Origin of the sequence: Gracilibacillus pellucidus, assembly GCF_033949965.1 — a bacterium.
GTDB lineage: Bacteria > Bacillota > Bacilli > Bacillales > Amphibacillaceae > Gracilibacillus > Gracilibacillus pellucidus.
The window spans coordinates 1-57,008 of the sequence record NZ_JAWZSR010000011.1; the positions used below are offsets into that span (position 1 = coordinate 1).

Here is a 57,008-nt window from a genome sequence, read left to right on the forward strand (position 1 = left end):
AGGCAGGTTGCCCACGTGTTACTCACCCGTCCGCCGCTCGTTCCACTAACGTCCTTCCGAAGAATTCAGTTAGCTTCCCGCGCTCGACTTGCATGTATTAGGCACGCCGCCAGCGTTCGTCCTGAGCCAAGATCAAACTCTCAATAAAGACTTGCACATGGATGTGCTGATGTCGATGTTGCAACAGGACGTTGCGAACTTAATCGACGTTCTTTTGATCTGCTCACTTCTATAAGCTAGCATGTTTCATGTTTAAATTCATACTGGTTGTTTTGTTCAGTTTTCAAAGTTCAATGTTTGTCGTTTTTAGCGACGAGATATAATATATCATGTTTCAAATATTAAGTCAAGAACTTTTTTGTTTTTTTCTTAACCGTTTATCTCAAGCGCGTCTCAACGACGACAAAAAATAATATACCATATCCTAAATAAGCTGACAAGTGTTTTTTTATATTTTTTTATTATTTTTTAAAAAAGGAAGATGAATACTTATGAAACGGACCGTTACACTATACAGTCTAATAAATGAATATTAAAAAATACTACATCTCTTATGTAGAGAATATAGTATTTTCCTACTCACCTATTCACTCTGTATTTTTTGCGGTATATATTTTTTTATCTCTTCTTCACTCGCGACACGTGTATACAAGTGAAAAATAACTTTATACCTCTCGCGCATTGCTTGTTTCACCATTTTATCAATTCGCTGATCTTCTAAATCCATCAGCAACTCTTCCAATTCTCTTTTGATCACGTACTGTAATTCACTCTGCTCCTTATCGTTAATTAACAAACCTAACATCCTGTCCACCCCTAATTTATATTTTAATAAGTAATCTCCCCGTTATTTATTGTGTATATTCCTGTTTTTTCTCAAATTTAAACATAATTAGACAACATATACTCCCGTTTATTCTCATATATATAAGACAAGCCTAGCGAAAACGAATGGAGATGATGATGGATGAGACGTTTATATATTGTAGATATGAAAAAACAAAAGAAGCTGTTTATTATTGTTCCTATCGCATTGTTTGTCGCGCTATTTTTATTTTTAGAATTCAATTATTCTTCCACTGTCTTTTCTAATAAGGACACTCCAAGAGCATTGAATAAAGGAAATACAGATTACTCGTCTATTGCTCTAACCTTCAACATTAGCCATGGAGACGAACAAGTTATTCCGATATTAGAGAGATTACAAACAGAAGGTGTTCGAGCTACATTTTTTGTTAGTGGGGAATGGGCTGAGCGTCATCCTGATATATTAGAACAAATTGCAGAGGGCAAACACGAAATAGGTATGTTAGGTTATCAATATCAATCATATGTAGAACAAGAAACAGAAGCAGTCCGAGCAGATTTAATGAAGGCAAAAGATACATTTACTAAATTAGGGCATGAGGATGTTTACTTATTAAGGGCCCCTAATGGTCATTTGAATGAAGATATTATTGATATTGCAGAAAACCAGGGACTAAAAGTTATTCATTGGAGTGTTAATCCGAATGATTGGGAAAACCCTGGTACAGATAAAATTACCAACCATCTTTTAAAGAACGTTAATAATGGAGATATTGTTTTACTCCATGCTTCCGATAGTGTGAAACAGACAGAAAAAGCGTTAGGGAAAGTAATTCCTGAGATAAAATCTAATCAAACATTTCTAACTATCTCCGAACTAATCACTCAAGCTGAAACAACTCAAGAGGAATTACGTTCTCAGAAGAAATAGACCTTTTGGCCAAAAGGTCTATTTCTTTTCTGTTAAACGATGAAGGATTAATAACTGATAGGTATTACATACAATTAACGGTACGATTAATAGCCAAGCATAGTCTCCATTTTGCGTGCGAAGCGCTGGTACCCATTCAATCGACGTAATCACAACCATAAAGAAAAGTGCTGGAATAAATGCTCGCTTATGTGTTTCCTTCGCTTTAATACCTGCTACAACCCAACTGTACACAAATAAGGCGATGGCGGTTAATAAAAATGGTGTAATTGTACCATCGTCCACACTTCTATAACGAAAATAGACAAGATCAAACAACGCAAAAGCGATAATAACGATTTGTACTGTCGGCCAAAATTTACGAAATACACTTAAGGCAAGCTGATTAACCGTTAAATAAGCGAAGAAACCCATTTGACTGACTAAACTAAATACAAGACCCATCCCAATGAAAAATACAAATAAGCCTAAGATTTCAAACCAGTCAATGGGGTTAAAATTCTCCACATATATATCCGATTTCACAAAAAAGCTTGCGATTAAAGTGGAAACCCCTCCCAAAAGTAAAGTGGAAAAAAATAATCGAACAACATTACGGCTTTTCAAAACGTAATCCCCCTAAATGTCTATTGTTATGTATTTTACCATGAACAGCAGTTTTTTTCGCTTATGATACATATTAATTATAAATGACTCCATATTATAAATACAGGTTATTTTTACACCGATTCAAATTATCCGGAAAACCCCTCTTAAACAGAAAGGTAGCGGTGATAATGTACCGATTTCTATATATTTGTTGTTTCTCTCTGTTATTTATCGCAGGATGTGGCGGTGAGGGAGGAGCTGCAGCAAACAAAGAACAAGAAGGTTATGAAGGAACCAAAAAAATGGTTGCCGATATTCTTAAAACAGATGATGGAAAAAAGGCCATTACAGAAGTATTAACGAGTGAAGATATGAAACAAACATACGTAATTGAATCAAAAGCGATGAAAGAAGCTGTCCAAGAAGCACTAACTTCAGAAAAGGGCAAAGAATTCTGGGAAAAAATGTTCAACGATCCTAAGTTTGTCGAATCATTCGCCATGTCTTTACAAGATAAACAAGAAGATGTAACAAAAAACTTAATGAGTGATTCTACCTACCAAGAGAAACTAATGGAGGTACTCAGCAATCCGGAAATGGAGCAGCAAACAATGACACTCTTAACAAGTCAGGAATTCCGCTCACATTTGGAAAAAGTAATGGAAGAAACTTTTCAATCTCCTATGTTCCAAGCAAAAATTGCTGACTTACTCTTACAGGCTGCTAAAGAGATGAAACCTTCCTCAAGTGGTGAAGAATCTAATTCACAACAATCTGAAGATAGTAATAAAACAGAACCATCCAACCAAAACTTAGAAGATCAAAGCGATAATTAAAAAGAAGTGGAGCTAGCGAACACTAGCTCCACTTCTTTTATTTAAAATCGTTCGATAATTTGTTTAGCAACTTCTAAATATTCTTTACCATTCGGGTGGTCCTCTTGATATACAGACGGAGCGAATACGCCGTCTTCTTCATATGGTTGTTGTAGTGAAAGGCGACCAATTACTTCTGTATCTAGCACTTCTGCTAGTTTATCTCCTCCACCTTTACCAAAAACATATTCCTTCTCACCAGTCACTTTACTCTCAAAGTATGCCATATTTTCAATAACACCTAAGATTTCATGTTCTGTATTAATCGCCATTTGACCAGCACGCGCTGCAACAAATGCCGCAGTTGGGTGTGGTGTTGTAATAATAATTTCTTTTGACGAAGGAATCATATTATGAAGATCTAGCGCTATATCACCTGTTCCTGGTGGTAAGTCTAATAGTAAAAAGTCGAGTTCTCCCCATTCAACTTCCTTAAAGAAGCTTGTCAGCATTTTCCCAAGTCTAGGGCCACGCCAAATAACAGGAGAATTATCTTCGACAAAGAATCCCATCGACATAATCTTCACACCGAAACGTTCTACTGGGATAATTTTATTACCTTTCAACTTCGGTTGTTCCTCTACTCCCATCATATCAGGTACACTAAAGCCGTAAATATCTGCATCAATAATACCGACCTTCTTACCTAGTCTCGCTAAAGCAACAGCGGTATTAACTGTTACCGTTGATTTACCAACGCCACCTTTACCACTGGCAATCGCAAGAAAGTTCGTACGAGAATTTTTACTTAATAATGATGTATCTTCTTCTTTCGTCGGCTGGAACTTAGAAATAACATCATCAGGTAGCTGGCTAAAACGCAAACCAACCGTTGCCGCTCCTAATTGCTTTAACTTCCCAACTAACTCTTGTTGCAGTTGCATTTGTTCCGCTGTATTTATCTTCCCAATCGCTAATTTAACACTGACATGATTTTTGTCTTCTTTTATAGAGACCTCTTCAATTCCGTTAGTTTCTTTAAATGTTTTATGTAGGAAGGGGTCTTTCAAATTATGCAAAAGATCGATTACACTTTGTTCTGTTAGCAAAATAGGTCACCTCAGTCTTTCTTTTATTGTCCTATTTGCTAGTATAACATAATTCGCAAATTATCTTAGTAAGATGCTTCACTCACTTCCTACTTCTTCTGTTACATACTGAAGAACACCTTCATATATACTTGCGGCCATTTGTTGTTGATATTCAGACGATTTTAATAACTCTTTCTCTTCTTCGTGGGATAAGAAACCTATCTCAACTAATGCACCAGGGGTCTCCGCATATTTCAGAATATACACTTGACTCATAGCTAATGCTTCTCTATTTGTATTAGCTAAGTTCCTCTTGATTTCTGATTGAACCGCTTCAGCTAATAATTGATTCTGCTCCAAACCAGGATGATAAAACGATTGAGCACCACGCCACTGCTTACTTGGTAATGCATTCAAATGAATACTAAGGAACAAATCTGCTTGCTTTTCTTTGATAAACTCTACCCGATTACGAATATCTTCTGATTTTCTTTTCGATAAGCCTTTTGTTTCGTCTGCTGCTAAATCATAATCTCCTTCTCTTGTGAGATACACCATCGCTCCTGCCTGTTGCAAATAATCACGCAGCATATTAGATACATCAAGCGCGATATCCTTTTCCTGTGTATCGTCCGACGCTTCTGCTCCACCGTCATAGCCACCATGACCCGGATCAAGAACAATCGTCTGACCTGCAAGTGGCAACGACCATGTTTGCCACGAATCTAATGAACGTTGCATCGGATATTGAATCAAAATAATTAAAGCAAATAGACCAGCTAACCATAGAATAACTTTGAATATCTTTGGCATCCGCATTTCCCCCTATTACTTTCCTGTAACCACTATATGGGACAAGCGGATTAATTATGACGATATTTTCAAAATACAAAACCCGCTTCTATAGAAGAAACGGGTTTTGTTGTTTATTGTGCCATTTGCTTTTTATCGGCATTCTTTTTTGACAAGAAAAATTGTAACAAGAAGATTACTGCGATAATGAGAACAGCAATGATATCCGTAATCCAGTTATGCTGAATAAACATTAATGCCGCTACTAATACAAGTAATCTTTCATACCAGTGATACTGTCGTACTAACCAGTTTTGAATAAATGACGCAAAGGCAATCATACCAACCGTCGCAGTAAAAATAGCCCAAACCATTTCATACCAGCTCACATCCGTAATCATTAAAATCGTCGGGTTTAATGTGAAGACGAACGGTAATAATAAGGCTGCAGAATCATACTTAAATCCTTGTATACCTGTTCGAACAGGCCCTGCTTTCGCAATACCCGCTGTCGCATAAGCTGGTAAATTAATTGGTGGTGTATCATCCGCTAACACTCCGTAATATAATACGAATAAGTGAGCAACTAATACATGTACCCCCATATCTGTCAAAACAGGTGCAACAATTGCTGCTAATACTACATAAGTTGCCGTTGTTGGCAAACCTAGACCTAATAGCAGACAAGCAAACACCGTTAAAATTAACGCAAAATACAATTGCGTATTATCCGTCACCAAGAAGTTAGGCATAGCATTTGTTAATGTTTCACTAAAGCCAATCACAATTCTCGTAAACTTAGTAGATAAACCAGAAGTTGTAATAACCCCGATTAATATCCCTGCAGTTGCACAGGCAACAATAATCGATAAAGCGTTTCTCGCAGCAGTTTCAAAACCAGCTAACGTTTGTTTCCAACCAAAATGAACTGGTGGAGATTCTATCTTCATTTTTTTCTGAGAGAAAGCAAAAATAAGAGCAATACCGATACTAATTAGAAGTAAAACAAGCATTTCTGGTTTCCATCTAATTGTTTCCGCACCAAAGAAATTAATATTCAATATATCGTTTAAGGAACGCAAGCCTTGATTAATCGGGGCAATTAAAAACTGTAGTAATAAAGCAGCCACAATAACTGCCGCACCAATAATTGCCGTGCGTCCCATATTATCTTTAAAACGTTGTACAAAGATTGCTAATACAAGTAATACGATAATCGAGAAGAAAGCAGAATTATTAACAGATACTCGTACATATACAAGGTAATAAAGCAAGGCAATAATCGGTATTAGTAAATAACCTTGCTGTATAAGTAATTTACGGCCTGAAACTAACTCACTACGATCCATTCCTGTAATGCCATGCTTAGATGCCTCAAAGTGTACCATAAACAAAATACCGACATAGGCTAACACGGCTGGAATAATCGCACTTTGAATAATTTGATAGTACGGAATTCCGGTAAACTCCACCATAATAAAGGCTGCAGCTCCCATGATTGGCGGTAAAAATTGTCCACTTGATGATGCGGCAACTTCCACCCCACCAGCTACATGTGGTTTAAAACCTACTCGCTTCATTAAAGGTATCGTAAATGTACCTGTAGTCACGGCATTGGCTGTAGAACTACCTGAAATACTACCCATTAATCCACTTGCTACAACACTAGCCTTCGCTGGACCACCTTTAAATCGGCCAAACATACGCAACGCAAGATTAATAAACATTTGTCCAGCACCTGTCGATTCAAGAATCGCACCGAACAAGATAAAGATAAACACAAACTGTGCAGAAGCATAAATGGGTGTTCCAAAAATACCATTATTACGATAGGTAATTTCATAAACAAATCGTTCAAAATCGCCTCGAGTATGATGGAATTGTCCAGGCATATATTCACCCAAAAAGAAATAAGCAATAAATACAAGCGCAATAATAACAAGCGGTTTTCCTACAACACGCCTTGTCGCTTCTAACACAATAATAATTAATAGTAAACCAACAAATAAATCTAAATCTGTTGGACGTCCTGACATAATCGACGTAGCGGTTTGCTTCTGAATAATATACGTCCCCACTCCTAATGAAATAAGGGCTAATACTACATCATACCAAGGTATTGATGATTGTTTAAGTCCTTTTTTAATCGGAAAAATACAGAATACAAGTACTATTCCAATCGTTAAGTGAAATATTAAAAAAGTTTTAGAACCTATACCAGGTAAGCCAAACCCGGCCACATATAAATGAAAGGCAGATAAAAATACACTAATAGCTAAAACAATAATAGCCCAAAAACCGCGAAGTTCACGGTCACTCCCCTCTAATTCTTGGAGCATCTTCTTCTGGCTGTCCTCCATCTTGCATCCCTCTTTCTACATAAATTTGCTTATCGTGAGAAGGAACGTAGCATTCCTTCCCACCATGTTGGTTTTCTTACTTTGATTTCGATAATCTTTTTCACAAAGGGTTCTTTAGACAAGTAAATGGTTTCATCATGGAAGGAAAAAATGTGTGGATACAAATCGGAAGGTTTCATTCTCAATGTTCCCCCATGTACTGGACGGTTGATATTTTTCATCACATAATAACCGTCTTTCAACTCTACGTCCCCTTCCCGTTGATAGGGCATTCCTGCTCCAAATGACTTTGTCCAGCTTTCCATCGTTACTAATTCAGCTGATGCGGAAAATTGGAACACTTCTTTCACAGGAGATTTTTCTACTGAATGAATATACTCATGGAAGAATGTTTCACCTTGCTCTATTTCACTTGTCCATAATGTTTCTCCCGTATTCATATCTGTTATCACTAACAGATGCTGAGGTCGATTCCATAACAGTAAAAAAAACAAAAGAATGAACAACACAATTAATAGTAGAATAAACTTCGGAAAAAAGACATTGCTCAGTAGCAATGCCTTTTTGTTGTTTGTGTTGGCCGCTCTTTTATTGTTCATCAAAATAACGCTGTGCACCTGGGTGTAAATCAATTGACATACCACTTTGTGCAGTATCGAGTGTTAAGTCATTCCCTCGTTCATGCGCATTTTGCATAGAATCTAGATTATCGAAAATAGATTTGGTTAATTCATACACTTCATCTTCAGGTAAGTCATCTCTTACAATTAACATTGCTTGAACTGCTACAGTAGTCGCAGTTCCATCAAAGCTTTCATAAGTATCCGCATCTAAATCTTCTCTCGTATAGTATGGATAATCCTCTTCAAGCTGAGCAATTTTATCTTCAGAAATACTCACAATACTAACATCTGCACTTGCCGCTAATTCTTGAATACTTCCTGTTGGCGTACCAGCTGTTACAAATGCAGCATCAATGTTTCCATCCTGAATGTTTGTTGATGCATCACCAAAATCCATCCATTCAGCACTAATATCATCAAAAGTCATATCATGAGCGGCTAAGATTTGTTCAGCATTCGCTTCAGTACCTGACCCAACATCACCTACTGCTACACGTTTACCTTCTAAATCTTCTACTGTTTCGATGCCACTATCTGCTAGTGTTACAATTTGAATCGTTTCTGGATAAATAGTAAATACCCCACTAAAACCATCTACTACTTCATCAAACATATGTGTTCCTTCATGCGCATAATATGCCACATCATTTTGGATAAGCGCAAACTCTGCTTGACCATCATTTAATTCATTGGAGTTAACGACTGATGCACCACTAGCAATACCAGTTGCACTAACATCATCAACATGCTCATCCATAATTTCAGCCATTGCCACACCTAATGGGAAGTAAACACCCGCTTCACCACCAGTTAAGATAGTAACATTTTCTACCCAATCTTCTGAACCATCGGCTGATTCACCGCTATCATCTGAGTCAGATCCACAAGCTGCTAATACAACACCAAGTAGAAGAAAAAGAATAAAAAACAAACTAAATTTTTTCACAATAAAAACCCCCTTCATACTATTTATTATGATTTCTGACAACGGTATATGTATCCGTTATCGTTTATTATAACTGATTATCTATTAAATGAAAATCATTTTAAAGTGAAAAGTTAGAAATGTTTACAATAGATGACACATTTCTCTACACTGTCTATCAATTATTACTGTTCACCTTCTTCAAGTAAAATTCTAAAAAAAGACCTTACATCCTGTAATATCAGGTATGCAAGATCTCCTAGTTAAAAATCATATTCTGCTTCTTTTTCTGCTTGAACCTTCTGATACGTTCTTGTTAAGGTTACTGTATCCTCGATAAGTCGTTCGATTCGGAATTTCACATCATCATTTTTTATTTCCTTTTGGAAAAAGTCCACATCTTCAACAAACACATAGCGCTGTACTACTTGCGCTTTCATATACCCTAAGATTGGTTTTAATTGTTGCTCTGGAATTAAATAATGACGCTGTGATCCAGCTGTGACAATCATACTTGCTACTTTATTTTCCAATCCTGCTGCAGGTAGTAGATCAAAAATATTCTTTAATGTGCCTGGTATAGAAGCTTGGAAAATCGGTGTACCGATAATTAAAGCATCAGCTTCCATGATGGATTCTGTTACTTTCTTTGTGTCCCCTTGATAATCGAGATAATTTCTACCGTCACTGAACTGGACATCTAGCTCAGCTAAATCCAATAGTGTGACATCTAGCTCTGGATATTTATTTGAAAGTAAATCTACTGCATATTGGATAGCGGTTTTTGTCTTAGACCCGACAATAGAACCAGCTATGGCAACCACCTTCATTGGTGCAACCTCCTTATTTAGCTGTGTATTTACGAATAGCTGGTAAAACTTCTTTACCAATTAGTTCGATGTTTTTACGCAATTTATCAAATGGCACTCCACCAAAGTCCATTTGAGCTATATATCGTTGGTGTCCAAATGTTTCGTGTTGATACAAGATTTTTTCAATTACTTCTTGTGGACTACCGATGTTCATTATATCATGTGGATGCGCACCTTGGGCAAAGACTTGCTTGGCAAACCCTCTACCATTTGTCTTTTTCATCCCTTCATTGATAAATGGATATGTTTCTCGTTGTGCTTGCTGTGTTGTTTCTGCTAAATAGAAGAAACCAGCTGTCGCTACTGGGAAGTCTTTCGGATCATAACCAGTTCGTTCAAGTGCACCTCGATAAGCTTCAATTGTTCGACTAAACACAGTCGCTGGTCCACCTAACATCGCAACAAAAATTGGAACGCCTGCATATCCTGCTTTTACAGCACTAGAAGGATGCCCTCCAACTGCTCGCCAAATCGGTAACTTACCCTCATATGGACGTGGTAGTACATGCGCATTATGAAGTGGTGCACGATATTGCCCTTGCCAGTCTAAAAATTCATTCTCATTAATTTGTAATAACAGATCGAATTTCTCCTCATATAACTCCTCATAATCCTGCAAGTCATATCCTAACAAATCGAAATTTCCGACACGGGAAGCACGACCTGCAACGATTTCAGTACGGCCTTTAGAAATTAAATCAATCGTTGCAAAATCCTCGAATACTCGAACAGGATCTAATGTACTAATAATGGTTGACGAACTAATTAGTTTAATTTTGCTTGTCGCTTGAGCAATCGCTCCAAGAATGACAGAGTGTGCTTGTGTAGTGAAATGATCTTGATGACTTTCTCCAACACTAAAAATGTCTAAGCCTGCATCTTCTGCAAGCTGCGCTAATTCGATAATTTCATTAATTCGTTGACTTGCCGGAATTCGTTTACCTGTTTCCGGATTCGTCAAATGATCACCTAATGTATATATGCCAAATTCTAATCCTTTTGCTGGATCAATACGATATTTTTCCATGTTAAACAACCTTTCTATCTACAAAGTTTATCTTCATATGTTATTATGAGCCATATAATTGAATTATGTAAGTACGCACTTAAATGATATATAGTATCCCAAAAGATACCATTGGGTAGTAACACCCGTTTTCCCTATCTTGAGGTAGGGATTGCACTATAACAAAAGTAAAGGAGCTGGTTAAAGATGAAGTATGAATTAAATGCATGTAAGGTGGAGGATGCTTTAAGTATTCTTGTTGGCAAATGGAAACCGATTATTTTGTTACATCTCCTTAATAATGGAACGCAACGATTTAACCAACTAAGAAGAAGTATGCCCGGAATTACACAAAAGATGTTAACGAAACAATTACGCGAACTAGAAGCAGAAGATATTATCGAACGAGTTGTTTATCCAGAAGTACCACCAAGAGTCGAATACTCGATAACAGAGTACGGAAAAAGTTTACAACCAATCCTTGAAGCAATGCATGATTGGGGCGTGCGCCATACGTTGCACAAACAGAAGCTACAGACACAGCATGGTTAAATAAAGGGGAAATATTGTATGGAAAATGAATTAAAAACTCATCTTCTTGAACTGGAGCAAAGCCACCTTCAACCAGATATTCGGAGCGACAGTAACAAATTAGCCCAAATCCTTTCCGACGATTTCTTTGAATTTGGTAGCTCAGGTCGTTTAACTAATAAAGAACTATGCTTACAAGGTGAATTAAACTTAGATGATATGACCCTTTACAACTATAGCATAGACCAATTAGCACCAGATGTTGTATTTGCGACCTATTATTTAATCAATCACACACAAAATCGTAAAACATTACGAAGCTCTATTTGGAAGTATATAGATAATCGCTGGCAATTGTCCTTTCATCAAGGAACGATTACTAATAAGAGCTTGGAGCAATTGAAGTGAGACTTATCACTTACTCGCGCCCTTCCAAACTCTGGCTACGAATTAAATACATGAAAATGCGCCTCCGAATCATACTAATGATAGGAGGCATCATTATATGAACATTATTTTAACCACTCTGCTTTTACTCATTAGCCCAATCACTACATCCAATGAATTAATCGTGACACATAACAATGAGGAAATTGCCAATGTTAACCGTGAGCAGTTTCTAGAACCTTTTGTAGATGACCCAATTATTAATTGGACAAAATATCAAGCATTCACGCAAGAGCTTGGACAGATTGTATATACTGAACCGAAGAATGCCTATATTAATCAACAAGGAAAGATTATTTCTGGAGAATTAGGTTACCAATTACACGAAGAAAAATTTACTGAGCTGTTTTATGCTTATCTTCTCAACCACAATAATGACAAAATGATAGAAGTTCCTCTGCTCTCTATTCATCCAAATGTAGATAGTGAACTGTTAGCTAACATTCGCACAGAACGAATCGGCCATTATCTTACCCATTTTAACGCTGGTAATAAAGAAAGAGCACATAATATCACGCTTGCTGCCGAAGCAATAGATAGCCATGTCGTATTTCCTAATCAAACCTTTTCCTTTAATGAGGTCGTTGGAAAGAGAACCAAGGAAAAAGGCTATTTGCCCGCTCCTGAAATTGTTAAAGGTGAACTGACAGAAGGGATTGGTGGAGGTATCTGCCAGGTATCCTCTACCCTTTTCAATGCAGTAGACCGCGCAGGTGTACAGATTGTCGAACGGTATTCTCATAGCAAAAGTGTCCCATACGTGCCAAAAGGTAGAGACGCTACTGTTAGTTGGTATGGACCAGATTTCACTTTTGAAAATACACTTAATCAGCCGTTACTGATTCGCGCTAAGGTCAGCGGAGGCCAAATGGTGATTAATGTATTTTCTTCTGAAAATGTTGACTATACACCTCGTGAAGTACCAAATGCAGCAAAGCAGCTGTCTGATGAGAGTTGAAGTGAGCCTTCAATCAGTAAAGTTATCGTCCATTTCCCCCACTTAACTCCCTTGTTTTAACTCGAAACTCGAAGTGGGGGTGTTACGGACTCTAGCACCGCGATAAATAAAGAACTATTTTTCAAAGATAGAAAATGAATGGTTTGAACGAGTTTTTCTTCCCATCTCAAAATTCTTTCACTATCGCTCCTAACGAACTTTCAAAATGTCCTAAAGCCCATTCATGACCAGCTTGATTAAAAGAAGCTACAGCATCCTTGTATACAACAATTCGAAATCCCTTATTATAAGCATCAACCGCCGTATGAAGCACACAAATATCTGTACATACCCCAACTAAATGCACTTCTTCAATATTTCTCTCTCGCAATTTTATTTCTAAATCCGTCCCAGCAAAAGCGGAATACCTTGTTTTATCAAGATAATAAACATTTTCTTTCTCTTTATTTCCTTCATAAGTATCCTTCAATCTACCATATAGTTCCCTGCCGCTCGTTCCTCGTATGTTATGAGGTGGAAACAACTTTGACTCTGGATGATATAAGTCGTCTTTATCATGAAAATCCACTGCAAATACTGTATACTCTCTGTCCTTTATAAATTGCTCTGTTAGCGCCACAATGTTCTCTTCTAGTTGCTGCCCTGGTTCCCCACAAGTTAAAGCGCCGTCCTCTGCTACAAAGTCTACTGTATAATCAATATTTATTAATGCTTTTTTCATAGCTAAGTCCTCTTTTCTTTAAAAAGTAATGATATCTTAATTTACCTCGTCTGATAAAGTTCCAATACAAATAGTAACTGCTCTCTTCAAATCATCATGATTCCAGCTGGGTATTTTTCCATGCTCAATTGCCAGCTCATGTGATGCAGGGATATGGATAAAGCCTGCCGGAAATGTAAGATTATTCTTTTTTGTATAATGTAATGCTTGATACATCACATGATTACATAAGTAAGTTCCTGCGGTGTTAGAGATATCAGCAGGAAGGCCCTGTTCTTTTAACTGCTTGACCATGTTACTAATTGGCAGTGTCGAGAATAATCCATCTGCACCATCATTCCAAATCACTTCATTATCTGGTTCATGGCCTTGATTATCTATTGGTCCATCATTCACGTTAATCGCAATGCGTTCGGGAGTAACCTTGTATCTCCCGCCAGCAAGCCCAAGCGAAATAATAGCATCTGGTTTTTCCACTTCAATTAATTGTAGTAATTGGTTGCCTGCTTTATGAAAATCAACAGATAAGATATGAGAGGCAATTGTGTAATCCCGAATTGTGGTACCATCTAATTCCTCAGCAATTTTCATTGTCGGATTAATAGAAAAATCAAGAAAAGGTTCAAATCCTGTAAGTAATAGCTTCTTTGCCATATGTAGCACCTGCCATTTCCGAATATTTGATATATCTTCCATTCATTATAACACGCGGAATGGAGATTAGACTATTTACCTTTATTGGTTGAAAGTGAGACGTATCAGTAAGGTAGTGGCCGTTATCCACTACTTCGCTTTCTTGTTGTAACTCGAAGTTTAAGGCTGGGATTTTACGAACCCATGTACCATGATGAAGTATTTACAGACCCAATGTAAGATATATATTGAAAAATGGAATATATAGTGTATAATGTAATATATACATTACATAGAGGGGGGTGTTTTAATTTGTGCAAAACCAATTAAAAATTGCGCGAGTCACCATGAATCTTACACAACAACAATTAGCAGAAAAAGTAGGGGTAACACGCCAAACAATTAGTTTGATTGAGAAAGGTAAGTATAACCCAACGTTAAAATTGTGCCTTAGCATTTGTCATGCAGTCAACAAAACGTTAGATGAAGTGTTCTGGATAGAAAAGGAGGAATGGAAAAATGCAGAAAATTAGAGATGAACGGCTAACCCTTAAAAATTTAAACAATATTCGTATTGCTTACATTATACAGACTCTTGGTATCATTGGCATTCTAGGCTATGACCTTGCAACAAAAGGAATGAGTGGAATGACAAATAATCCATTATGGGTTGTTTTTATCATAACAACTACCTTATCCGCTTACTTATCGATGACTATTAGCGTAGAGCATGAAAGCAAGAAGAGCTCTCCAAAGAAAGGATTAAAGATTTCATTATTGGTATTAGTACTGATTTGCCTTGCTATCGGGATAATCATATCCCTAGTTGACGGGTTTAATATGATGAATGGTTTACTATTACCAGGAATCATTCTTTTATGTGGAGTTATTCCTATCTATTATATTTATCATTTAAGAAACAAAAGAAATGCCGATTTGGAAGATGACTAATATATAAGAGAAAAGATTAATATTTAATACAACCAGAAATATAGTCAAAATGTAGAGTTTTCATGCATAAAAAGTACCTTCTTAAAATTAGGTGCTTGGTTTTACATCGAAATATATTGATTAGAGGTGCAAACAAAAACGTTTTGCACCCCTTCTTATATTGAAATTATCTTTTTACAGCATGTATAAAATGAATTGTCTCGAAGGCGGATAAATAATCCGACCTATTTCTAAAATAAAGCTTATTTATCAAATCTGGTGATAAATGTTCATAAATTAGCAAACCTGATCTTTCTAACATACTCTCTATTTCATTATAAGTGAAACTGGACTTCATTGGTTCCCCACTTGCTGAAGCCATTTTTACCATATTTTCAACTCTATTAGATAACCCTTTTTCCTCAAAAAGCTTTTCGTCTGCGTAATCAAAAACAAGCGAACTACCGGATGGTATATTAGTAAATAAATTATTTATCAAGCTCTGGTTTTCCTCTTTTGTCAAATAATACGAAACACCCAAAAGACTAAAAAAAGTTTTTTTGTTGTCAAACCCCTTATCTATTAAATCTTGCTTAGAAAATTTGTTAGTAAAGTCCATAGAAACAAAATGAAGATTTTCTGGGATACTGAGTTTAACATCCTTTAACTTTTTCTTTTTAAATTCCTGTGTAGCTGGGTAATCAATTTCAAATATCTCCAAGCTGTTGTTTACCTCTGGGTAGCGGAAGCCAAAAGTATCTAATCCAGCTCCGAGTATGACATATTGTTCTACCCCTAAATTAATCTCGTTTAGTAATATTTTTTCACAGTAGGCAAATCGTGCTAATGGTATTGGAGAAAGTTGAACTTGTGTAATCCACTTTAAAATTTCTTCTGGTTTTTCTTTATACTTCTCCCCAATATCTTTGTTAAAAAACTGTATCCCATTAATCATATTCTTACTGATAGTTGCGAATTCTTCTTCAGAAACTAATTCTTTTGCAATAAAATCATCAAAGATTTTTGGTGTGTCATGTTTACTGTGAAATGCTCGACCGAAAGCAGATACTAAGGAAGTTAAACTGGACTCATTTTGTTTCATACCATTTTCCTCCTATAAAAACAATAAGATTCCCCTGGCCAGGAGAACCTTATTATACACAATAAAATTTTAACTGTAAATTATAGCATAAATAATTTATTTTGTCAAATTTTATGATTGGAAATTAGAATGTTGAACGTTTATCTATTCTAAATTTATTCTTGAATTATGTCTTCTTTAATATTCATAATATCTTTTTTATTCTCTTGACGCTTTGAAACTCCCTATTCACCGACAGTGAATTTTTTGTCTGCCTGCACAAAGAAAGAGTAAGAAGGAGGTTAACTATATAAAGTCAATGGTTAGCCTCTTTCTAATTAGTGAGTATTTTCATATTTCTCTACATAAACGATTAAGCTTTTCTTCTTCTTACGACAAGGAAGAACACACCACTTAATAAGAGTAAAAACCCTGCTAGTAAATACTGATAGATTGTAGTGGCAGTTTCCGGTAGTTTTTGTTCGTCATCCTTAACAGGATCTTGTTCCATTGCCTCCTGTTCAAAAACGGTATAGGTGCTGAAGTGATCGGTTTGTGCTTTCACTTTTCCATCTTGCCATTCTCCGCCGATTGCTTCCCACTCTTCCGTTTCCGGATTTAAATAAAATAGTTGCACTTGATCTTTATCATTTACTTTGTCACTATCAACAGAAAAAGCCAATGTTACTTTTTCGTCAAAGGTACTTAATTGTTCGTCACCTTGTTTGATTTCAAAATCATAAACCACACTTAGTGCTTGATCAATATCAGCTAATCGCTCTAATTCGATTGTTACATCCTCATATTCATTAGTAAAATTAGTGGCAGCTAGTTGCATGCTGACATTTTTCAACTGAACGATGATCGTTATATGATGCTCCTTCAGCCATTTTATTTGGTCAGAAGAAAATGCTAGGTTAACAGAATCATTATGATCTCGTAAATCGATTGTTAGCTCACCTTGAGCAGCTAGCTTATCAAGTGAGTCTACTTTGATTATTGCCTCACTATTGACAACATCAGGTGTTAAGGTAATCCGATCTTGTTTCTCTGGATCTGTTGATTCCTTGGGTTCTATAGACTCTTTTGGTTCTTTTGGTTCCTTAGGTTCTTTTGGCTCTTTTGGTTCTTTTGGTTCTGGCGAAACTGGCTCAGCAGTATCGATTGTTGTAATATGGGCAACGACATTATCATTATGATAAGTTACCGTTACCTCGTAATCATCTGCTGTTACATTATCGAATTCACCTGCCACCTTGTCAGCAGTCATTAAAGTAATATTTGACTCCTCGTCTATTTCATAATTAGAAAGATCCAAATTCAACTCTCCACCATCTAGGTATAACACTTCGCCTACATTTAGTTGCGTTTGGTCATTATCTATTGCGATGTCTAGGCTTCCAGCTTCCATCGTTAAGTTACCATTTACATTCAAAGCTTCATTTACATTAACTAAAACTGTACCATTTTCCACGTAAAGATCGCCTTCACCAAAAGCAGTCGCAGAAGTAGCTTCTAACATTCCCTCTTGTAACAATGTACCGCCAGAATAACTATTGTTCCCTGTCAGCGTAAGTGTTCCTGTCCCTTGCTTGGTAAGCATACCACTGCCAGTTATATCATTTCTCCACCAATCATGGGTATTAAATCTTCCTTTTGAAGCATCCATATTCACTGTTACATTACTTAAAAAGGCACCATATCCATCAGATGCTGTTACTAAATCAAGTCTTCCCCATCCATTTGATTCGTCTATTACAGGGTAGCCTGATTCGATTTCTGTTGTATACAATACTTCTCTACGTTGTTCATCGGTCAAATACGGTTGACGAGTCTCTAATAAAACTTCCGCCCCTTTAGGAACTACAGGATCTAAACCTTTTGTGCCTGTTTGAGGTAATCCGTATGTTAGTTTTTCTCGATAGAAAGCTTTATTCGCTTCGTGGTCTTCCCACTTTTCTTTATCATAAGCACTTTCAAACGTATAATCTTCTGTTACTGTATGTGCATAATCGTACAAGCTCATTCCTTTTGATTCAGCTAATCCGCCGAATACCTCTCCAGCATTTTGATAAGCCGTATCCAATACTGCTTGGTTTTCAGCAAGATTGTATGCATAAGCCGTCATTGCTGTAGATTGTATTCTTCCTCCTATAACATCAAGCGGAGAGTGCATGCCGGTCACAATTCTATTTTCACCCATTTGTGCTGCTCTTGTTAAAAATTCAGCATATCGTTCTGGTGTTGCGTATGCAAATCCAAATGTGGATAAATATGCTGCACTTGTATGTCCACTTGGAAATGCTCCATCTTTCCCTCTACCATCTTCCGCTTTTCTCTTTACATATTCTAATGCAGGAATTACTTCCACATTCGTTTCATATTGCTGATAATGTCTTTCCCCTGTTTCTTTTTTACCACCTGAAGGTAATTCTTCTACGGTACTTTCACCACTTCCGATTGTGTTCCAAACAGGTAAACCGTTCTCGTCAACCACTTCTTTCACTTCACCATTCGAATTCATTCTGTACGGTCTAGGAGAAGAAAAGAAGTATTTAGAAGGACTTGATGAAGAAGGGTTTCTAAATCGAATTAAATGAACTAAATCCATCGCACCTTCTAGTTCCGTTCCTTCCCATTGCCCCATCCCTTGGGCTTGGTCTTCAACCGTCTCTTCTTCCAATACCTTATTCATTTCCTCTGCTGACCTGACAACACTTGTGATCGGGTTAACGATCTCTGCATAATCATTCGCTAAAGGACCATAAGCATCCATCATACTATATACCTTATCTCGTTGATCATCATAATAGGCTGCTAATGCTTCTTCAGCCGTCCTATTCTTGGTAACCTCTTCGACATATCTTATATTAGCTTTCCAGGTCTCTGGATCTCTTATTTCTTCGTTAGCATATGCTTTTTTATCTGCTACTACTTTCGTTTCATCATTTTTATAGCCATCAAAATAAACGGTAGGTCCGTCACCATAGTTTGCAACCTCACCATTTTCACCTGACACCGTTAACGCTGTGCCATCTCTCCAATCTGGTTGATTCAAAGACCAGATTTGATTAAAACCATCTAATATATTAATAAAAGGATTAGTCCCAGCTGTATTCTTCAAGATGGAATCGTTCGCATTTCCGCCATTATCGACTGCTGATAATGGTGGTACGACTTCAGGAGCATCTGTATTTATTTCTTCCGTAGTCCCTTGTGGTTTTGCAGGCTTCTCGGCAGCTTGAATCGGAAGCTGAAAAGACGCTATTGTTAGCACTGCAAGTACAAATAGTATCGACATCTTCTTCATAAATTTCATACCTTTTACATTTCTCCTTTTCTTATAATAGATTTAAAATCGCTTACCATTTCTACTTTAAGGACTGTATATTAAATGAATATAGGAAAAACGTTAGAGGTTTGTTAAATTTATGTCGAATGGATGAAACTTATGATGAAAATGCTACTATTTGATAAATAAGATACACACGCTAAGCAGAACACATTTCTATTCCAACAACTCTTTTTGCTTAAAAATTTGGATGGATGAAAAGAGAACTACTATAATAATAGCCATCGTTGTAATAAAAGCTAGTAAAAAGTTAGAATCTAGTTCTCCTGATAACAAGACCTGCCCTGTGTACTCTGTCATCATAGCCGGACTCCATTTCATATACTCTCCTAGAATCGATGTCACCGTCGAAATAGCAAAGACCACAAAAATTGTAATAAAAGCGACACTACCATTCCCCTTCATTATCGTACTAAATAAGAGTGTCAGTGTAACAACAAAAGCTAACCATATGCTGTAGATCACTACACTTTGAAAAATACGCTCGAAAGTGACCGGTTCAATCAGTAAACTCGTATAGTACCAAGAGATTACATACCCGATAAACAATGAAATGAGTGTAATGGTAAGTAACCCAGCCCATTTCGCTAATATATACGAGGAATAAGGAACTGGTTTCATCATGACCATACCCGCTACTCCACTCTGTCTTTCGGCAGAAACAACACCCATCGCACTTAAAACAAGAATAAATACACCAAGCAATCCATAATTAGATATAACGTCCATTAATACTTCTTCCCCAGTTGGAGTAGGCATTTCAATAATTGTACCTTCTGGAAGACCGCCAAAAGTATCCAAAATTTCCGGCATATAATAGGCACTAACCGGTTGCATGACACCTAGCAGAATAAAAACAATCGGAATCCATAACATTTTATAATTTCGTACCATTTCCTTCATTTCTTTTCGATAAAGAACCACCCAGTGTGTCATGCCTTCACCACTTTCATAAATAAATCTTCTAATGTTGTTTGAGAAATCTCGAACTTACGAACTGGAAGTTTTCTATCCACGATATCTTGTAATAATATTTGCTTGCCTTTTACCATATCTTTTAATACGATGCTGGCTTTATTACCTTGCATATTCACTTCAGATACAAAGCTATAACTGGCAATGCTTTTTACCCAATCGTTAGCCTGTGATTCGAATTCAATTTGTAGAATAGGTTGTCGATACTCCTCCATTACACTTTCCAGGCTACCTGATATCGTAATTTCCCCCGCATGCATAATAAGAATGTCGTCACTTATTTCTTCTGCATCATGAAGGACATGAGTTGAGAAGAGAATCGTTGTTTCCTTTTTAATCTCTCTCATCATATCCAACACTTCTCGCCTTCCAATTGGATCAAGTGCTGAAACAGGCTCATCTAAAATAAGTAATTTCGGGCGATGAATGAGTGCTTGTGCCAACCCGATCCGCTGCTTCATTCCACCAGAATATGCTCCGATTCTTCTTTTCTTCGCATTCGTCAGACCGACACGCTCCAGTAATTCTTCACTTCTTTTTTCTGCTTCTTTACGATTCAGCTTTGCTAATTGTCCTGCGAAAACAAGAAATTCCTTTCCACTCATCCAGTTAAAGAAAGTAGGATATTGAGGTAAATATCCAATAAACCGCCTTAAATCTTTTGCTGTTTCTCCCTTGAAATCAATACTGCCTGAAGTCGGTTCTAGCAATCCTGATAGCATTTTTAGTGTTGTTGTTTTTCCTGCTCCATTTGGTCCAAGTAAGGCAACGCACCTACCTTCTTCAATATGAAAATTAATTCCTTTAACAGCATTTGTATTTCCAAATCTTTTTACTAAACCATTTGCCTTTATTAGCTCCATCAATCATTTCTCCTTCCAACAACGAAATAAAGCACTGGTCCGATTAAGCTGATTAAGAGAATAATAAGGATCCACAACCATTTAGGTCCGTTCGTTTTTTCTTCTCTAATACAAGAAACTAATGCGGTAATCATAAGAATCAATTGTAAGACAATAATTGGCGCAATCGCTCCCCATGGTATTTCATTTAATGTTACATTCATTTTTTCCCCTCCAAATAATTTACTTACCCTTAATACGATTACATTCACCTAATCGTTCACTCGCAAATAAAATATATAAAAGGACTCAGGAGTTTGATCCTGAGTCCTTTCTTGTAAATATTTTTCTTGCAAAAATAAGATAGATAATAAGATACATTGGAAATTGAACAAGACCTAAAATGCCCCATAACCAAGCATTGTGTTCCCTCTTACGTGCATCCCAAAACATCCATGAGCTCTGGCAAATCAGAATGAATGCAACCACGATCCATAACCAAAGCGGCACGCTACTTAGTTCGTTTGAGTTCATTCATTACTGACCTTCTTTCTAGTTTTATTAAGAGCTAAGGGCAATAAGATAATCCCCACAAGCTGAAAGTAAAGAAAAAGAATGGGCTGACGATAAACGACGGCAATCACAACTGAAAGTGCCAATACTGCAACAGAGATAAATGTGAGGAGATCTTTCCATTGTTTTTTTCGTATTCTTTTTTTCTCTAATTCAACATTTGCCTGAAACCATTGTAAGTTTGGAGTAGATACTGGATTCCATTCATCCAGTTTTTCTAAACCATCTATTAATTGATTGACCGTTAATTCATCTTCATCATCCAACTTAATATCGCTATTTTTAGAATCATTCTTCTTCAATTCCAGCCAGCTCCTCTCTCACATTTTTTAGGCCCTTTGAAACTCGAGATTTTACTGTTCCTTCTGCAATACCCATCATTTTTCCAATTTCCTTATATGAATATCCGTAATAATGCTTTAACACGATCGGCATACGTATTTCTTCATTAATTTGGGCAAGCACATCAAGTACATCATTCCATTCCTCGTTCCTATTGGTTGCATTCCATTTCATTTTTCGGAGTGCTTGTTCCTGCTCTAGCCATTTTTTCTCCCGCTTCTTTCTACGCTGTTGATCGATATAAAGGTTTGTTGCGATTGTGATGAGCCATGAGGAAAACTTGGATTCACCATTATACAGTTGGATTTTTTCTATACACTTCATCATTGTCTCTTGTGTTAAATCTTCTGCGATTTGTGGATGAAGGGTAATTTTCATTAAATATTTTACGAGAAACGAATAATTCTGTTGTAGCAATTTCGAAAGTGCTAGTGTATCTCCTTTTTTCGCCTTTCGAATTAAATCCTGCTCATCCATAAGATCTACTCCATACAATAATGATTTATATGTAATACGATTAACTAGTAAAGATCGTTCATTTTCAAAATAAAAAAAATACAAAAAACGCTTATCTCTTATTAGTATTATTATGTTTACTTGAAAGTTGTATATGGAAAAAGCTTAGAGAATTTCATTGAATAAAAACACGTTATCATGCAATAATTCCAGGTTCGGTATGGTATATAACTATAATCATCATACTACAGAAATATCTTAAAGAAGAATAAATAGAGTCAACATATAGTTACAAAAGATTTTTTGACATAAAAAAAGCACCTTTCCCGAAGTGGGTTAGGTGCTTTAAATATTGAAATATTAACGTTTTGAGAACTGTGGTGCACGACGAGCTTTTTTAAGACCGTATTTTTTACGTTCTTTAGCACGCGCGTCACGAGTTAAGAATCCAGCACGTTTAAGAGTTGTGCGGTATTCTGGGTCTGCTTCTAATAATGCACGAGCAACGCCATGACGGATTGCACCAGCTTGACCAGTGTATCCACCACCATCAACGTTTACTAATACATCATAGCTACCTTCTGTTTCAGTAGCTACTAAAGGTTGTTTAATGATTGTACGTTGTGTTTCATATGGGAAGAAATCTTCCGCATCACGTTTGTTTACAACGATACGTCCAGTACCTGGAACTAAACGTACACGTGCAGTTGAAGTTTTACGGCGTCCGGTACCGTAGTATTGTACTTGTGCCACTATTGATTACCTCCTTTTAATTATCCGCGAAGTTCGTAAACTTCTGGTTTTTGTGCTTCATGTTTATGCTCTGCTCCACGATAAACATGTAATTTTTTAGCCATTTGACGACCTAATTTGCTTTTTGGTAGCATCCCTTTGATTGTTAGTTCTAACATTTGCTCAGGATATTTTTCACGCATTTCGTTAGCATTACGTGATTTTAAACCACCTGGGTGATTACTGTGACGGTAATATACTTTATCAGTTAGTTTTTTACCTGTAAGTTCGATTTTTTCCGCGTTGATAATGATCACATGATCACCAGTGTCAACATGCGGCGTATATGTTGGTTTATGCTTACCACGAAGGATTGTAGCAATTTCACTTGCTAAACGACCTAACGTTTGACCTTCAGCGTCTACAACAAACCACTTGCGTTCGATGTTATTTTCATTTGCCATGAAAGTTGTACGCATGCTCGGTTACCTCCTAAATCATTTTAAAAAATTTTCTTATTTTTTCTTACTAAAAGCTTTCGCTTACGCTTTTCTTGTCCGAATTTATATTCTAACACGAGTAACTTTCCGGGGCTATTCGTGGTCTAGAAAATAAAATGCCATAGATCATGTTATAACATACTACGCTAATTGTCAATAGATAGCACGCAAGGAATCGTTGTTTTTGTCATCTTTTTTTTCGTAATCTACTTCCCATAGATATAAACCTTGTGGTGGCGCGGTTTTTCCCGCTGTCGCTCGATCTGTTGCAGCAATGATTTCAGATACCTCATTTGTTGCTCGTTTTCCAGTTCCAACGTCTATTAAGGTGCCAACAATAATTCGTACCATATTGTATAAAAATCCCGTTCCTCTCACACGAATGATAATATCCTCATTCTGCTGTTCTACACCAATATCTGTAATCGTTCGGATCTTATCCCCTTTTACATTACTATTAGCCGAACAAAAAGAAGTAAAATCATGACGCCCCATAAAATACTGACTTGCTTCATGCATTTCTTGAACGTTTAACTGATTGGGAACATGATACACATAATGCCGACGAAATATATCTCGGGATGCTCCATTCATTATATAATAACGATATTCCTTTTCACTAACATCAAATCTAGCATGAAAATCGTCTGGAACTTCCTTAACCGCTACTACTTCGATATCAGCCGGAAGCATCGTATTAAGCGCGCGTACCCAATTAGGATTAGGAATCTCTAGATCTGTATCGAAATGTATGACTTGTCCAACTGCGTGTACCCCTTGATCGGTTCTACCAGACGCTGTGATACGAACAGGCTTTCCTTTATGCATTTTCGTTAATACTTTCTCGATCTCTTCTTGCACAGTACGCCCGTTTGGTTGTATTTGATAACCAGAGAACGCTGTACCGTCATATCGAATAATTGCCCTTAATCTCATGTTATTTGCCCCTTAATAAGCTCGTATACTAAAGAAAATCACCATAATTATTAGATAGACAACCATACTCGTATAGTCTATCCTGCTAAACTGTAATTGTCTTAATTTCGTTCTTCCTTCACTTCCATGATAGCCTCTTGCTTCCATCGCCATAGCGAGCTCCTCTGCCCTTTTAAAGGCGCTAATAAACAAAGGTACCAAGAGTGGTACAATTGCATAGATACGGTCCTTAAAAGAGCCTGTACGCAAGTCTACTCCACGTGATGCTTGTGCCTTCGAAATTTTCTCCGTTTCATCCAATAACGTCGGGATAAAGCGTAAGGAAATTGACATCATTAAAGCTAACTCATGGACTGGTACACGTATTTTCTTTAATGGTGCTAATAGCTCTTCGATCGCATCTGTTATTTCCATAGGAGCTGTCGTTAACGTTAACAGAGAGGTAACCATAATAAGTAGGAAGAAACGCAAGGAAATAATAAAACCTTGAACAACTCCGCCTTCATAAATCTTAAACGCCCCTATCTCAATCAACACCGCTCCATCCTTTGTGATAATTAAATGCAGGATAAAGGTAAATATAATTAAAAACCAGACAGGCGTAATCCCTTTTATCACATAAGCAATCGGCAACTTAGTTAAAAATACTAAAATAAGTGCAAATAATGTTAACCAACCATAACTGAAACTATTGTTTGCAAAAAATACGATAATAACAAACGTAAAAATAATCAGTAGCTTTGTTCTCGGATCTAAGCGATGAATGAGAGAATTACCCGGCACAAATTGTCCAATGATCATGAATGATTTCATAACTACTTCTTCTCCCTTAACATAGCCACTATTTCCTTCGCTAATACAGATGGACTTTGGCCTTTATAGCGAATATCTATACCAAACTTCTGATTAAGCTGATGAAGAATCGTAAGAATTTCCGGCATATCTAAATTCGCTTTTTCTAATAGATCTGTTTGTTTAAAAATATGCTCAGGTGTTCCTTCCATTAACAGACTACCATCTGCAAGCACAAATATATGATCAGCATATTTGAGCGCCTGATCCATCTGATGCGTAACTAGAATCGTCGTCATATGCTGTGCCTTATGCAGATCAAAAAACATCTCCATGACATCTTCCTGTCCTTTAGGATCGAGTCCTGCAGTCGGTTCATCTAAGATTAACACTTCAGGCTTCATCGCTAATACACCTGCTATTGCTACTCTACGCATCTGTCCTCCACTTAATTCGAAAGGTGATTGCTCTAAAACAGCTGGGTTAAGCTGTACTTTTTCTAAAGCTTCCATGATTCTTGTTTCCATTTCTTCAGCTGATACGTTAAAATTCTTTAAACCGAAACTGATATCACGTTTTACGGTTTCTTCGAATAGCTGGTGTTCAGGATATTGAAAAACAACCCCAACTTTTTCTCGTAACTTCTTTAAATCTTGCCGTTTCCTCTCCTTTGACAAGTGGAAATCCCCTACTTTTACTGTACCTTCTGTAGGTGTTAATAGGCCATTAATATGTTGCAGAAGGGTCGATTTCCCTGAACCTGTATGACCAACAAACGCTACAAACTCTCCTGAACGGATATTCAGGTTAATATCTTTTAATGCTTGAAAGGAAAAAGGTGTATTCATTTGATACGTATAGCTTACTCTTTCAAATTGGATGTCCATAATGCGTCCAAAAACTCCTTACTATCGATTGGGTAGGTGGCAAAGTGATAGCCATGTTGCCCTAATTCTATTGCAAGTTGAACGGTAAGTGGTAAGGATAAACCAACAGACTCTATTCCTTCATAGTCATCAAATAGTTGCTCTACAGATGTATCCTTATAAACTTCCCCATGATTCATCACCACTACTCGATCTGTTAAAGTGATTTCTTGTAAGTCATGTGTGATCATGACCATTGTAAGCTCCAGATCCTCTTTTAACCGATTAATGGTAGCAAGAATTTCTTTTCTACCTTTTGGGTCTAGCATAGAAGTAGCTTCATCTAGTAACAGAATTTCTGGATGTGTTGCCATTACACTCGCGATCGCAACTCGCTGCTTTTGACCACCTGACAGATTATGTGGTTCATGATGTTGATAGTGTCGCATTTCTACTTGTTGTAATGTCTTATCAATCCGTTTTATCATTTCCTCACGTGGAACTCCGCGATTCTCTAAACCAAAAGCTACATCATCTCTAACCGTTGTGCCAACAAATTGGTTTTCTGGATTTTGAAATACTAATCCAATGTTCTTTCGGATTTCCCAAACATTTGAGGGCGTTACTTTCCTACCATTTATCCATATCTCACCAGCTTGTGGAACAAGTAAGCCATTTGCTAATTTAGCAATTGTTGATTTACCTGAACCGTTGTGGCCGATAATAGCTACTGTTTCATTTCCTTCAATTGTTAAGTTGAATTTCTTTAATATCCATGGGGCATCTTCATTATAACGAAAATAAACATCTCGAAATTCTATCACAGGCATCGTTCTTTCTCCTTTTATTTCCCGGGTAATATTTATTTACTATTGTAACATACTATATAGCTAAGCTAGTCTTGTTTGAAATAGGAAAGGATAATAGAACGGTAGCAATCTCATCGGAGATATAAAAAAGTCCCTATTTTTTTGCGCTCAGAGCTAGACAAATATTCAAATTTTGTCCTTTCTTTAATAACAAAAAAAGGGCTTGGATGCATCCTCTTAGCGAGTTTTGCTCCTGCCCCTTGCCTCTTTTTGCTATTGAATTAGACTAATTCAATGACTGCCATATTAGCACCGTCTCCGCGACGAGGTCCTAATTTAAGCACTCTTGTATATCCACCTTGGCGATCTTCATAACGGCTTGCAATATCATTGAAAAGCTTTTGAACAGCATCTTCATTTTCGTTCGCTTCAGCTTTGTATAAGAATGAAGCAGCTTGACGACGAGCATGAAGGTCACCGCGTTTACCAAGTGTAATCATTTTTTCCACAACAGAGCGTAGATCTTTCGCTTTTGCTTCTGTCGTTTCTAAGCGTTCATGAATAATAAGATCAGTAGCTAAACCGCGAAGCAAAGCATTACGTTGATCCGTTGAACGTCCAAATTTTCTAGCCATGGAATACCCCTCCTTTGTCTCAATCTCTAAAAAGTGTCAAGATTAGTCTTCGTTACGTAATCCTAATCCTAAATCTTCTAACTTATGTTTCACTTCTTCGAGTGATTTACGACCTAAGTTACGAACCTTCATCATATCTTCTTCTGACTTATGAGCTAATTCCTGTACAGTATTAATACCTGCTCGTTTCAAGCAGTTATAAGACCTTACAGATAAATCAAGTTCTTCGATAGTCATCTCTAGAACTTTTTCTTTTTGATCTTCTTCTTTCTCGATCATAATTTCAGCATTTTTCGCTTCGTCTGTTAAACCAACAAAAATATTCATATGTTCCGTAAAGATTTTAGCTCCTAAAGAAACTGCTTCTTCCGGACGAATACTTCCATCTGTTGACACATCAAAAGTAAGTTTATCATAGTTGGCATCTTCTCCAACACGAGTATTTTCTACTTGATATGTTACTTTTGATACTGGAGTGAAGATAGAATCCACTGGAATAACGCCAATCGGACGATCTTCATGGTTGTTAGAATCAGCAGGGCGGTAGCCTCTTCCGCCTTGAGCTGAGATTTTCATTTTCAAATGTCCGTTACTACCAACATTAGCAATGTGAAGATCCGGATTCAGAATTTCAACATCACTATCAAAAATGATATCTGCAGCCGTAACTTCTCCTTCTCCCTGCACATCAACTTCTAAAGTTTTCTCTTCATCTGAATAGATTTTAAGAGCAAGCTTTTTCAAGTTTAAAATTATCGAAGTCACATCTTCGACAACTCCCTCAACTGTTGAAAACTCATGTAATGCTCCTTCAATTTGAACAGATGTAACAGCAGCGCCAGGAAGTGAAGATAATAGGATACGACGCAAGGAGTTACCAAGTGTAGTACCATATCCACGCTCTAGTGGTTCTACAACGAATTTGCCATAAGTAGCATCATTACTGATCTCTACTGTTTCTATTTTTGGTTTTTCAATTTCGATCATCTATTAAACCCTCCTCTAAAACGTCGAAACCTCGGTTAGACTCTGAGGCCTAACCGAAATTCCCCAGGTGGCAGTTCCCGTTTCTACACTATGCAATTGTGATATTATATCTGTCGAAAGCAATGGTGTAATCAATAAACATTAATGAATAACTTTGCTTATTACCTCGTTAGGTAACAGCATTCGTCCATTTATACTTTTGTCTGTATAAAAACTTTATTAAGCTATCATAAACCATTATAGACAGATTAACAAATAATATACTGTGTGATTATACTCGACGACGTTTTGGCGGGCGACAACCATTGTGAGGAACTGGTGTTACATCACGAATGGCAGTTACTTCTAAACCTGCTGCTTGAAGTGAACGGATAGCTGCTTCACGTCCAGCACCAGGTCCTTTCACTGTAACCTCTAAAGATTTCAAACCATGATCCTGAGCTGCCTTTGCAGCAGTTTCAGCAGCCATTTGTGCTGCGAATGGAGTTGATTTACGAGAACCTTTGAAACCTAAAGTTCCTGCACTGCTCCAGCTAACCGCATTTCCTTGAACATCAGTAATAGTTACAATTGTGTTGTTAAATGTAGAACGAATATGTGCGATACCCGTGTCTATATTTTTTTTCACACGACGTTTACGTGTATTACTTTTACGAGCCATAATTTAGCAAACCTCCTTTTAAATTATTTCTTTTTGTTAGCCATTGTTTTTCTTGGACCTTTACGAGTACGAGAGTTGTTCTTCGTCTTTTGTCCACGAAGAGGCAATCCACGACGGTGACGTAATCCACGATATGAACCAATTTCAATCAGACGCTTAATGTTTAAAGATACTTCTCGACGAAGATCTCCTTCTACAGTATAGCTATCGACTTTTTGACGGATTTGTCCTAGTTCTTCTTCAGTTAAGTCACGAACACGAGTGTCTTCGCTAACACCGGCTTCTTCTAAAACTTTTTTAGCAGTTGTTTTTCCAATACCGTAAATATAGGTTAAAGCAATCACTACGCGTTTTTCACGCGGTACATCTACACCAGCAATACGTGCCATAGAGTGATTACACCTCCTTTTTTATCCTTGTTTTTGTTTATGTTTAGGGTTTTCGCAAATTACCATTACTTTCCCTTTACGACGAATAACCTTACATTTTTCACAAATTGGTTTTACAGATGGTCTTACCTTCATCTTCCATACCTCCTCTTATTATCGGAGCATCTTATTTATAACGGTACGTAATTCGACCTCTTGTTAAATCATATGGAGAAAGTTCAACCGTTACCTTATCTCCTGGTAAGATTCGAATAAAGTGCATTCTAATTTTACCAGAAACATGAGCTAAAACGGTGTGACCATTCTCTAATTCTACTTTAAACATTGCATTCGGTAATGTATCAATTACCGTACCTTCGACTTCAATTGCATCGTCTTTCGCCATCGAGTTGATCTCCCTTCCTCAAATCCGTCTCATTTTCTTCGACAAATTTATTAATAGCATAACGCAACTTGCCATTTGTTACGCGCCCTGTTTCGAGAAGGCTTCTTTGAACTTCAGGAGATACAAAGCTTGTAAGCGCAATATGGTGAAGATTTTTCTTCTTTGGACGATCATATTTACGCTTATCTCCATCCGCCAACAACACAAAACGACTGTCTACTTTTCCAATTACAATTGCAAACTGACCTGCTTCGCGTCCTTGTAGGATTTGAACAACCTGACCTAATTTCGGAAAACTCTCCGATTCGCTCAACCATCATCACCTTCATTTAGGTTTTACGTTATACCTGTTTTTCAAAATTCACTGTCGATATCATTATACCAACATTAACGACATTTCATTAAGAGATTTGGCTTAATTTCTCATCAATATCGCTGAATACTTTATCAATTTCTTGAGAGCCATTGATAGTTACTAAGTCACCTTTATTAGAATAAAAGTCTAACATTGGTTGTGTTTGTTCAAGATTGACAGCTAAACGATTTTTAACTGTTTCAGGTTTATCATCTTCACGTTGAATAAGTTGTGCTCCATCTTTATCACAAATACCTTCCACTTTAGGAGGATTGTAAAGAACATGATAAGTGGTACCACACTCAGGACAAACGCGGCGTCCAGTAAGACGTTCAACTAAATCATCCTTAGGTACATCAACGTGTATGACATAATCGATAGAACGACCCATACTAGTTAGTAACTCATCCAGTGCTTCAGCCTGAGCTATAGTACGTGGAAAACCATCTAGTAAGAAACCTTTCTTACAGTCGTCTTTGCTTAATCTTTCTTTAACGATACCAATTGTTACTTCATCTGGAACGAGTGCACCTTGGTCCATAAAGCTTTTTGCTTTTTGACCAAGCTCTGTTCCTTCTTTAATAGCTAACCGAAACATATCTCCAGTTGAAATATGAGGGATTTCATATTTTTCTACGATTCTTTCTGCCTGAGTACCTTTACCAGCACCAGGAAGTCCCATAAGGATTAGATTCAACGATATTCCCCTCGCTCTCTTTCTAGTCCGATCTATAAAAGGTCTTATTTGATAAAACCTTTATAGTTACGTTTTACAAGCTGCCCTTCTAATTGTTTCATTGTTTGTAATGCTACACCAACGATAATTAGAAGTCCTGTTCCTCCGATTTGAACGGATTGTGGTAAATTAGCTACATCTCCTAATATAAGAGGTAACACAGCTACCGCAGCTAAAAATATAGATCCAACAAATGTTAGTCGATACATAACACGTGTTAAATAAGTCTCCGTTGTTTTTCCTGGACGAATACCAGGAATATAGCCACCTTGTTTCTTCAAGTTGTCTGCCATTTGTTCAGGGTTAACTTGAACAAATGTATAGAAATACGTAAATGCAATGATTAGCACAACGTAAATAATCATTCCTGTTACGTTTGTATAATCAAAAATGTTAGAGATTCTCTTAGCAACCTCACTATTTTCAAAGAAGCTCGCGATCGTACGCGGAGCGATGATAAATGCAATTGCAAAGATAACTGGGATTACTCCAGCAGCATTTACTTTCAATGGTAAATGTGTTGATTGTCCCCCAACTGGTGAACGATTCACTAAACGTTTAGCATATTGTACTGGGATTTTACGTAACGCTTGTTGAATGAAGATAACTCCAACAATAACAGCAATCACTAATAATACAATTAGCAATACAATAACGATGTTTAAGAATAGTTCGTCTCCAACATTCGATCCAAAGTATTGTGCGTAAATTTGGTTAATACCATTAGGCACGGCTGCAACGATACCAGCGAAAATGAGGATAGAGATACCATTACCAACTCCATGAGCAGTAATTTGCTCACCTAACCACATTAAGAATGCAGTACCAGTTGTTAAGACTAGGGCAATGACGATGAATTTGCCTACGCCAGGGTCATTAATTAAAAGTCCTCCTGACATAGCATTAAACCCAACTGACATAGCACAAGCTTGGATAAATGCTAACACAATAGTTGCATAACGCGTAACCTGTGCTAGTTTCTTACGTCCCATTTCCCCTTGTTTTTTCCACTCGGTGAATTTAGGAACGACATCCATCTGCAACAATTGCATGATAATGGACGCTGTGATGTAAGGCATGATCCCCATCGCGAAGATAGAGAAGTTTTGTAATGCTCCACCACCAAATGTATTCAGTAAACCAAACACATTTTGTTCATTCATAAAGTTAATAGCACTTCGATCTGTAAATGGAACCGGAATGAATGTACCAAGACGAAATACTATTAACATGAGAAGTGTAAAAATTATTTTTTGTCTAATATCAGCCACACGCACAAAATTGGAGATTGTACGAAACATTAAATCACCTCAGTTTGACCGCCCGCTGCTTCAATTGCCTCTTGAGCTGAAGCAGAAAACTTATGAGCTTTTACAGTTAATTTCTTTTCTAACTTGCCGTTTCCAAGAATCTTAACGCCAGATTTTACCTTGCTAATGGTACCTGTTTCAAGTAAAAGCTCAGGTGTAACTTCAGTACCTTCGTCAAAGTTATTCAATGTTTCTAAGTTAACAATTGCAAACTCTTTACGGTTAATGTTTGTAAAACCACGTTTTGGTAAACGTTGGAACAGTGGCATTTGACCACCTTCGAATCCAGGACGTACCCCTCCGCCAGAACGTGCTTTTTGTCCTTTATGACCACGTCCAGAAGTTTTACCATTACCTGATGACATACCACGACCTACACGATTACGATCTTTCTTCGCTTGAGCCGGTTTTAATTCATGAAGTTTCATGCGAGCACCTCCTCTTTAAAAACTTATTATTATTTAACTTCTTTTACGTCGACTAAATGTGATACTTTGTTAATCATGCCTCGCACGACAGGAGTATCTTCACGGACTACTGACTGATGAATCTTTTTAAGACCTAGTGTTTGAACAGTAGCTTTTTGTACTTCTGATCTACCGATGACACTGCGTTTGAGGGTAATTTCTAATTGATTAGACATTTCGTTTCCCTCCTTATCCTAACAATTCTTCTACAGATTTGCCGCGAAGTTTAGCTACTTCCTCAGCACGTTTTAATTCACTTAATCCATTGATTGTAGCATGAACCATGTTGATTGGTGTGTTAGAACCAAGTGATTTAGATAAAATATCTCCAACACCTGCAAGTTCTAATACGGCACGCACCGGTCCACCAGCGATAACTCCCGTACCTTCTACAGCTGGCTTCATTAAGATGTTACCAGAGCCGAATTGTCCGTGAATTTCGTGTGGAATTGAAGTACCAACGATCGGTACAGTAATTAAGTTCTTCTTAGCATCATCAATTGCTTTTCTAATAGCATCTGGTACCTCTTGTGCTTTACCAGTACCAAATCCTACATGACCATTTTTATCTCCGACTACTACAAGTGCAGCAAAACGGAAACGACGTCCACCTTTTACTACCTTCGCTACACGGTTGATTGTTACAACGCGTTCTTCTAAATCTAATTTATTTGGGTCGATGTTAGTACGCAACATATGTCCCTCCTTTTTTGATTAAAATTCAAGACCTGCTTCGCGAGCAGCATCTGCAAGAGCTTTAACTCGACCATGATATAAATAACCACCACGATCAAATACTACATTTTTCAATCCTTTGTCGACAGCACGTTTAGCGATTAATTCGCCAACTTGTTTCGCAGCTTCGACATTACCAGTTGCTTCTAATTTTAACTCATTATCTACTGAAGATGCACTTACTAAAGTAACGTTATTTACGTCATCGATTAGTTGTGCGTAGATGTTTTTATTTGAACGAAATACGTTAAGACGTGGGCGAGACTCCGTACCAGATAGGTTCTTACGGATACGCATATGTCTTTTCTTACGTACACTGTTTTTATCAGGCTTTGTGATCATCTAGGTCACTCCTTTCTGCGTGTGTTACCTAACCTTACTTAGCAGTTTTACCTTCTTTACGACGTACATATTCACCTTCATAACGAATACCTTTACCTTTATATGGCTCAGGTGGGCGAATAGCGCGGATGTTCGCTGCAACAGCACCTACTAATTCTTTGTCGATACCTTTTACAACAACTTTTGTATTAGATGGAACCTCAATGTCAATTCCGTCAACTGGTTCCACTTCGACTGGGTGAGAATAACCAGCGTTTACTACAAGTTTGTTACCTTGTAATTGTGCACGGTAACCAACACCTTGAATTTCAAGAGCTTTTTCAAAACCTTTGTGAACACCTTCAACCATGTTACCAATTAGGCTTCGAGTTGTACCGTGTAACGTCTTATGAAGTTTAGATTCACTCGGACGTTCAACTGTTAACACGTTATCCTCAATTTTGATTGTCATGCTACTGTCAAAAGAACGGCTTAATTCACCTTTAGGTCCTTTAACAGTTACATTATTTCCGTCTACATTAATTTCCACATCTTGTGGAATTTCCAAAATTCTAAAACCTATACGAGACATGCTACTACACCTCCTGTCTTCTATAAATATCTTACCAAATGTATGCTAGCACTTCGCCACCGATAGCTTGTGTACGTGCTTCTTTATCAGATAATACGCCTTTTGAAGTAGAAACGATCGCAATACCTAAACCATTTAATACTCTAGGAAGCTCATCAGCTTTTGCATAAACACGTAAACCTGGTTTACTAATACGTTTCAAACCTGTGATTACACGCTCATCATTTGTACCATACTTCAAAAAGATACGAAGAATACCTTGTTTGTTATCTTCAACGAATTCATAATCGCGAATAAAACCTTCACGTTTTAGAATATCTGCAATTTCTTTTTTTAGATTCGACGCTGGGAATTCCAATTTTTCATGGCGCACCGTGTTAGCGTTACGAATACGAGTAAGCATATCTGCAATTGGATCTGTCATAACCATTTATTTTACCTCCTTCCCTAATCGGGGATTTACCAGCTTGCTTTTTTGACACCAGGAATTTGCCCTTTATAAGCAAGTTCACGGAAACAAATACGGCAAAGTTTGAATTTACGAATTACAGAGTGTGGACGTCCACAACGTTCACATCTTGTATATTCTTGTACTTTAAATTTTGCTTTACGTTGTTGCTTTGCAACCATTGATTTTTTAGCCACGTTTTTCCCTCCTTAATGCGAGTTTATCGCTTATTTTTGGAAAGGCATGCCAAGTTGAGTTAAAAGTTCAGAAGCTTCTTCGTCAGAATCAGCTGTTGTTACGATAACAACATCCATCCCTCTTACTTTACTTACTTGGTCATAATTAATTTCTGGGAAAATTAATTGTTCTTTTACACCTAAAGTGTAGTTACCACGGCCATCAAAAGCTTTGTTAGAGATACCACGGAAATCACGTACACGTGGTAATGATACATCGATAAGCTTTTGAAGGAAGTCATACATACGCTCGCCACGTAGTGTTACCTTCGCACCGATTGGCATTCCTTCACGTAAGCGGAAGCCTGCGATTGATTTTTTAGCTTTTGTTACTACAGGTTTTTGACCAGTGATTTGAGCCAATTCTTCTACAGCAGCATCAAGTGCTTTAGAGTTTTGTACTGCATCACCAACACCCATGTTCACAACGATTTTTTCAATTTTTGGTACTTCCATTACTGATTTATAATTAAATTTCTCAACTAATGAAGAAACAATTTCGTTATTGTATTTTTCTTTTAAAGTGTTCATCACGTAAACCTCCTTTCATCGCTAAGACTATTTATCTAAAGATTCACCAGATTTTTTAGCGATACGAACTTTCTTTCCATCACGTACTTCATAACCAACACGAGTTGGTTCGCCAGACTTAGGATCTAATGGCATTACATTTGATACATGAATTGCTGCTTCTTGATTTAAGATTCCACCCTGTGGATTTTCTTGTGAAGGTTTAGCGTGTTTTTTTACAACATTAACACCTTCTACAAGTACACGATCTTTTTTCGGAAATGCAGCTAATATAGTACCTTGCTTTCCTTTGTCTTTACCTGAAATTACTTGTACTTTGTCACCTTTTTTGACATGCATATACGCGCACCTCCTTACACGATTTTCTTCGCGTGCTTATAATACTTCCGGAGCTAGAGATACGATTTTCATGAATTTTGCATCACGCAATTCACGTGCAACTGGTCCGAAGATACGAGTTCCTCTTGGACTTTGATCATCACGAATGATAACCGCTGCATTTTCATCAAATCGAATATAAGAACCGTCTTTACGTCTTACTCCGCTCTTAGAACGTACGATTACTGCTTTAACTACTTCACCTTTTTTAACAACGCCTCCAGGTGTTGCTTGTTTCACAGAACAAACAATTACATCACCTACGTTCGCTGTTTTACGACCAGAACCGCCTAGTACTTTAATAGTTAATACCTCGCGAGCTCCAGAGTTGTCTGCTACTTTTAAACGAGATTCTTGTTGGATCATACTCGTGTACCCTCCCTTCGGAATTTATCCGAGCGAACTTTAATTAAATAATTACTGCTTCTTCCACTACTTCTACCAAACGGAAACGTTTAGTTTTTGATTGTGGTTTTGTTTCCATGATTTGAACAATATCGCCGATTTTCGCTGTGTTGTTTTCATCATGTGTTTTGAACTTCTTAGAGTACTTAACACGTTTGCCATATAAACTATGGAATTTATATGTTTCAACTAAAACAGTGATTGTTTTGTCCATTTTGTCAGATACGACACGTCCAGTATAGACTTTACGATTATTACGCTCACTCATCTGAGGCTAACCTCCTTTATTATCCGTTATTTACGCTTAGCTCTCTTTCGCGAACAACAGTCTTCATACGTGCGATTGACTTACGTACTTCACGTAGACGTGCTGTGTTTTCCAATTGCCCGGTAGCAAGTTGGAAACGCAAATTGAAAAGCTCTTCTTTTAATGACTTGATCTTTTGTTCAATTTCGGCAGTGGTTAGTTCTCTAATTTCATTAGCCTTCATTGATTTCACCACCAATTTCTTCTCGTTTTACGAATTTCGTTTTGATTGGCAATTTATGAGATGCAAGACGAAGTGCTTCACGCGCTACCTCTTCCGATACACCTGCAATCTCAAACATTATCTTACCAGGTTTTACTACTGCTACCCATCCTTCAGGAGCACCTTTACCAGAACCCATACGAACCTCTAGAGGCTTAGCTGTATAAGGTTTGTCTGGGAAAATTTTAATCCAAACTTTACCACCACGCTTCATATAACGAGTCATCGCTATACGAGCTGCTTCGATTTGACGGCTAGTAATCCATGCATTACCAACAGCCTGAAGACCATATTCACCAAATGCTACTGACGTACCACCTTTGGCTTTACCTTTCATATTACCACGATGTTGCTTACGATGTTTTACACGTTTTGGCATTAACATAATGTTTGCCCCCTTCCTTATTTGTTGTTCTTAGTTGGAAGGACTTCTCCACGATAAATCCATACTTTAACACCTAGTTTACCGTAAGTAGTGTCTGCTTCTGCAGTTCCATAATCGATATCTGCACGTAAAGTATGAAGTGGAACAGTTCCTTCACTATAGCTTTCAGCTCTTGCCATGTCAGCACCGCCAAGACGACCTGATACTTGAGTACGAATACCTTTCGCACCTGCACGCATAGCGCGTTGGATCGTTTGTTTTTGCGCACGACGGAATGAAACACGGTTTTCTAATTGACGAGCGATGTTTTCTGCTACCAATGTAGCATCCAAATCTGCTTTTTTCACTTCAACAATGTTGATGTGAACTCTCTTACCAGTAAGTTGGTTAAGTGATTTACGTAAAGCTTCTACTTCAGAACCACCTTTACCGATTACCATACCTGGTTTAGCTGTAGAGATTGAAATATTTACTCGGTTTGCTGCTCTTTCGATTTCAACTTTAGATACAGCACCATCTTTTAATCGACCTTCGATATAGTCACGAATTTTGATGTCTTCATGTAAAAGGTCTGCGTAATCTTTTCCTGCATACCATTTAGATTCCCAATCTTTAATGACTCCGACACGAAGACCAGTTGGATTTACTTTTTGACCCACAGATTATCCCTCCTTTTTCTCAGATAGAACCACTGTAATGTGGCTAGTACGTTTGTTAATTTGTGATGCACGACCTTGTGCACGTGGGCGGAAACGTTTCAACGTAGCTCCTTCGTTGACAAACGCTTCTGACACTACTAAGTTGTCAGCATTCATTTCATAGTTATGCTCTGCATTTGCGATAGCAGAGTTTAATAATTTTTCTACAACTGGTGACGCACCGCGTTGTGTGTGTTTTAAAATCGCAATTGCTTCTCCTACTTGTTTACCACGGATTAGATCAATCACTAGGCGAACTTTACGAGGAGCAATACGAATTGATTTCGCAACAGCTTTTGCTTGCATTAGGAGTACCTCCTCTCAATTAACGTTTTGTTTTCTTGTCATCTCCGGCATGGCCTCTATACGTACGAGTTGGCGCAAATTCACCTAATTTGTGTCCAACCATATCTTCTGTTACATATACCGGTACATGTTTACGACCATCATATACAGCAATTGTATGACCAACGAAGCTTGGGAAAATAGTAGAACGACGAGACCAAGTTTTCACTACTGTCTTTTTGTCATCCTCGTTTAGCTTGTCGATTTTATTCAATAAATGATTATCTGCGAAAGGTCCTTTTTTTAAGCTACGACCCATGGATAAGCCTCCCTTCGCGATTGACAGACGGGTTATTTACGCCCGTCGTTCAATCCCGTTATTTTTTACGTTTACGTACAATAAATTTATCAGACGCTTTGTTGCGTTTACGAGTTTTGTAACCAAGAGTTGGTTTACCCCAAGGTGAAACTGGTGATTTACGCCCGATTGGTGCACGACCTTCACCACCACCATGTGGGTGATCATTAGGGTTCATTACAGAACCACGAACTGTAGGGCGTTTACCTAACCATCGAGAACGTCCAGCTTTACCAACGTTGATTAATTCGTGTTCTAAGTTACCTACTTGACCTACAGTCGCACGGCAAGTTGCTAAGACTAAGCGTACTTCGCCAGAAGCTAAACGTACTAATACGTATTTACCTTCACGACCTAAGATTTGTGCTTGCGCACCAGCAGATCTTGCTAACTGAGCTCCACGACCAGGTTTTAATTCAATGTTGTGAATGATTGTACCTACTGGAATATCTCCAAGTGGTAATGCATTTCCTGGTTTAATATCTGCATTGGATCCTGATTCGATCTCTTGACCTACTTCAATACCTTTTGGTGCAATGATATAACGTTTCTCTCCATCAGTATAATGGATTAAAGCGATGTTTGCAGAACGGTTTGGATCGTATTCGATTGTAGCAACTTTGCCTGGTATTCCATCTTTGTCACGTTTGAAATCGATAATACGATATTTACGTTTATGTCCACCGCCTTGATGACGAACTGTTAACTTACCTTGGTTATTACGTCCACCGCGTTTCTTTAATGGTGCAAGTAAAGATTTTTCCGGCTGATTAGTAGTAATCTCAGCAAAGTCTGATGCCGTCATAGCTCTACGACCATTAGTGGTTGGTTTAAACTTTTTAATCGCCATCTGATTTCCCTCCTTTATTAATCAAATTACATTGTTTCAAAGAAATCTAGTTCTTTGCTGTCTTCAGATAATTGAACAATCGCTTTTTTACGGTTAGGGCGATATCCGCCATAACGTCCCATGCGCTTGAACTTACCTTTTTTATTCAATGTATTTACGTTTACGACTTTCACACCAAAGATTTCTTCTACTGCATCTTTGATTTGTGATTTATTTGCATCTTTGCTTACTTCAAAAGTATATTTCTTTTCTGCCATTAAGTCTGCAGAGTGTTCAGTAATTACTGGGCGCTTAATAATATCACGTGCATCTGCCATTATGCAAGCACCTCCCCTGCTTTTTCAGCTGCTTCTTTAGTAATGATCAGCTTGTCATGCGTAAGCAAGTCTAATACATTTACTTCACTTACAGATAGTACTTTTACGTTTTGAAGGTTGTTAGCTGATTTAGCTAATACTTCATTCTTGTCAGCTGTAACGATTAATGCTTTTGCATCTACGTTTAATGAAGAAAGCATTGAAACAACTTCTTTTGTTTTAGGAGCTTCAATAGCAATTCCTTCTAATACAACTAAGCTATCGTCTTTTACTTTAGAAGAAAGAGCAGATTTAAGTGCTAATCTACGAACTTTCTTAGGTAAATTGTAGCTATAGCTTCTTGGAGTCGGTCCGAACACTGTTCCACCGCCTACCCATTGTGGCGAACGAGTTGAACCTTGACGTGCACGACCTGTTCCTTTTTGGCGCCATGGTTTACGACCACCACCACGTACTTCCGAACGGTTTTTAACCGCGTGTGTACCTTGGCGAAGAGACGCGCGTTGCATTAAAACAGCATCATGTAGTACATGTTCATTTGGCTCGATTCCGAATACCGCATCGTTAATTTCTACATCACCAACTTGTGATCCAGTTTGATTAAATAGTGCTACTTTAGGCATGACATATCCTCCCTTCAGTTATTAATTAGTTAGCCTTTACTGCACTCGTAATTTTCACGAATGATTTTTTTGCACCTGGTACGTTACCTTTGATTAACAATAGGTTACGTTCAGCATCAACTTTAACTACTTCTAAGTTTTGGATAGTGATTTGTTTACCACCCATTTGACCTGGAAGTTTTTTACCTTTGAAAACTCGTGCCGGGTCAGCAGCAGCACCCATTGAACCTGGTGATCTATGGTAATGAGAACCGTGTGATTCAGGGCCACGTTGTTGGTTGTGACGCTTGATAGCACCTTGGAATCCTTTACCCTTAGAAGTACCTGTTACATCAATAATATCTCCTGCTTCAAAAGCCTCTACGTTGATTTCTTGACCTAAATCATATTCTTCAAGATTTACGTCACGGAATTCACGAACGAAGCGCTTAGGAGTAGTGTTTGCTTTTTCAGCATGTCCTGCTTCCGGTTTGTTCGTACGATTTTTCTTCTGATCAGCGAATCCTACTTGAATTGCTGCATAACCATCATTTTCTTCTGTACGCTTTTGCAGCACAACGTTTGGTTCAGCTTCAACTACTGTAACGGGAATTAATTCACCATCTTCAGAGAAGATCTGAGTCATGCCGATTTTGCGACCTAAGATTCTTTTCGTCATCCGTTACACCTCCTAAAGTGTTAAATGTATATTATAGTTTAATTTCAATATCTACACCTGACGGTAAATCAAGACGCATTAAAGCATCAACCGTTTTTGGTGTTGGACTTACAATGTCAATTAGACGTTTGTGTGTGCGCATTTCAAACTGCTCACGAGAATCTTTATACTTGTGAGTCGCACGCAATACCGTATAAACAGATCTTTCTGTCGGTAACGGAATTGGACCTGAAACTCCTGCACCTGATCTTTTTGCTGTGTCTACGATTTTTTCTGCAGACTGATCTAAGATACGGTGATCATACGCTTTTAAACGAATTCTAATTTTTTCTTTTGCCATTATGTTCCCTCCTTTTCGCCCATTTAGATAATAGACATTCTCCGCGAAAATTCCTTCGCACACTAGCCATGGCAAAGGGGCCGGGTGTGCCAACAACCTTCCGCATCATCGCCTGTTTATGACCAACATTATTCATTATATAGAATTACCGTGATGATTGCAAGATTTATATGAAATTTTTTTAGAAAAATTTTAGGTTTATCCCTTTTGCCACAAGCATTTCTACAGTTTTGAATTGTCGCATTATTCTATACTATTAATCCAGCTAACTACTTCATCCATTACATTACTTTTTTCTTCTGCAGTTATCCTAGCATCATTGTTACCTTTTGGCAATTCATATATACAAAATGCACATCGTCAAAGTTTTTTATTTTCTCTACATCGTCTAATTATAGCCAGCTCTTTATGTTCTATATATAGATATCAGCAGACTGAACGAAATTGTACAAATATAAAAAGCAGATAGCTTAAGCTATCTGCTTTTTTTAATCAACACTGATTACTCAGTGATTTCAGCTACAACACCAGCGCCTACTGTACGTCCACCTTCACGGATTGAGAATTTAGTTCCATCCTCGATCGCGATTGGTGCAATAAGTTCTACAGTCATCTCAATGTTATCACCAGGCATTACCATTTCAACACCTTCTGGAAGGTTGATAACACCAGTTACATCAGTTGTACGGAAGTAGAACTGAGGGCGGTAGTTAGAGAAGAATGGAGTGTGACGTCCACCTTCATCTTTTGAAAGTACATAAACTTCCGCTTTGAATTTAGTATGTGGAGTAATACTACCAGGCTTTGCTAATACTTGACCACGGTTGATGTCTTCACGTGCAACACCACGAAGTAATGCACCAATGTTGTCACCAGCTTCAGCATAATCAAGAAGCTTACGGAACATTTCAACACCAGTAATAGTTGTTTTAGCAGTTTCTTCGTTAAGACCAATGATATCTACTTCATCACCAACTTTAACAACACCACGCTCAACACGTCCTGTTGCTACAGTACCACGACCAGTGATTGAGAATACGTCCTCAACTGGCATCATGAATGATTTCTCAGTATCACGTTCTGGACGAGGAATATACTCATCAACAGCATCCATAAGTTCAAGGATTGCATTTACATATTGCTCTTCACCTTCAAGTGCTTTAAGTGCAGAACCTTTAATTACTGGTACATCATCACCAGGGAATTCGTATTCAGATAATAGATCACGTACTTCCATTTCAACTAGTTCTAGAAGTTCTTCGTCATCTACCATATCACATTTGTTTAAGAATACAACAATCGCAGGTACACCTACTTGACGAGAAAGTAAGATGTGCTCACGAGTTTGTGGCATTGGACCATCTGCAGCAGATACTACAAGGATAGCTCCGTCCATTTGTGCAGCACCAGTGATCATATTTTTAACATAGTCAGCGTGTCCTGGGCAGTCAACGTGTGCATAGTGACGAGAATCTGTTTCATACTCAACGTGTGCAGTTGAGATAGTGATTCCACGTTCCTTCTCTTCTGGAGCACCATCGATTTGGTCGTAAGCACGAGCTTCCCCACTACCAAATTTGTTGAATAATACGTTTGTAATTGCTGCAGTTAAAGTTGTTTTACCATGGTCAACGTGTCCAATTGTACCAATATTAACGTGGTCTTTGGAACGGTCAAATTTTTCTTTAGCCATGTATATTTCCTCCTTTAATTAAGTAAAAGTTTTTATTTATTTTCATGTATCTTGGCTTAGCGATAACTCGTCTAAGCCTATAATACAAGTTATACTTCAGATTGCTGAAAAAATCAATTATAAAAATTATTTATTGTCCAGCATTTTTCTTGATAATTTCTTCTGCTAGACTCTTAGGAACTTCTTCATAATGATCGAAGTGCATAGTGTAAGTACCACGACCTTGTGTATTAGAACGAAGTGAAGTTGCATAACCAAACATTTCTGCTAATGGTACGAATGCTTTAACAACTTGTGCTGTACCTCGAGCTTCCATTCCTTCCACACGTCCACGACGAGAAGTAACATCACCCATGATGTCTCCCATGTATTCTTCTGGGATAACTACCTCAACCTTCATCATTGGTTCAAGGATTGCAGGGTCACATTTGTTCTTCGCTGCTTTAAGCGCCATTGACGCTGCTACTTTAAATGCCGTTTCATTGGAATCGACATCGTGATAACTTCCATCAAAAAGCGTCGCCTTTAAATCGATTAATGGGTATCCTGCAAGTACACCATTTTCCATTGTTTCTTTAATACCAGCCTCAACAGATGCGATGTATTCACGTGGTACTACACCACCAACGATATTATTAACGAATTCAAAACCAGCACCTTCTTCGTTTGGTTCGAATTTAACCCAAACGTGACCATACTGACCACGACCACCAGATTGGCGAACGAATTTACCTTCTACTTCCGCAGAAGCACGGAATGTTTCACGGTAAGATACTTGTGGAGCACCAACGTTAGCTTCTACTTTGAACTCACGTTTCAAACGGTCCACGATAATATCAAGGTGTAACTCACCCATACCAGAAATGATTGTTTGACCAGTTTCCTGATCTGTTTCAGTTCTGAATGTAGGGTCTTCCTCAGCTAGTTTAGCTAATGCAATACCCATCTTATCTTGGTCTGCTTTTGATTTAGGTTCAATCGCAACAGAGATTACTGGTTCAGGGAATTCCATTGATTCTAGGATTACTAGACTTTTCTCATCACATAGTGTGTCTCCAGTACTAGTATCTTTCAAACCAACTGCACCCGCGATATCTCCAGCATAAACTTCATCAATTTCCTCACGAGAGTTTGCGTGCATTTGTAGGATACGTCCTACACGTTCACGTTTATCTTTCGTAGAGTTTTTAATGTATGAACCTGATTTTAAGACACCAGAGTACACACGGAAGAATGTAAGTTTACCAACGAATGGATCTGTCATTACCTTAAACGCAAGTGCTGAGAATGGTTCTTTATCATCAGCTTTACGTACTACTTCTTCTTCTGTATCTGGAACAATACCTTCAATCGCAGCGATATCCAATGGAGATGGTAAGTAATCTACAACACCATCAATTAATAATTGAACACCTTTGTTTTTGAAAGCTGATCCACAGAATACTGGATAAAATTCTACACTTAATGTAGCTTTACGAATAGCGTCTACTAATTCTTCGTTAGAGAATTCTTCACCGTCTAAGTAGCGCATCATTAGTTCTTCATCTAATTCAGCAACTGCTTCAACAAGGTTTGTACGATATTCCTCTGCTTGTTCTTTGTACTCATCAGGAATTGGCTTAGCTTCTGTACGATTACCAAGATCATCAAGGTAGTAGTGAGCTTGCATTGAAACAAGATCAATGATTCCTTCAAATTCATCTTCAGCACCAATTGGAAGTTGTACTGGGTGAGCATTAGCTCCCAAACGATCGCCAATCGTACCTACTGAATAAAGGAAGTCTGCACCGACTTTATCCATTTTGTTTACAAAAACAATACGTGGTACACCATAAGTTGTTGCTTGGCGCCACACTGTTTCTGTTTGCGGTTCTACACCAGACTGAGCATCTAGTACAGCTACCGCACCATCAAGTACACGTAATGAACGCTCAACTTCTACTGTGAAGTCTACGTGTCCAGGTGTATCGATGATGTTAATACGGTTACCTTTCCATTGCGCAGTTGTAGCTGCAGAGGTAATGGTAATACCGCGTTCTTGTTCCTGATCCATCCAGTCCATTTGAGAAGCACCTTCGTGTGTTTCTCCGATTTTGTGGATACGACCTGTGTAGTACAAGATACGTTCTGTTGCTGTTGTTTTACCAGCATCGATGTGAGCCATGATACCGATATTACGTGTATTCTCCAAGGAGAACTCTCTAGGCATGAATATTTCTCCTTCCTACATATAATATAGTGGTTTGATAATTACCAGCGGTAGTGAGCAAATGCTTTGTTTGCTTCCGCCATTTTGTGCATATCTTCGCGTTTTTTAACAGACGCACCTGTATTGTTTGAAGCATCTAGGATTTCATTCGCTAAACGCTCTTCCATTGTTTTTTCACCGCGAAGACGAGAGTAATTTACGATGTAACGTAAACCTAAAGCTTGACGACGTTCTGGTCTAACCTCAACTGGTACTTGGTAGTTAGAACCACCAACACGACGAGCGCGTACTTCAAGTACTGGCATAACGTTTTTCATAGCTTGTTCAAAAACGTCCATTGCGTTCTGGCCGCTACGTTCTTGTACTAATTCAAACGCACTATACAAAATCTTTTGTGCTTTACCTCTTTTTCCATCAACCATAATTTGATTGATTAAACGTGTAACAAGTTTTGAGTTGTATAACGGATCTGGTAAGACATCACGCTTTTGTACTGGTCCTTTACGTGGCATATCTTTCCCTCCTTCCTAAAATCTTATTGAAGAAATTATTTTTTCTTAGGTCTTTTCGCTCCGTATTTAGAACGACCTTGCATACGACCTTCAACACCTGAAGTATCAAGTGCACCACGAACGATATGGTAACGTACCCCTGGTAAGTCTTTTACACGTCCACCACGAATTAACACTACACTGTGCTCTTGTAAGTTGTGTCCAATTCCAGGAATATAAGCTGTTACCTCGATTTGGTTTGACAAACGTACACGTGCATATTTACGAAGTGCAGAGTTTGGTTTCTTAGGTGTTAGCGTACCAACACGAGTACATACACCACGTTTTTGTGGAGAAGATTGATCAGTCGCAATTTTTCTACGGCTGTTATAACCTTTATTTAAAGCTGGTGAATCTGACTTTTTAGACTTAGATACACGACCTTTACGAACTAATTGATTAATAGTTGGCATCTAGATTTCCTCCTCTCTTTAGTAAAGATGTAATACCACACATCCAGGTGGTTCATATTAGAGCAAAAAACAAAGTCTTCGCAAATAATTGCCAAAACTTTATTGTTTGATCACTACGGTTGCTGCTCCAACATCTATTCCACAAGCTTTTCCTAGTTCTTTCATAGAATCCACATAAGAAATAGGTACAGAGTGTTCTGTCGCAGTCTGTGAAACTCTGCTAGTTAAATGCAAATCAGCATCACTAGCAATGATCACTTCTTTTGCATGACCATTTTTAATGGCTTTTAAGACTTGTTTTGTTCCGATTATCTTTTCAGTATTTACCTGTGCCACTTTTTCATAAGACATATTCATATCCTCCAAAGCAAACAAGGATAACGGAAGCACCTTAAATATACTATCATCACCAAAAAATAAAGTCAACTTTTATTTGTGAATTTATACAATTATTTAAAGTATTTCGTCCTTGTTGTCTATCAAGTAAATGTATTTAATGGGTTACCCGCCACTTTATATGGCAGGTAATCCATTTATAAAAGTTATTGTGTAACTTCTTCAGAGTTTGTTTCTGCTTGCTTTAGATCTTCTGCTAGTTTTTCTTGAATCTTACGATAACGCGGCATACCAGTACCTGCTGGGACAAGTTTACCAATAATAACATTCTCTTTCAATCCTAACAGTTCATCACGTTTACCTTTAATTGCTGCATCTGTTAATACTCTAGTTGTTTCTTGGAATGACGCAGCTGATAAGAATGAATCTGTTTCTAGAGATGCTTTAGTGATACCTAGTAATACTGGACGACCTACTGCTGGTTGACCACCTGTTACTAGCGCTTCTTTATTAGCATCCTTGAACTGGTGAATTTCTAATAGAGAGCCAGGTAGTACTTCTGTATCTCCAGCATCAGCAACACGTACTTTACGAAGCATTTGTCGCACCATTACCTCGACGTGTTTATCACCAATCTCTACCCCTTGCATACGGTATACTTTCTGTACCTCTTTTAATAGATACGTTTGTACGCCGTCGATACCTTGGATTTTCAGTAGTTCTTTCGGATCAATAGAACCTTCTGTCAATGGTTGACCAGCTTCTACTGAATCGCCAATCGCTACTTTAAGTCGAGAACCGTATGGAGCTGTATAAGTTTTTGTCTCTACAGCACTTTGAACAACGATTTCTTGTTTGTCTTTGACTTCTGTAACATCTTGAACAATACCATTCAGTTCTGAAATAACTGCCTGACCTTTCGGATTACGCGCTTCGAAGATCTCTTGAATACGCGGTAAACCTTGTGTAATATCGTTACCTGCTACCCCACCAGTGTGGAATGTACGCATTGTTAACTGTGTACCTGGCTCACCGATAGATTGAGCAGCGATGATACCTACCGCTTCTCCTACTTCTACTTCTTCACCAGTAGCTAGGTTACGGCCGTAACATTTTTTACATGCACCATGTTTGGTATTACATGTGAAAGCAGAGCGGATAGTTACCTCTTCAATTCCTGCTTCTGTGATTTCTTTCGCTGCATCTTCAGAAATTACTTCGTTTTTCGCAACGATAAGTTCATTTGTTTCTGGATGCTTCACGTTTTGGAATGCCGTTCTACCAACTAGACGATCAAATAATGGTTCGATCATTTCCGTACCTTCTGTAATAGCAGATACTGTTAAGCCACGATCTGTTCCACAATCATCCTCACGGATAATAACATCCTGCGCAACATCAACTAGACGTCTTGTTAAGTAACCAGAGTCTGCTGTCTTAAGGGCTGTATCGGCAAGACCTTTACGAGCACCGTGTGTAGAGATAAAGTATTCTAATACTGTTAAACCTTCACGGAAACTTGATTTAATCGGCAACTCAATAATTCGACCAGCCGGGTTGGCCATTAACCCACGCATACCTGCTAACTGTGTAAAGTTAGACGCGTTACCACGAGCTCCTGAATCACTCATCATGAAGATCGGGTTACTGTTATCTAGTGATTGCATTAGTTTAGCTTGAATTGTATCTTTTGCTTGAGACCAAACAGCAATGACACGATCATAGCGTTCTTCTTCCGTAATAAGACCTCGACGGAATTGCTTCGTAACTTTATCTACTTTATCTTGTGCTTCTTTCAAGATTTCTTCTTTCTCAGAAAGCACTACGATATCGGCAACACCAACTGTAATACCAGCTTTAGTAGAGTAAGCAAATCCTAAATCTTTCATGCGGTCAAGCATTTTAGATGTTTCACTAATTTTGAACTTCTTGAATACTTCTGCAATGATATCACCAAGAATACCTTTTTTGAACGGTGCAATAATATCACGTTTTGCAATTTCTTGTGTGATATTAACACCTTGTTCAACAAAGTATTTATCAGGTGTTGCAACTTCTAAGTTTTGCTGTGTTGGCTCATTCATATAAGGGAATGATTCTGGCAGCATACTGTTAAAAATTAATTTACCAACAGTGGTAATTAATAATTTGTTTGTTTGTTCTTCTGTGAATGCTTCTTTATTTAGTGAAGATGGTTGAACGGCAACACGAGTGTGTAAATGTACATAGCCATTTTGATAAGCTAGCATTGCTTCGTTTAGATCTTTGAAGATCATACCTTCACCAATAGCATTTTCACGTTCTAATGTTAAGTAATAGTTACCTAATACCATATCCTGTGATGGTGTAACAACTGGTTTACCATCTTTAGGGTTTAGAATGTTTTGAGCGGCAAGCATTAAAATACGAGCTTCTGCCTGTGCTTCTGCTGATAACGGAACGTGTACCGCCATTTGGTCACCGTCAAAATCTGCGTTGTATGCTGTACACACTAATGGGTGCAAGCGAATCGCACGACCTTCTACAAGTGTAGGTTCAAATGCTTGAATACCTAAACGGTGAAGAGTTGGTGCACGGTTTAGTAATACTGGGTGTTCTTTAATTACATCTTCAAGGACATCCCATACTTCCTCATGTAATCTTTCAATTTTCCGTTTAGCAGATTTAATGTTATGCGCTAATCCACGCTCTACTAATTCTTTCATGATAAACGGTTTGAATAATTCAACCGCCATTTCTTTCGGTAGACCACATTGGTACATTTTCAAATGTGGACCTACGACGATTACAGAACGTCCAGAATAGTCAACACGTTTACCTAATAAGTTTTGACGGAAACGACCTTGTTTACCTTTCAACATATGAGATAAAGATTTTAACGGACGGTTACCTGGACCAGTTACTGGGCGTCCACGACGTCCATTATCAATAAGTGCGTCAACAGCTTCTTGAAGCATACGTTTTTCATTCTGCACGATAATGCTTGGAGCACCTAAATCAAGAAGACGTTTCAAACGATTATTACGATTGATTACTCGACGATATAAGTCGTTTAAATCTGAAGTAGCAAAGCGTCCACCATCTAACTGAACCATTGGTCTTAATTCTGGCGGGATAATAGGCAATACATCCATAATCATCCAACTTGGTTCATTACCAGAGTTACGGAATGCCTCTAATACTTCTAAACGTTTAATCGCGCGAGTTCTACGTTGACCTTGTGCTGATTTTAATTCTTCACGTAGAATTTCTACTTCTTTTTCAAGATCGATATCTTGTAAGATTTTTTTGATTGCTTCTGCACCCATGTCAGCTTTGAATGAGCTACCATATTTATCGCGATAAGCACGGTATTCTTTTTCAGATAGCAATTGTTTTTTCTCAAGTGCCGTATCACCTGGATCCGTTACGATGTATGCTGCGAAGTAAATAACTTCTTCCAGCGCTCTAGGTGACATATCTAGTACTAATCCCATACGACTAGGAATACCTTTGAAATACCAGATGTGTGATACCGGCGCAGCCAATTCGATGTGACCCATGCGTTCACGACGAACTTTTGCTTTTGTTACTTCCACACCACAACGATCACATACAACACCTTTATATCTTACACGCTTATATTTACCACAATGACATTCCCAATCTTTTGTAGGACCGAAAATTCGTTCACAAAACAGACCATCTTTTTCAGGTTTTAATGTACGATAATTAATCGTTTCTGGTTTCTTTACCTCACCAAATGACCATGAACGGATTTTATTTGGTGACGCTAATCCAATCTTCATATATTCAAAATTATTTACATCTAACAAGGGGTAAACCTCCCTTTTAGTCTTTTGTTTTGATTCAAGCATTATGCTTATTAACGATTCGCGCCCGATCAATCTTGCGAGAAGGTTGATCGGGTTTGAATATAGTTAACCTCTATTTGCTAGGTGCTTCTTCTATCTCTAAATTAAAGTTGTCAGCAGATTGCGAATCATCATCTTCATCATCTGTGAGCTCAATTTCTTGCTCATCACCTGATAACATCTTCACATCCATACCTAAACTTTGTAATTCTTTAATCAATACTTTAAATGATTCTGGGATTCCTGGTTCAGGAACGTTATCACCTTTAACAATTGATTCATATGTTTTCACACGACCAACTGTATCATCTGATTTAACAGTTAAGATTTCTTGTAATGTGTAAGCAGCACCATATGCTTCAAGTGCCCATACCTCCATCTCACCGAAACGTTGTCCACCAAATTGTGCTTTACCACCTAATGGTTGTTGCGTAACTAGTGAGTATGGTCCTGTTGAACGAGCGTGTAGTTTGTCATCTACCATGTGTGCTAGTTTAATCATATACATAACACCAACAGATACACGGTTATCAAATGGTTCACCTGTACGTCCGTCATAAAGGATTGTTTTCGCATCTCTAGCTAATCCTGCTTCTTCTAGTGTTTCCCAAACATCTTCCTCACGCGCACCATCAAATACAGGTGATGCAACATGAATACCAAGTTGTCTCGCAGCCATACCTAAGTGCAACTCAAGCACTTGCCCGATATTCATACGAGAAGGTACCCCTAATGGGTTTAACATGATATCGATCGGTGTACCGTCTGGTAGGAATGGCATATCTTCTTCTGGTAATATCTTAGAGATAACCCCTTTATTACCGTGACGACCGGCCATTTTATCCCCTTCATGTATTTTACGTTTTTGTACGATATATACACGAACTAACTGGTTAACACCTGGTGGTAATTCATCACCGTCTGCACGGTTGAAGATCTTAACATCTAGTACAATACCACCTGCACCGTGAGGTACTCTTAGTGATGTATCACGAACTTCACGAGCTTTTTCACCAAAGATAGCATGTAATAGACGTTCTTCAGCTGATAATTCTGTTACCCCTTTAGGCGTAACCTTACCAACTAATAAATCACCGTCATCCACTTCTGCACCGACACGAATAATACCTCTTTCATCTAAATCACGCAATGCATCTTCCCCAACATTAGGGATATCACGTGTGATCTCTTCAGGTCCTAACTTCGTATCACGCGCTTCCGATTCGTACTCTTCAATATGAATAGAAGTATATACATCATCTTTTACAAGGCGCTCACTCATGATGATCGCATCCTCGTAGTTATATCCTTCCCATGTCATAAATCCAACAAGTACGTTCTGACCTAACGCTAATTCACCTAACTCCATTGAAGGTCCATCAGCTAGGATTTCTCCTTTTGTGACACGGTCACCTTTAGACACGATTGGACGTTGGTTAATCGAAGTACCGTGGTTAGAACGGATGAATTTCTGTAGGCGATAGCGATCTAAGTCACCTTCTACTTCTTTTCCATCTACTTCTGTAATACGGCGAACAAGCACTTCTTTTGCTTCTACACGTTCAACAATACCTTCGTACTTACAAATAATGGCCGCACCAGAGTCTTTACCAGATACATATTCCATACCTGTACCAACGATTGGTGATCTCGGTTGAATAAGCGGCACTGCTTGACGCTGCATGTTCGCACCCATCAAGGCACGGTTGGAGTCATCGTTTTCCAAGAAAGGAATACATGCTGTCGCTGCAGATACTACTTGCTTAGGCGAAACGTCCATATAGTCAATTTTTTCACGTTTAACCATCGTGTTTTCACCACGGAACCTTGAGATAACTTCTTCATCTGCAAACGTTCCATCTTCATTTAATTTCGCATTTGCTTGCGCAACAACATAGTTATCTTCTTCGTCAGCTGTTAAATAATCCATCTGACCTGTCACTTGACCTGTTTCTGGGTCAACACGGCGATATGGCGTTTCAATGAAACCAAATTTATTAACTCTTGCATAAGATGATAATGAGTTAATCAAACCGATGTTAGGACCCTCAGGTGTTTCGATCGGACACATACGACCATAGTGAGAATAGTGAACGTCACGCACTTCCATACCAGCACGTTCACGAGTTAGACCACCAGGTCCTAGTGCAGATAAACGTCTCTTATGTGTTAATTCGGCTAATGGATTTGTTTGATCCATAAACTGTGATAACTGCGAGCTACCAAAGAATTCTTTAATAGATGCAATTACTGGACGAATATTAATCAATTGCTGTGGCGTAATAGATGAAGTGTCTTGGATAGACATTCTTTCACGAACCACACGCTCCATACGTGATAAACCGATTCTGAATTGATTTTGTAACAATTCACCGACTGAACGAAGACGACGATTTCCTAAGTGGTCAATATCGTCTGTATCTCCGATTCCGTGTAAAATGTTAAAGAAATAACTGATAGCAGAAAGAATATCAGCAGGTGTAATATGTTTAATGCTATCATCCACATTACAGTTACCTAATACGGTTAGCTTTCTTTCCCCTTCCGGATCAGTTGGATCAATAATTTTTACTGATTGCACATGAATTGGTTCTTCTAACACACCTTCATGTGGCTCCAATACTTTTTCGCCGAAACGATTTTCTTCTGAATCTAGTATTGGTAAGATTTTATCTAACAATCGTCTATCAAGCTGATCTCCTGCATTAGCAATCACTTCACCCGTTTCAGGATCTACTAATGGCTCTGCGAGAATCTGATTGAATAAACGGTTTTTCAAATGTAATTTTTTATTTAATTTATAACGACCAACATGCGCTAAGTCATATCGTTTCGGATCAAAGAATCGTGAAACTAATAAGCTTTTAGCATTTTCTACTGTTGGTGGCTCTCCTGGACGTAGACGTTCATAAATTTCTAATAACGCCTTTTCACTAGTTTCTGTATTGTCTTTTTCTAGAGTGTTCCTCAAGTATTCATTCTCTCCAAGTAACTCTAGAATCTCTTGATCATCACCGAAACCTAGTGCTCTAAGTAATACAGTGATAGGTAGTTTTCTAGTACGATCAATTCGTACGTGAACAACGTCTTTTGCGTCTGTTTCGAACTCTAACCATGCACCTCTATTTGGAATAACTGTAGCACCAAAGCCACGTTTTCCGTTTTTATCAATCTTCTCATTGAAGTAAACACTTGGCGAACGAACAAGCTGTGAAACGATAACACGTTCTGCACCATTGATTACAAAGGTGCCTGTTTCCGTCATTAACGGGAAATCTCCCATAAATACTTCTTGCTCTTTTACTTCACCCGTCTCGTTATTTAACAAACGAACTTTCACTCGAAGAGGAGCGTTGTAAGTTACATCTCTTTCTTTCGATTCATCGACTGGATATTTCGGTTCATCAAGCTTATAATCGACGAATTCCAGTGATAAATTACCGGCGAAATCTTCGATTGGAGAAATATCTTGAAACATTTCTCTTAAGCCCTCATCTAAGAACCATTGATAGGATGCAGTTTGAATCTCGATTAAATTTGGTAATTCTAATACCTCGCTGATACGCGCATAGCTTCGGCGTTGGCGGTGTCGTCCGTATTGAACTAGTTGACCTGTCAACTGATTCACCCCTCGATCAATATTAAAGATAGTTGCTATAAAAATAGCACAAATGAAACCACACCTACTATTTATACACAACTTACTATAGTGATTTGACATTTTTCTATAGATCGTATAAATTTAGTAAGTGTTAAACACTCGTTCGGTTAAAGAACCGAACAAACTTGTAAGCAAAGCATGCACAAGTTCTATATAGACATCTGCATGTGCAAATGTTATTCATTTACTAATAGTAGTACTGTGGAAATAATAAAAAGGATTCATAAAAGGTTACGTAGATAATCTCTATTAGCTAATAGCCGATGATAGTAACAAAAAAATATGCCAAGGTGTAAAAAGTCATCATGTTAAATAGTTTTGCCTATATCGCAAAAAAATATACATTTCCTAACATTTTCACTTGACAAACCTTCCGTTCTATTGGCATTTTTTAATACTACCACAATCATTTAACAGAGTCAAACTATTTTGCACAGAAAATAAAATAACCTTTCGCTTTCGTTACAACCTCTACTTCAGCAAATAATTCAGCTAGCTTCTTTTTCGCTGAAGGTGCTCCTTGTTTCTTTTGGATAACCACCCACAACTCCCCGTTGGGCATCAACGCTTCTTTTGCTTCTTCAAACATTTGGTGAACAACCTGTTTACCAGCTCTAATCGGCGGATTTGTCAAAATTGCTGCGAATCTTTGGTCCGTTATCTTAGCTAAGATATCACTTTCTTTAAACGACACATTCTTTACGCTGTTTTGTTCAGCATTTTTTTTAGCCAATTCCAATGCTCTCCCATTCACATCCACTCCAACAACACTTCTTTCAGGATATGCCGCTGCTAAAGAGAGACTGATCGGACCATATCCACAACCTATATCAAGAATAGGACCTTTTATATCTGGCATATCAAATGCTTCGATTAATACACGCGAACCGAAGTCAACTTCACTCTTAGAAAACACTCCGTTATCTGTTGTAAACGTAAATTTTCTACCTCGTAATTCATACACCCACGTTTGTGGATTACTTTCAACATCTGGAGATTGCGAGAAATACTGATCCATCAACACACCTTCCTTCTTTTTTCATTCTAAACAGGCAAAGGACTAAGAAGCAAGCAAGAAACACTCCTTTACCAGATTAAGAAAGAACAAAGCAACCCAACACGAGTTGCTTTGTTCTGTTTCTCTCTTTTTATCCGCAAAGAAAGCTCGCCATTATCCATAGCGAGCTTTCTTTTTAGCGTAATGCTTATTTTAATTCGATAGATGCTCCAGCTTCTTCAAGCTTAGCTTTCATTTCTTCTGCTTCTTCTTTGCTAATGCCCTCTTTAACTGCTCCAGGTGCATTATCTACAAGGTCTTTAGCATCTTTAAGTCCAAGACCAGTGATTTCACGTACAGCTTTAACCACTTTGATTTTAGAAGATCCAGCACTTTCAAGTACTACATCAAATTCAGTTTGTTCAGCTTCTGCTTCTCCACCTGCTGCTGCACCTGCTACTGCTACAGGAGCTGCTGCAGTTACTCCAAATTCTTCTTCAATTGCTTTTACTAAGTCGTTTAAATCAAGAACAGACATTTCTTTGATTGCTTCGATAATTTGCTCTTTAGACATGTTCAATTCCTCCTAATTTTTTATATTATTTTACGAACATAATTTGTTTTGCAATAAAAACTTACGCACCTTGCTCTTCTTTTTGCTCTGCAATTGCTTTTGTAGCATATGCAAAGTTTCGTACTGGTGCTTGTAGTACGCTGAGTAACATAGAAACCATACCTTCGTAGTTTGGAAGGTTTGCAAGTTCTTGAATTTGCTCAAGAGTTGCCACTGATCCTTCAACCACGCCACCTTTGATTTCTAACGCTTCGTGCTCTTTAGCAAAGTTATTTAATACTTTCGCCGGAGCCACAACATCATCTTTACTGAATGCAATAGCTGTTGGTCCTACTAATACATCATTTAAATCAGTAAGTTCAGCTTCTTCAACCGCACGACGAGTCATTGTGTTTTTGTACACTTTGAACTCCACGCCCGCTTCACGTAATTGTGAACGCAATTCTGTAACTTCTGCAACATCAAGACCTCGGTAGTCTACAAGAATCGTTGATTGGCATTCACGAAGTTTATCCGCGATTTCAGAAACGACTTGTTTCTTTTGCTCGATTACATTTGACATGATTACACCTCCTAGAACGCGATCATTATACCGTTCGCACAAAACGAAAACCTCCATATCTAAGCAGACATGGAGGTTTATGACTGTAAACAGCAAATCCTAAAAAGATCTCTGTTCATTATATCAGACACACCTCGGTAGGAAATTAAGCTTTCGCACCTACTGTCTACGGTATAATGTATTTAATTAATATTTAAAAAGTCAACTTGACCCTTGAAGATTATATTAAACTTTAAAGTAAAAGTCAAGAGAATTAT

General features: G+C 37.9%; 72 protein-coding genes, 1 rRNA gene and 1 other annotated feature (1 of these 74 running past the window's edge). Of the genes, 7 read left to right on the forward strand and 66 right to left on the reverse strand.

What is annotated here, in order from left to right; genetic code table 11:
* Both SH601_RS15190 and SH601_RS15195 read right to left on the reverse strand, forming a co-directional pair.
* Positions 1-148 (reverse strand): 16S ribosomal RNA (locus SH601_RS15190); the annotation flags it as partial.
* Positions 149-583: 435 nt separating this feature from the next.
* On the reverse strand, positions 584-805 hold the full coding sequence (locus SH601_RS15195) for a hypothetical protein (RefSeq protein ID WP_319959181.1): 222 nt from the start codon (positions 803-805) through the stop codon (positions 584-586).
* Positions 806-967: 162 nt separating this feature from the next.
* Between SH601_RS15195 and SH601_RS15200 the strand changes: the two genes are divergently transcribed.
* Positions 968-1,738, forward strand: a complete 771-nt coding sequence (locus tag SH601_RS15200) for a polysaccharide deacetylase family protein (protein WP_319959182.1) — start codon at positions 968-970, stop codon at positions 1,736-1,738.
* Between the two features lie 18 nt (positions 1,739-1,756).
* Here SH601_RS15200 and SH601_RS15205 read toward each other — a convergent pair whose 3' ends face one another.
* Entirely contained in the window at positions 1,757-2,344 is a 588-nt protein-coding gene (locus SH601_RS15205; protein ID WP_319959183.1) for a KinB-signaling pathway activation protein, read from the reverse strand.
* A gap of 170 nt (positions 2,345-2,514) precedes the next feature.
* Between SH601_RS15205 and gerD the strand changes: the two genes are divergently transcribed.
* Positions 2,515-3,162, forward strand: a complete 648-nt coding sequence (gerD, locus tag SH601_RS15210; RefSeq protein WP_319959185.1) for a spore germination lipoprotein GerD — start codon at positions 2,515-2,517, stop codon at positions 3,160-3,162.
* A 41-nt stretch (positions 3,163-3,203) separates the two neighbouring features.
* Here the strand turns inward: gerD and SH601_RS15215 are convergent, their stop codons facing one another.
* The 7 genes from SH601_RS15215 to SH601_RS15245 form a co-directional block, all read right to left on the reverse strand.
* Positions 3,204-4,250 (reverse strand): Mrp/NBP35 family ATP-binding protein, encoded by a 1,047-nt coding sequence (locus tag SH601_RS15215; RefSeq protein ID WP_319959186.1) that lies wholly within the window; start codon positions 4,248-4,250, stop codon positions 3,204-3,206.
* Between the two features lie 78 nt (positions 4,251-4,328).
* Positions 4,329-5,045 carry an N-acetylmuramoyl-L-alanine amidase CwlD gene (gene cwlD, locus SH601_RS15220; RefSeq protein ID WP_319959187.1) on the reverse strand — a complete coding sequence of 239 codons (717 nt, stop codon included), beginning with the start codon at positions 5,043-5,045 and terminating at the stop codon, positions 4,329-4,331.
* A gap of 113 nt (positions 5,046-5,158) precedes the next feature.
* Entirely contained in the window at positions 5,159-7,384 is a 2,226-nt protein-coding gene (locus tag SH601_RS15225; protein ID WP_319959188.1) for a TRAP transporter permease, read from the reverse strand.
* A gap of 29 nt (positions 7,385-7,413) precedes the next feature.
* Positions 7,414-7,983: a DUF1850 domain-containing protein gene (locus SH601_RS15230; protein WP_319959274.1), complete on the reverse strand. Its 570-nt coding sequence runs from the start codon at positions 7,981-7,983 to the stop codon at positions 7,414-7,416.
* Positions 7,973-8,953, reverse strand: coding sequence for a TAXI family TRAP transporter solute-binding subunit (locus tag SH601_RS15235; protein WP_319959189.1), 981 nt, complete (start codon positions 8,951-8,953; stop codon positions 7,973-7,975). Before SH601_RS15235 ends, SH601_RS15230 begins: the two co-directional genes overlap by 11 nt.
* A 242-nt stretch (positions 8,954-9,195) precedes the next feature.
* A complete protein-coding gene (locus SH601_RS15240; protein WP_319959190.1) occupies positions 9,196-9,762 on the reverse strand; it encodes an NADPH-dependent FMN reductase in 567 nt (188 codons plus the stop codon).
* Positions 9,763-9,775: 13 nt separating this feature from the next.
* Positions 9,776-10,831, reverse strand: coding sequence for an LLM class flavin-dependent oxidoreductase (locus tag SH601_RS15245; RefSeq protein ID WP_319959191.1), 1,056 nt, complete (start codon positions 10,829-10,831; stop codon positions 9,776-9,778).
* A 186-nt stretch (positions 10,832-11,017) separates the two neighbouring features.
* Here SH601_RS15245 and SH601_RS15250 point away from each other — a divergent pair, with 186 nt between their 5' ends.
* From SH601_RS15250 to SH601_RS15260, 3 genes are all read left to right on the forward strand, one after another.
* On the forward strand, positions 11,018-11,362 hold the full coding sequence (locus SH601_RS15250) for a winged helix-turn-helix transcriptional regulator (RefSeq protein WP_319959192.1): 345 nt from the start codon (positions 11,018-11,020) through the stop codon (positions 11,360-11,362).
* Between the two features lie 18 nt (positions 11,363-11,380).
* Positions 11,381-11,749 (forward strand): nuclear transport factor 2 family protein, encoded by a 369-nt coding sequence (locus tag SH601_RS15255; protein ID WP_319959193.1) that lies wholly within the window; start codon positions 11,381-11,383, stop codon positions 11,747-11,749.
* Between the two features lie 97 nt (positions 11,750-11,846).
* Positions 11,847-12,746: a VanW family protein gene (locus SH601_RS15260; RefSeq protein ID WP_319959194.1), complete on the forward strand. Its 900-nt coding sequence runs from the start codon at positions 11,847-11,849 to the stop codon at positions 12,744-12,746.
* Positions 12,747-12,912: 166 nt separating this feature from the next.
* Here the strand turns inward: SH601_RS15260 and SH601_RS15265 are convergent, their stop codons facing one another.
* A complete protein-coding gene (locus tag SH601_RS15265) occupies positions 12,913-13,467 on the reverse strand; it encodes a cysteine hydrolase family protein (protein ID WP_319959195.1) in 555 nt (184 codons plus the stop codon).
* Positions 13,468-13,503: 36 nt separating this feature from the next.
* Complete coding sequence (locus SH601_RS15270) at positions 13,504-14,121, reverse strand: pyroglutamyl-peptidase I (protein WP_319959196.1); 618 nt, start codon at positions 14,119-14,121, stop codon at positions 13,504-13,506.
* A gap of 293 nt (positions 14,122-14,414) precedes the next feature.
* Here SH601_RS15270 and SH601_RS15275 point away from each other — a divergent pair, with 293 nt between their 5' ends.
* A complete protein-coding gene (locus SH601_RS15275) occupies positions 14,415-14,633 on the forward strand; it encodes a helix-turn-helix transcriptional regulator (protein WP_319959197.1) in 219 nt (72 codons plus the stop codon).
* Positions 14,620-15,051 carry a hypothetical protein gene (locus SH601_RS15280; protein ID WP_319959198.1) on the forward strand — a complete coding sequence of 144 codons (432 nt, stop codon included), beginning with the start codon at positions 14,620-14,622 and terminating at the stop codon, positions 15,049-15,051. The genes SH601_RS15275 and SH601_RS15280 overlap by 14 nt, the downstream gene beginning before the upstream one ends.
* 166 nt (positions 15,052-15,217) lie before the next feature.
* Here SH601_RS15280 and SH601_RS15285 read toward each other — a convergent pair whose 3' ends face one another.
* The 54 genes from SH601_RS15285 to rplA all read right to left on the reverse strand — a co-directional run.
* Complete coding sequence (locus SH601_RS15285; RefSeq protein WP_319959199.1) at positions 15,218-16,132, reverse strand: class I SAM-dependent methyltransferase; 915 nt, start codon at positions 16,130-16,132, stop codon at positions 15,218-15,220.
* Between the two features lie 352 nt (positions 16,133-16,484).
* On the reverse strand, positions 16,485-19,430 hold the full coding sequence (locus SH601_RS15290; protein ID WP_319959200.1) for a phosphatase PAP2 family protein: 2,946 nt from the start codon (positions 19,428-19,430) through the stop codon (positions 16,485-16,487).
* A gap of 189 nt (positions 19,431-19,619) precedes the next feature.
* On the reverse strand, positions 19,620-20,399 hold the full coding sequence (locus tag SH601_RS15295) for an ABC transporter permease (RefSeq protein ID WP_319959201.1): 780 nt from the start codon (positions 20,397-20,399) through the stop codon (positions 19,620-19,622).
* Entirely contained in the window at positions 20,396-21,301 is a 906-nt protein-coding gene (locus tag SH601_RS15300; RefSeq protein ID WP_319959202.1) for an ABC transporter ATP-binding protein, read from the reverse strand. Before SH601_RS15300 ends, SH601_RS15295 begins: the two co-directional genes overlap by 4 nt.
* Positions 21,301-21,504: a PLDc N-terminal domain-containing protein gene (locus SH601_RS15305; protein ID WP_319959203.1), complete on the reverse strand. Its 204-nt coding sequence runs from the start codon at positions 21,502-21,504 to the stop codon at positions 21,301-21,303. The genes SH601_RS15300 and SH601_RS15305 overlap by 1 nt, the downstream gene beginning before the upstream one ends.
* A gap of 306 nt (positions 21,505-21,810) precedes the next feature.
* Positions 21,811-22,155 (reverse strand): YxlC family protein, encoded by a 345-nt coding sequence (locus SH601_RS15310; RefSeq protein WP_319959204.1) that lies wholly within the window; start codon positions 22,153-22,155, stop codon positions 21,811-21,813.
* Positions 22,142-22,672, reverse strand: a complete 531-nt coding sequence (gene sigY / locus SH601_RS15315; protein WP_319959205.1) for an RNA polymerase sigma factor SigY — start codon at positions 22,670-22,672, stop codon at positions 22,142-22,144. The genes SH601_RS15310 and sigY overlap by 14 nt, the downstream gene beginning before the upstream one ends.
* Positions 22,673-23,011: 339 nt before the next feature.
* The gene (gene rpsI / locus SH601_RS15320) at positions 23,012-23,404 is read right to left on the reverse strand and encodes a 30S ribosomal protein S9 (RefSeq protein ID WP_319959206.1); all 393 of its coding nucleotides are present in this window, start codon (positions 23,402-23,404) and stop codon (positions 23,012-23,014) included.
* A 20-nt stretch (positions 23,405-23,424) separates the two neighbouring features.
* Complete coding sequence (gene rplM, locus SH601_RS15325; protein WP_319959207.1) at positions 23,425-23,862, reverse strand: 50S ribosomal protein L13; 438 nt, start codon at positions 23,860-23,862, stop codon at positions 23,425-23,427.
* A 174-nt stretch (positions 23,863-24,036) separates the two neighbouring features.
* Positions 24,037-24,819: a tRNA pseudouridine(38-40) synthase TruA gene (truA, locus tag SH601_RS15330; protein ID WP_319959208.1), complete on the reverse strand. Its 783-nt coding sequence runs from the start codon at positions 24,817-24,819 to the stop codon at positions 24,037-24,039.
* A gap of 12 nt (positions 24,820-24,831) precedes the next feature.
* On the reverse strand, positions 24,832-25,632 hold the full coding sequence (locus tag SH601_RS15335) for an energy-coupling factor transporter transmembrane component T family protein (RefSeq protein ID WP_319959209.1): 801 nt from the start codon (positions 25,630-25,632) through the stop codon (positions 24,832-24,834).
* 2 nt (positions 25,633-25,634) lie between these two features.
* Positions 25,635-26,498: an energy-coupling factor transporter ATPase gene (locus tag SH601_RS15340; RefSeq protein ID WP_319959210.1), complete on the reverse strand. Its 864-nt coding sequence runs from the start codon at positions 26,496-26,498 to the stop codon at positions 25,635-25,637.
* Positions 26,474-27,307, reverse strand: coding sequence for an energy-coupling factor transporter ATPase (locus tag SH601_RS15345; protein WP_319959211.1), 834 nt, complete (start codon positions 27,305-27,307; stop codon positions 26,474-26,476). The genes SH601_RS15340 and SH601_RS15345 overlap by 25 nt, the downstream gene beginning before the upstream one ends.
* A 260-nt stretch (positions 27,308-27,567) precedes the next feature.
* Complete coding sequence (gene rplQ, locus SH601_RS15350) at positions 27,568-27,921, reverse strand: 50S ribosomal protein L17 (RefSeq protein ID WP_319959212.1); 354 nt, start codon at positions 27,919-27,921, stop codon at positions 27,568-27,570.
* Between the two features lie 42 nt (positions 27,922-27,963).
* Positions 27,964-28,908 (reverse strand): DNA-directed RNA polymerase subunit alpha, encoded by a 945-nt coding sequence (locus SH601_RS15355; protein ID WP_319959213.1) that lies wholly within the window; start codon positions 28,906-28,908, stop codon positions 27,964-27,966.
* Positions 28,909-29,179: 271 nt separating this feature from the next.
* Complete coding sequence (rpsK, locus tag SH601_RS15360) at positions 29,180-29,569, reverse strand: 30S ribosomal protein S11 (RefSeq protein ID WP_319959214.1); 390 nt, start codon at positions 29,567-29,569, stop codon at positions 29,180-29,182.
* Between the two features lie 23 nt (positions 29,570-29,592).
* Positions 29,593-29,958 (reverse strand): 30S ribosomal protein S13, encoded by a 366-nt coding sequence (gene rpsM, locus SH601_RS15365; protein WP_319959215.1) that lies wholly within the window; start codon positions 29,956-29,958, stop codon positions 29,593-29,595.
* A 21-nt stretch (positions 29,959-29,979) separates the two neighbouring features.
* Entirely contained in the window at positions 29,980-30,093 is a 114-nt protein-coding gene (gene rpmJ / locus SH601_RS15370; protein WP_003156543.1) for a 50S ribosomal protein L36, read from the reverse strand.
* A gap of 31 nt (positions 30,094-30,124) precedes the next feature.
* Positions 30,125-30,343, reverse strand: coding sequence for a translation initiation factor IF-1 (infA, locus tag SH601_RS15375; protein ID WP_018934234.1), 219 nt, complete (start codon positions 30,341-30,343; stop codon positions 30,125-30,127).
* Entirely contained in the window at positions 30,321-30,656 is a 336-nt protein-coding gene (locus tag SH601_RS15380; protein ID WP_319959216.1) for a KOW domain-containing RNA-binding protein, read from the reverse strand. Before SH601_RS15380 ends, infA begins: the two co-directional genes overlap by 23 nt.
* Before the next feature lie 88 nt (positions 30,657-30,744).
* On the reverse strand, positions 30,745-31,395 hold the full coding sequence (locus SH601_RS15385) for an adenylate kinase (protein WP_319959217.1): 651 nt from the start codon (positions 31,393-31,395) through the stop codon (positions 30,745-30,747).
* Between the two features lie 44 nt (positions 31,396-31,439).
* Positions 31,440-32,735: a preprotein translocase subunit SecY gene (secY, locus tag SH601_RS15390; RefSeq protein WP_319959218.1), complete on the reverse strand. Its 1,296-nt coding sequence runs from the start codon at positions 32,733-32,735 to the stop codon at positions 31,440-31,442.
* Positions 32,735-33,172 (reverse strand): 50S ribosomal protein L15, encoded by a 438-nt coding sequence (gene rplO, locus SH601_RS15395; protein ID WP_319959219.1) that lies wholly within the window; start codon positions 33,170-33,172, stop codon positions 32,735-32,737. The genes secY and rplO overlap by 1 nt, the downstream gene beginning before the upstream one ends.
* Before the next feature lie 29 nt (positions 33,173-33,201).
* A complete protein-coding gene (gene rpmD, locus SH601_RS15400) occupies positions 33,202-33,387 on the reverse strand; it encodes a 50S ribosomal protein L30 (protein ID WP_319959220.1) in 186 nt (61 codons plus the stop codon).
* 13 nt (positions 33,388-33,400) lie between these two features.
* Entirely contained in the window at positions 33,401-33,907 is a 507-nt protein-coding gene (gene rpsE / locus SH601_RS15405) for a 30S ribosomal protein S5 (protein ID WP_319959221.1), read from the reverse strand.
* An 18-nt stretch (positions 33,908-33,925) separates the two neighbouring features.
* Positions 33,926-34,288 carry a 50S ribosomal protein L18 gene (rplR, locus tag SH601_RS15410; RefSeq protein WP_319959222.1) on the reverse strand — a complete coding sequence of 121 codons (363 nt, stop codon included), beginning with the start codon at positions 34,286-34,288 and terminating at the stop codon, positions 33,926-33,928.
* Between the two features lie 34 nt (positions 34,289-34,322).
* Positions 34,323-34,859 (reverse strand): 50S ribosomal protein L6, encoded by a 537-nt coding sequence (gene rplF / locus SH601_RS15415; protein ID WP_319959223.1) that lies wholly within the window; start codon positions 34,857-34,859, stop codon positions 34,323-34,325.
* A 31-nt stretch (positions 34,860-34,890) separates the two neighbouring features.
* Complete coding sequence (gene rpsH / locus SH601_RS15420; protein ID WP_319959224.1) at positions 34,891-35,289, reverse strand: 30S ribosomal protein S8; 399 nt, start codon at positions 35,287-35,289, stop codon at positions 34,891-34,893.
* Positions 35,290-35,318: 29 nt separating this feature from the next.
* Positions 35,319-35,504, reverse strand: coding sequence for a 30S ribosomal protein S14 (gene rpsN, locus SH601_RS15425; RefSeq protein WP_319959225.1), 186 nt, complete (start codon positions 35,502-35,504; stop codon positions 35,319-35,321).
* Between the two features lie 30 nt (positions 35,505-35,534).
* A complete protein-coding gene (gene rplE, locus SH601_RS15430; protein WP_319959226.1) occupies positions 35,535-36,074 on the reverse strand; it encodes a 50S ribosomal protein L5 in 540 nt (179 codons plus the stop codon).
* A gap of 27 nt (positions 36,075-36,101) precedes the next feature.
* Positions 36,102-36,413: a 50S ribosomal protein L24 gene (rplX, locus tag SH601_RS15435; RefSeq protein WP_319959227.1), complete on the reverse strand. Its 312-nt coding sequence runs from the start codon at positions 36,411-36,413 to the stop codon at positions 36,102-36,104.
* A 36-nt stretch (positions 36,414-36,449) separates the two neighbouring features.
* Positions 36,450-36,818 (reverse strand): 50S ribosomal protein L14, encoded by a 369-nt coding sequence (rplN, locus tag SH601_RS15440; protein WP_319959229.1) that lies wholly within the window; start codon positions 36,816-36,818, stop codon positions 36,450-36,452.
* A gap of 43 nt (positions 36,819-36,861) precedes the next feature.
* Entirely contained in the window at positions 36,862-37,125 is a 264-nt protein-coding gene (gene rpsQ, locus SH601_RS15445) for a 30S ribosomal protein S17 (RefSeq protein ID WP_319959230.1), read from the reverse strand.
* Positions 37,126-37,144: 19 nt separating this feature from the next.
* Positions 37,145-37,348 (reverse strand): 50S ribosomal protein L29, encoded by a 204-nt coding sequence (gene rpmC, locus SH601_RS15450; RefSeq protein WP_035724125.1) that lies wholly within the window; start codon positions 37,346-37,348, stop codon positions 37,145-37,147.
* Entirely contained in the window at positions 37,338-37,772 is a 435-nt protein-coding gene (gene rplP, locus SH601_RS15455) for a 50S ribosomal protein L16 (protein ID WP_319959231.1), read from the reverse strand. Before rplP ends, rpmC begins: the two co-directional genes overlap by 11 nt.
* Positions 37,773-37,789: 17 nt before the next feature.
* Positions 37,790-38,431: a 30S ribosomal protein S3 gene (gene rpsC / locus SH601_RS15460; protein WP_319959232.1), complete on the reverse strand. Its 642-nt coding sequence runs from the start codon at positions 38,429-38,431 to the stop codon at positions 37,790-37,792.
* 3 nt (positions 38,432-38,434) lie between these two features.
* Positions 38,435-38,776 (reverse strand): 50S ribosomal protein L22, encoded by a 342-nt coding sequence (rplV, locus tag SH601_RS15465; protein ID WP_319959233.1) that lies wholly within the window; start codon positions 38,774-38,776, stop codon positions 38,435-38,437.
* A 19-nt stretch (positions 38,777-38,795) separates the two neighbouring features.
* Positions 38,796-39,074 carry a 30S ribosomal protein S19 gene (gene rpsS, locus SH601_RS15470; RefSeq protein WP_319959234.1) on the reverse strand — a complete coding sequence of 93 codons (279 nt, stop codon included), beginning with the start codon at positions 39,072-39,074 and terminating at the stop codon, positions 38,796-38,798.
* A gap of 58 nt (positions 39,075-39,132) precedes the next feature.
* Entirely contained in the window at positions 39,133-39,963 is an 831-nt protein-coding gene (gene rplB, locus SH601_RS15475; RefSeq protein WP_319959235.1) for a 50S ribosomal protein L2, read from the reverse strand.
* A gap of 26 nt (positions 39,964-39,989) precedes the next feature.
* Entirely contained in the window at positions 39,990-40,280 is a 291-nt protein-coding gene (gene rplW, locus SH601_RS15480; protein WP_319959236.1) for a 50S ribosomal protein L23, read from the reverse strand.
* Entirely contained in the window at positions 40,280-40,903 is a 624-nt protein-coding gene (gene rplD / locus SH601_RS15485; RefSeq protein WP_319959237.1) for a 50S ribosomal protein L4, read from the reverse strand. The genes rplW and rplD overlap by 1 nt, the downstream gene beginning before the upstream one ends.
* Before the next feature lie 25 nt (positions 40,904-40,928).
* On the reverse strand, positions 40,929-41,561 hold the full coding sequence (gene rplC / locus SH601_RS15490; protein ID WP_319959238.1) for a 50S ribosomal protein L3: 633 nt from the start codon (positions 41,559-41,561) through the stop codon (positions 40,929-40,931).
* Positions 41,562-41,592: 31 nt separating this feature from the next.
* Entirely contained in the window at positions 41,593-41,901 is a 309-nt protein-coding gene (rpsJ, locus tag SH601_RS15495; RefSeq protein ID WP_319959239.1) for a 30S ribosomal protein S10, read from the reverse strand.
* A 502-nt stretch (positions 41,902-42,403) separates the two neighbouring features.
* Positions 42,404-43,594, reverse strand: coding sequence for an elongation factor Tu (gene tuf, locus SH601_RS15500; RefSeq protein ID WP_319959240.1), 1,191 nt, complete (start codon positions 43,592-43,594; stop codon positions 42,404-42,406).
* A gap of 130 nt (positions 43,595-43,724) precedes the next feature.
* Complete coding sequence (gene fusA / locus SH601_RS15505; protein WP_319959242.1) at positions 43,725-45,803, reverse strand: elongation factor G; 2,079 nt, start codon at positions 45,801-45,803, stop codon at positions 43,725-43,727.
* Positions 45,804-45,844: 41 nt separating this feature from the next.
* Positions 45,845-46,315, reverse strand: coding sequence for a 30S ribosomal protein S7 (rpsG, locus tag SH601_RS15510; RefSeq protein ID WP_319959243.1), 471 nt, complete (start codon positions 46,313-46,315; stop codon positions 45,845-45,847).
* Positions 46,316-46,350: 35 nt separating this feature from the next.
* Positions 46,351-46,767 (reverse strand): 30S ribosomal protein S12, encoded by a 417-nt coding sequence (gene rpsL, locus SH601_RS15515; protein ID WP_319959244.1) that lies wholly within the window; start codon positions 46,765-46,767, stop codon positions 46,351-46,353.
* 99 nt (positions 46,768-46,866) lie between these two features.
* Entirely contained in the window at positions 46,867-47,118 is a 252-nt protein-coding gene (locus SH601_RS15520) for a 50S ribosomal protein L7ae-like protein (RefSeq protein ID WP_319959245.1), read from the reverse strand.
* A gap of 191 nt (positions 47,119-47,309) precedes the next feature.
* Positions 47,310-50,918 (reverse strand): DNA-directed RNA polymerase subunit beta', encoded by a 3,609-nt coding sequence (gene rpoC, locus SH601_RS15525; RefSeq protein WP_319959246.1) that lies wholly within the window; start codon positions 50,916-50,918, stop codon positions 47,310-47,312.
* 112 nt (positions 50,919-51,030) lie between these two features.
* Positions 51,031-54,576, reverse strand: coding sequence for a DNA-directed RNA polymerase subunit beta (gene rpoB / locus SH601_RS15530; protein ID WP_319959247.1), 3,546 nt, complete (start codon positions 54,574-54,576; stop codon positions 51,031-51,033).
* Between the two features lie 466 nt (positions 54,577-55,042).
* Complete coding sequence (locus tag SH601_RS15535; protein WP_413775138.1) at positions 55,043-55,636, reverse strand: class I SAM-dependent methyltransferase; 594 nt, start codon at positions 55,634-55,636, stop codon at positions 55,043-55,045.
* 187 nt (positions 55,637-55,823) lie between these two features.
* Positions 55,824-56,189 carry a 50S ribosomal protein L7/L12 gene (gene rplL, locus SH601_RS15540; RefSeq protein ID WP_319959249.1) on the reverse strand — a complete coding sequence of 122 codons (366 nt, stop codon included), beginning with the start codon at positions 56,187-56,189 and terminating at the stop codon, positions 55,824-55,826.
* A 61-nt stretch (positions 56,190-56,250) separates the two neighbouring features.
* Entirely contained in the window at positions 56,251-56,751 is a 501-nt protein-coding gene (rplJ, locus tag SH601_RS15545) for a 50S ribosomal protein L10 (RefSeq protein ID WP_319959250.1), read from the reverse strand.
* 35 nt (positions 56,752-56,786) lie between these two features.
* Positions 56,787-56,941: a sequence feature (ribosomal protein L10 leader region), on the reverse strand.
* Positions 56,942-57,004: 63 nt separating this feature from the next.
* On the reverse strand, positions 57,005-57,008 hold the end of the coding sequence (gene rplA / locus SH601_RS15550; protein WP_319959251.1) for a 50S ribosomal protein L1. The gene runs 692 nt beyond the window's last position; the window shows 4 of its 696 coding nt (coding positions 693-696); its start codon lies off the right edge, out of view; its stop codon occupies positions 57,005-57,007.

Bases quoted from the DNA above. Each gene is read 5' to 3' on its own strand.
- SH601_RS15250 (WP_319959192.1), top strand. From the start codon at position 11,018: ATGAAGTATGAATTAAATGCATGTAAGGTGGAGGATGCTTTAAGTATT.
- rplR (WP_319959222.1), bottom strand. From the start codon at position 34,288: ATGATCACAAAGCCTGATAAAAACAGTGTACGTAAGAAAAGACATATG.
- secY (WP_319959218.1), bottom strand. From the start codon at position 32,735: ATGTTTCGTACAATCTCCAATTTTGTGCGTGTGGCTGATATTAGACAA.
- tuf (WP_319959240.1), bottom strand. From the start codon at position 43,594: ATGGCTAAAGAAAAATTTGACCGTTCCAAAGACCACGTTAATATTGGT.
- SH601_RS15305 (WP_319959203.1), bottom strand. From the start codon at position 21,504: ATGAATGTAACATTAAATGAAATACCATGGGGAGCGATTGCGCCAATT.
- SH601_RS15265 (WP_319959195.1), bottom strand. From the start codon at position 13,467: ATGAAAAAAGCATTAATAAATATTGATTATACAGTAGACTTTGTAGCA.
- rpsM (WP_319959215.1), bottom strand. From the start codon at position 29,958: ATGGCACGTATTGCTGGTGTAGATGTACCGCGTGAAAAACGCGTAGTG.
- rpsL (WP_319959244.1), bottom strand. From the start codon at position 46,767: ATGCCAACTATTAATCAATTAGTTCGTAAAGGTCGTGTATCTAAGTCT.
- SH601_RS15285 (WP_319959199.1), bottom strand. From the start codon at position 16,132: ATGAAACAAAATGAGTCCAGTTTAACTTCCTTAGTATCTGCTTTCGGT.
- rpmD (WP_319959220.1), bottom strand. From the start codon at position 33,387: ATGTCTAATCAATTAGAAATTACCCTCAAACGCAGTGTCATCGGTAGA.
- truA (WP_319959208.1), bottom strand. From the start codon at position 24,819: ATGAGATTAAGGGCAATTATTCGATATGACGGTACAGCGTTCTCTGGT.
- rplX (WP_319959227.1), bottom strand. From the start codon at position 36,413: ATGCATGTCAAAAAAGGTGACAAAGTACAAGTAATTTCAGGTAAAGAC.
- SH601_RS15200 (WP_319959182.1), top strand. From the start codon at position 968: ATGAGACGTTTATATATTGTAGATATGAAAAAACAAAAGAAGCTGTTT.
- cwlD (WP_319959187.1), bottom strand. From the start codon at position 5,045: ATGCCAAAGATATTCAAAGTTATTCTATGGTTAGCTGGTCTATTTGCT.
- rplN (WP_319959229.1), bottom strand. From the start codon at position 36,818: ATGATCCAACAAGAATCTCGTTTAAAAGTAGCAGACAACTCTGGAGCT.
- SH601_RS15270 (WP_319959196.1), bottom strand. From the start codon at position 14,121: ATGGCAAAGAAGCTATTACTTACAGGATTTGAACCTTTTCTTGATTTT.
- rplD (WP_319959237.1), bottom strand. From the start codon at position 40,903: ATGCCTAAAGTAGCACTATTTAATCAAACTGGATCACAAGTTGGTGAT.
- rplW (WP_319959236.1), bottom strand. From the start codon at position 40,280: ATGGCAGATGCACGTGATATTATTAAGCGCCCAGTAATTACTGAACAC.
- rpsQ (WP_319959230.1), bottom strand. From the start codon at position 37,125: ATGAGTGAGCGTAATAATCGTAAAGTCTATACTGGACGTGTCGTATCT.
- rplC (WP_319959238.1), bottom strand. From the start codon at position 41,561: ATGACGAAAAGAATCTTAGGTCGCAAAATCGGCATGACTCAGATCTTC.
- rpsG (WP_319959243.1), bottom strand. From the start codon at position 46,315: ATGCCACGTAAAGGACCAGTACAAAAGCGTGATGTCTTACCAGATCCG.
- sigY (WP_319959205.1), bottom strand. From the start codon at position 22,672: ATGGATGAGCAGGATTTAATTCGAAAGGCGAAAAAAGGAGATACACTA.
- SH601_RS15535 (WP_413775138.1), bottom strand. From the start codon at position 55,636: ATGGATCAGTATTTCTCGCAATCTCCAGATGTTGAAAGTAATCCACAA.
- SH601_RS15345 (WP_319959211.1), bottom strand. From the start codon at position 27,307: ATGCCTGTGATAGAATTTCGAGATGTTTATTTTCGTTATAATGAAGAT.
- SH601_RS15520 (WP_319959245.1), bottom strand. From the start codon at position 47,118: ATGTCTTATGAAAAAGTGGCACAGGTAAATACTGAAAAGATAATCGGA.
- infA (WP_018934234.1), bottom strand. From the start codon at position 30,343: ATGGCGAAAGACGATGCAATTGAAGTCGAAGGTACGGTAATTGATACA.
- SH601_RS15245 (WP_319959191.1), bottom strand. From the start codon at position 10,831: ATGGAAAAATATCGTATTGATCCAGCAAAAGGATTAGAATTTGGCATA.
- rplJ (WP_319959250.1), bottom strand. From the start codon at position 56,751: ATGTCAAATGTAATCGAGCAAAAGAAACAAGTCGTTTCTGAAATCGCG.
- rpmJ (WP_003156543.1), bottom strand. From the start codon at position 30,093: ATGAAGGTAAGACCATCTGTAAAACCAATTTGTGAAAAATGTAAGGTT.
- SH601_RS15355 (WP_319959213.1), bottom strand. From the start codon at position 28,908: ATGATCGAAATTGAAAAACCAAAAATAGAAACAGTAGAGATCAGTAAT.
- rplF (WP_319959223.1), bottom strand. From the start codon at position 34,859: ATGTCTCGTATAGGTTTTAGAATTTTGGAAATTCCACAAGATGTGGAA.
- SH601_RS15240 (WP_319959190.1), bottom strand. From the start codon at position 9,762: ATGAAGGTGGTTGCCATAGCTGGTTCTATTGTCGGGTCTAAGACAAAA.
- rpsE (WP_319959221.1), bottom strand. From the start codon at position 33,907: ATGTTGCGTACTAACATCGACCCAAATAAATTAGATTTAGAAGAACGC.
- rpsS (WP_319959234.1), bottom strand. From the start codon at position 39,074: ATGGGTCGTAGCTTAAAAAAAGGACCTTTCGCAGATAATCATTTATTG.
- SH601_RS15335 (WP_319959209.1), bottom strand. From the start codon at position 25,632: ATGAAATCATTCATGATCATTGGACAATTTGTGCCGGGTAATTCTCTC.
- SH601_RS15255 (WP_319959193.1), top strand. From the start codon at position 11,381: ATGGAAAATGAATTAAAAACTCATCTTCTTGAACTGGAGCAAAGCCAC.
- gerD (WP_319959185.1), top strand. From the start codon at position 2,515: ATGTACCGATTTCTATATATTTGTTGTTTCTCTCTGTTATTTATCGCA.
- SH601_RS15195 (WP_319959181.1), bottom strand. From the start codon at position 805: ATGTTAGGTTTGTTAATTAACGATAAGGAGCAGAGTGAATTACAGTAC.
- rplE (WP_319959226.1), bottom strand. From the start codon at position 36,074: ATGAACACTTTAAAAGAAAAATACAATAACGAAATTGTTTCTTCATTA.
- rplV (WP_319959233.1), bottom strand. From the start codon at position 38,776: ATGCAAGCAAAAGCTGTTGCGAAATCAATTCGTATTGCTCCTCGTAAA.
- rplB (WP_319959235.1), bottom strand. From the start codon at position 39,963: ATGGCGATTAAAAAGTTTAAACCAACCACTAATGGTCGTAGAGCTATG.
- SH601_RS15300 (WP_319959202.1), bottom strand. From the start codon at position 21,301: ATGGAGCTAATAAAGGCAAATGGTTTAGTAAAAAGATTTGGAAATACA.
- rpsH (WP_319959224.1), bottom strand. From the start codon at position 35,289: ATGGTTATGACAGATCCAATTGCAGATATGCTTACTCGTATTCGTAAC.
- SH601_RS15230 (WP_319959274.1), bottom strand. From the start codon at position 7,983: ATGAACAATAAAAGAGCGGCCAACACAAACAACAAAAAGGCATTGCTA.
- rplL (WP_319959249.1), bottom strand. From the start codon at position 56,189: ATGTCTAAAGAGCAAATTATCGAAGCAATCAAAGAAATGTCTGTTCTT.
- SH601_RS15290 (WP_319959200.1), bottom strand. From the start codon at position 19,430: ATGAAATTTATGAAGAAGATGTCGATACTATTTGTACTTGCAGTGCTA.
- SH601_RS15340 (WP_319959210.1), bottom strand. From the start codon at position 26,498: ATGGACATCCAATTTGAAAGAGTAAGCTATACGTATCAAATGAATACA.
- rpsK (WP_319959214.1), bottom strand. From the start codon at position 29,569: ATGGCTCGTAAAAGTAATACACGTAAACGTCGTGTGAAAAAAAATATA.
- SH601_RS15225 (WP_319959188.1), bottom strand. From the start codon at position 7,384: ATGGAGGACAGCCAGAAGAAGATGCTCCAAGAATTAGAGGGGAGTGAC.
- SH601_RS15260 (WP_319959194.1), top strand. From the start codon at position 11,847: ATGAACATTATTTTAACCACTCTGCTTTTACTCATTAGCCCAATCACT.
- fusA (WP_319959242.1), bottom strand. From the start codon at position 45,803: ATGCCTAGAGAGTTCTCCTTGGAGAATACACGTAATATCGGTATCATG.
- rpsJ (WP_319959239.1), bottom strand. From the start codon at position 41,901: ATGGCAAAAGAAAAAATTAGAATTCGTTTAAAAGCGTATGATCACCGT.
- SH601_RS15295 (WP_319959201.1), bottom strand. From the start codon at position 20,399: ATGACACACTGGGTGGTTCTTTATCGAAAAGAAATGAAGGAAATGGTA.
- rplP (WP_319959231.1), bottom strand. From the start codon at position 37,772: ATGTTAATGCCAAAACGTGTAAAACATCGTAAGCAACATCGTGGTAAT.
- SH601_RS15280 (WP_319959198.1), top strand. From the start codon at position 14,620: ATGCAGAAAATTAGAGATGAACGGCTAACCCTTAAAAATTTAAACAAT.
- rpmC (WP_035724125.1), bottom strand. From the start codon at position 37,348: ATGAAGGCTAATGAAATTAGAGAACTAACCACTGCCGAAATTGAACAA.
- rplM (WP_319959207.1), bottom strand. From the start codon at position 23,862: ATGCGTACAACTTTCATGGCAAATGAAAATAACATCGAACGCAAGTGG.
- rplO (WP_319959219.1), bottom strand. From the start codon at position 33,172: ATGAAACTTCATGAATTAAAACCGGCTCAAGCGAAGAAAGATCGTAAT.
- rplQ (WP_319959212.1), bottom strand. From the start codon at position 27,921: ATGGCTAGAAAATTTGGACGTTCAACGGATCAACGTAATGCTTTGCTT.